Annotated in this window: 52 protein-coding genes and 1 pseudogene (1 of these 53 only partly in view); 36 read left to right on the top strand and 17 right to left on the bottom strand. The window is 71.6% G+C overall.

Annotated features, from left to right (window positions below; all coding sequences use genetic code 11):
- From ACWDRW_RS12410 to ACWDRW_RS12395, 4 genes are all read right to left on the bottom strand, one after another.
- Nucleotides 1-63, bottom strand: the start of a protein-coding gene (locus tag ACWDRW_RS12410; RefSeq protein WP_451722501.1) for a hypothetical protein. The gene continues 777 nt to the left of window position 1, outside the view; 63 of the gene's 840 nt are visible here — the first part of the coding sequence; its start codon is at nucleotides 61-63; its stop codon lies beyond the left edge, outside the window.
- A gap of 90 nt (nucleotides 64-153) precedes the next feature.
- The gene (locus tag ACWDRW_RS12405) at nucleotides 154-1,131 is read right to left on the bottom strand and encodes an acyl-ACP desaturase (protein ID WP_451722500.1); all 978 of its coding nucleotides are present in this window, start codon (nucleotides 1,129-1,131) and stop codon (nucleotides 154-156) included.
- A 216-nt stretch (nucleotides 1,132-1,347) separates the two neighbouring features.
- A complete protein-coding gene (gene ddaH, locus ACWDRW_RS12400; RefSeq protein WP_451722497.1) occupies nucleotides 1,348-2,124 on the bottom strand; it encodes a dimethylargininase in 777 nt (258 codons plus the stop codon).
- A 203-nt stretch (nucleotides 2,125-2,327) separates the two neighbouring features.
- Entirely contained in the window at nucleotides 2,328-3,950 is a 1,623-nt protein-coding gene (locus ACWDRW_RS12395; protein WP_451722496.1) for an ABC-F family ATP-binding cassette domain-containing protein, read from the bottom strand.
- A gap of 338 nt (nucleotides 3,951-4,288) precedes the next feature.
- On the opposite strand from ACWDRW_RS12395, the gene ACWDRW_RS12390 reads away from it, so the two are divergent.
- The gene (locus ACWDRW_RS12390) at nucleotides 4,289-5,119 is read left to right on the top strand and encodes an isocitrate lyase/PEP mutase family protein (protein WP_451722494.1); all 831 of its coding nucleotides are present in this window, start codon (nucleotides 4,289-4,291) and stop codon (nucleotides 5,117-5,119) included.
- Between the two features lie 13 nt (nucleotides 5,120-5,132).
- On the opposite strand, the gene ACWDRW_RS12385 is transcribed toward ACWDRW_RS12390, so the two are convergent.
- A complete protein-coding gene (locus ACWDRW_RS12385) occupies nucleotides 5,133-5,549 on the bottom strand; it encodes an SsgA family sporulation/cell division regulator (protein WP_451722492.1) in 417 nt (138 codons plus the stop codon).
- 215 nt (nucleotides 5,550-5,764) lie between these two features.
- On the opposite strand from ACWDRW_RS12385, the gene ACWDRW_RS12380 reads away from it, so the two are divergent.
- The 4 genes and pseudogenes from ACWDRW_RS12380 to mmpA all read left to right on the top strand — a co-directional run bounded on the left by ACWDRW_RS12380 (nucleotide 5,765) and on the right by mmpA (nucleotide 8,635).
- A complete protein-coding gene (locus tag ACWDRW_RS12380) occupies nucleotides 5,765-6,880 on the top strand; it encodes a WD40/YVTN/BNR-like repeat-containing protein (RefSeq protein WP_451722490.1) in 1,116 nt (371 codons plus the stop codon).
- A 65-nt stretch (nucleotides 6,881-6,945) separates the two neighbouring features.
- Nucleotides 6,946-7,275, top strand: coding sequence for a plasmid stabilization protein (locus ACWDRW_RS12375; protein ID WP_451722488.1), 330 nt, complete (start codon nucleotides 6,946-6,948; stop codon nucleotides 7,273-7,275).
- Between the two features lie 28 nt (nucleotides 7,276-7,303).
- Nucleotides 7,304-7,984: pseudogene (locus tag ACWDRW_RS12370) on the top strand (endonuclease V); the annotation flags it as partial.
- Between the two features lie 504 nt (nucleotides 7,985-8,488).
- Nucleotides 8,489-8,635, top strand: coding sequence for a morphogenic membrane protein MmpA (mmpA, locus tag ACWDRW_RS12365; RefSeq protein ID WP_451722486.1), 147 nt, complete (start codon nucleotides 8,489-8,491; stop codon nucleotides 8,633-8,635).
- A gap of 64 nt (nucleotides 8,636-8,699) precedes the next feature.
- Here mmpA and ACWDRW_RS12360 read toward each other — a convergent pair whose 3' ends face one another.
- A complete protein-coding gene (locus ACWDRW_RS12360; RefSeq protein ID WP_451722484.1) occupies nucleotides 8,700-9,878 on the bottom strand; it encodes a saccharopine dehydrogenase family protein in 1,179 nt (392 codons plus the stop codon).
- A gap of 92 nt (nucleotides 9,879-9,970) precedes the next feature.
- On the opposite strand from ACWDRW_RS12360, the gene ACWDRW_RS12355 reads away from it, so the two are divergent.
- The 5 genes from ACWDRW_RS12355 (at nucleotide 9,971) to ACWDRW_RS12335 (ending at nucleotide 16,216) form a co-directional block, all read left to right on the top strand.
- Nucleotides 9,971-10,363: an MmcQ/YjbR family DNA-binding protein gene (locus tag ACWDRW_RS12355; protein WP_451722482.1), complete on the top strand. Its 393-nt coding sequence runs from the start codon at nucleotides 9,971-9,973 to the stop codon at nucleotides 10,361-10,363.
- Between the two features lie 96 nt (nucleotides 10,364-10,459).
- On the top strand, nucleotides 10,460-11,590 hold the full coding sequence (locus ACWDRW_RS12350; protein ID WP_451722479.1) for a CaiB/BaiF CoA transferase family protein: 1,131 nt from the start codon (nucleotides 10,460-10,462) through the stop codon (nucleotides 11,588-11,590).
- The gene (locus ACWDRW_RS12345) at nucleotides 11,587-12,729 is read left to right on the top strand and encodes an acyl-CoA dehydrogenase family protein (protein ID WP_451722478.1); all 1,143 of its coding nucleotides are present in this window, start codon (nucleotides 11,587-11,589) and stop codon (nucleotides 12,727-12,729) included. The genes ACWDRW_RS12350 and ACWDRW_RS12345 overlap by 4 nt, the downstream gene beginning before the upstream one ends.
- A gap of 59 nt (nucleotides 12,730-12,788) precedes the next feature.
- On the top strand, nucleotides 12,789-14,003 hold the full coding sequence (locus ACWDRW_RS12340) for an acetyl-CoA C-acetyltransferase (RefSeq protein ID WP_451722477.1): 1,215 nt from the start codon (nucleotides 12,789-12,791) through the stop codon (nucleotides 14,001-14,003).
- Nucleotides 14,004-14,044: 41 nt separating this feature from the next.
- On the top strand, nucleotides 14,045-16,216 hold the full coding sequence (locus ACWDRW_RS12335) for a 3-hydroxyacyl-CoA dehydrogenase NAD-binding domain-containing protein (protein WP_451722475.1): 2,172 nt from the start codon (nucleotides 14,045-14,047) through the stop codon (nucleotides 16,214-16,216).
- A 108-nt stretch (nucleotides 16,217-16,324) separates the two neighbouring features.
- Here the strand turns inward: ACWDRW_RS12335 and ACWDRW_RS12330 are convergent, their stop codons facing one another.
- Nucleotides 16,325-17,038 (bottom strand): MerR family transcriptional regulator, encoded by a 714-nt coding sequence (locus ACWDRW_RS12330; protein WP_451722473.1) that lies wholly within the window; start codon nucleotides 17,036-17,038, stop codon nucleotides 16,325-16,327.
- 255 nt (nucleotides 17,039-17,293) lie between these two features.
- Here ACWDRW_RS12330 and ACWDRW_RS12325 point away from each other — a divergent pair, with 255 nt between their 5' ends.
- Complete coding sequence (locus tag ACWDRW_RS12325) at nucleotides 17,294-17,773, top strand: macro domain-containing protein (protein WP_451722470.1); 480 nt, start codon at nucleotides 17,294-17,296, stop codon at nucleotides 17,771-17,773.
- A 43-nt stretch (nucleotides 17,774-17,816) separates the two neighbouring features.
- Here the strand turns inward: ACWDRW_RS12325 and ACWDRW_RS12320 are convergent, their stop codons facing one another.
- Complete coding sequence (locus ACWDRW_RS12320; RefSeq protein WP_451722469.1) at nucleotides 17,817-19,322, bottom strand: M1 family metallopeptidase; 1,506 nt, start codon at nucleotides 19,320-19,322, stop codon at nucleotides 17,817-17,819.
- Nucleotides 19,323-19,522: 200 nt separating this feature from the next.
- On the opposite strand from ACWDRW_RS12320, the gene ACWDRW_RS12315 reads away from it, so the two are divergent.
- The 3 genes from ACWDRW_RS12315 (at nucleotide 19,523) to ACWDRW_RS12305 (ending at nucleotide 24,760) form a co-directional block, all read left to right on the top strand.
- Nucleotides 19,523-21,463, top strand: coding sequence for a Xaa-Pro dipeptidyl-peptidase (locus ACWDRW_RS12315; RefSeq protein WP_451722468.1), 1,941 nt, complete (start codon nucleotides 19,523-19,525; stop codon nucleotides 21,461-21,463).
- A gap of 268 nt (nucleotides 21,464-21,731) precedes the next feature.
- Complete coding sequence (locus ACWDRW_RS12310; protein ID WP_451722466.1) at nucleotides 21,732-22,979, top strand: M14 family metallopeptidase; 1,248 nt, start codon at nucleotides 21,732-21,734, stop codon at nucleotides 22,977-22,979.
- Nucleotides 22,980-23,056: 77 nt separating this feature from the next.
- Nucleotides 23,057-24,760, top strand: coding sequence for a BCCT family transporter (locus ACWDRW_RS12305; protein WP_451722464.1), 1,704 nt, complete (start codon nucleotides 23,057-23,059; stop codon nucleotides 24,758-24,760).
- 38 nt (nucleotides 24,761-24,798) lie between these two features.
- Here ACWDRW_RS12305 and ACWDRW_RS12300 read toward each other — a convergent pair whose 3' ends face one another.
- On the bottom strand, nucleotides 24,799-25,743 hold the full coding sequence (locus ACWDRW_RS12300) for an FAD-dependent oxidoreductase (RefSeq protein ID WP_451722695.1): 945 nt from the start codon (nucleotides 25,741-25,743) through the stop codon (nucleotides 24,799-24,801).
- Nucleotides 25,744-25,815: 72 nt separating this feature from the next.
- On the opposite strand from ACWDRW_RS12300, the gene ACWDRW_RS12295 reads away from it, so the two are divergent.
- Entirely contained in the window at nucleotides 25,816-26,838 is a 1,023-nt protein-coding gene (locus ACWDRW_RS12295) for an oxidoreductase (RefSeq protein ID WP_451722461.1), read from the top strand.
- A gap of 49 nt (nucleotides 26,839-26,887) precedes the next feature.
- A complete protein-coding gene (locus ACWDRW_RS12290) occupies nucleotides 26,888-28,528 on the top strand; it encodes an ABC-F family ATP-binding cassette domain-containing protein (protein ID WP_451722460.1) in 1,641 nt (546 codons plus the stop codon).
- Here ACWDRW_RS12290 and ACWDRW_RS12285 read toward each other — a convergent pair.
- The 4 genes from ACWDRW_RS12285 to ACWDRW_RS12270 all read right to left on the bottom strand — a co-directional run bounded on the left by ACWDRW_RS12285 (nucleotide 28,525) and on the right by ACWDRW_RS12270 (nucleotide 33,380).
- Nucleotides 28,525-29,706 carry a serine hydrolase domain-containing protein gene (locus tag ACWDRW_RS12285; protein ID WP_451722458.1) on the bottom strand — a complete coding sequence of 394 codons (1,182 nt, stop codon included), beginning with the start codon at nucleotides 29,704-29,706 and terminating at the stop codon, nucleotides 28,525-28,527. The two genes, ACWDRW_RS12290 and ACWDRW_RS12285, sit on opposite strands and share 4 nt — an antisense overlap.
- 127 nt (nucleotides 29,707-29,833) lie before the next feature.
- Nucleotides 29,834-32,194 (bottom strand): Tex family protein, encoded by a 2,361-nt coding sequence (locus ACWDRW_RS12280; protein WP_451722457.1) that lies wholly within the window; start codon nucleotides 32,192-32,194, stop codon nucleotides 29,834-29,836.
- Between the two features lie 103 nt (nucleotides 32,195-32,297).
- Entirely contained in the window at nucleotides 32,298-32,429 is a 132-nt protein-coding gene (locus tag ACWDRW_RS12275; RefSeq protein ID WP_256959483.1) for an LPFR motif small protein, read from the bottom strand.
- Nucleotides 32,430-32,510: 81 nt separating this feature from the next.
- Nucleotides 32,511-33,380 carry an SCO6745 family protein gene (locus tag ACWDRW_RS12270; protein ID WP_451722456.1) on the bottom strand — a complete coding sequence of 290 codons (870 nt, stop codon included), beginning with the start codon at nucleotides 33,378-33,380 and terminating at the stop codon, nucleotides 32,511-32,513.
- Nucleotides 33,381-33,496: 116 nt separating this feature from the next.
- On the opposite strand from ACWDRW_RS12270, the gene ACWDRW_RS12265 reads away from it, so the two are divergent.
- Together ACWDRW_RS12265 and ACWDRW_RS12260 are read left to right on the top strand one after the other, a co-directional pair.
- A complete protein-coding gene (locus ACWDRW_RS12265; protein WP_451722455.1) occupies nucleotides 33,497-34,456 on the top strand; it encodes a GlxA family transcriptional regulator in 960 nt (319 codons plus the stop codon).
- A gap of 59 nt (nucleotides 34,457-34,515) precedes the next feature.
- Nucleotides 34,516-35,151, top strand: a complete 636-nt coding sequence (locus ACWDRW_RS12260; protein WP_451722454.1) for a DJ-1/PfpI family protein — start codon at nucleotides 34,516-34,518, stop codon at nucleotides 35,149-35,151.
- Here the strand turns inward: ACWDRW_RS12260 and ACWDRW_RS12255 are convergent.
- On the bottom strand, nucleotides 35,138-35,893 hold the full coding sequence (locus ACWDRW_RS12255; protein ID WP_451722452.1) for an enoyl-CoA hydratase/isomerase family protein: 756 nt from the start codon (nucleotides 35,891-35,893) through the stop codon (nucleotides 35,138-35,140). The genes ACWDRW_RS12260 and ACWDRW_RS12255 overlap by 14 nt on opposite strands.
- 113 nt (nucleotides 35,894-36,006) lie before the next feature.
- Between ACWDRW_RS12255 and ACWDRW_RS12250 the strand changes: the two genes are divergently transcribed.
- Entirely contained in the window at nucleotides 36,007-36,582 is a 576-nt protein-coding gene (locus tag ACWDRW_RS12250) for an HdeD family acid-resistance protein (RefSeq protein ID WP_451722450.1), read from the top strand.
- A 175-nt stretch (nucleotides 36,583-36,757) separates the two neighbouring features.
- Complete coding sequence (locus ACWDRW_RS12245; protein ID WP_451722693.1) at nucleotides 36,758-37,234, top strand: ATP-binding protein; 477 nt, start codon at nucleotides 36,758-36,760, stop codon at nucleotides 37,232-37,234.
- A gap of 6 nt (nucleotides 37,235-37,240) precedes the next feature.
- On the opposite strand, the gene idi is transcribed toward ACWDRW_RS12245, so the two are convergent.
- The 3 genes from idi to galE all read right to left on the bottom strand — a co-directional run bounded on the left by idi (nucleotide 37,241) and on the right by galE (nucleotide 40,046).
- On the bottom strand, nucleotides 37,241-37,834 hold the full coding sequence (idi, locus tag ACWDRW_RS12240; protein ID WP_451722448.1) for an isopentenyl-diphosphate Delta-isomerase: 594 nt from the start codon (nucleotides 37,832-37,834) through the stop codon (nucleotides 37,241-37,243).
- Between the two features lie 164 nt (nucleotides 37,835-37,998).
- The gene (locus ACWDRW_RS12235) at nucleotides 37,999-38,937 is read right to left on the bottom strand and encodes a cation diffusion facilitator family transporter (protein WP_451722447.1); all 939 of its coding nucleotides are present in this window, start codon (nucleotides 38,935-38,937) and stop codon (nucleotides 37,999-38,001) included.
- A gap of 143 nt (nucleotides 38,938-39,080) precedes the next feature.
- Nucleotides 39,081-40,046, bottom strand: coding sequence for a UDP-glucose 4-epimerase GalE (gene galE, locus ACWDRW_RS12230; RefSeq protein ID WP_451722445.1), 966 nt, complete (start codon nucleotides 40,044-40,046; stop codon nucleotides 39,081-39,083).
- A gap of 276 nt (nucleotides 40,047-40,322) precedes the next feature.
- On the opposite strand from galE, the gene ACWDRW_RS12225 reads away from it, so the two are divergent.
- The 16 genes from ACWDRW_RS12225 to ACWDRW_RS12150 all read left to right on the top strand — a co-directional run.
- On the top strand, nucleotides 40,323-42,116 hold the full coding sequence (locus ACWDRW_RS12225) for a DUF5941 domain-containing protein (RefSeq protein ID WP_451722444.1): 1,794 nt from the start codon (nucleotides 40,323-40,325) through the stop codon (nucleotides 42,114-42,116).
- Complete coding sequence (locus tag ACWDRW_RS12220) at nucleotides 42,113-42,865, top strand: phosphocholine cytidylyltransferase family protein (protein WP_451722443.1); 753 nt, start codon at nucleotides 42,113-42,115, stop codon at nucleotides 42,863-42,865. Before ACWDRW_RS12225 ends, ACWDRW_RS12220 begins: the two co-directional genes overlap by 4 nt.
- On the top strand, nucleotides 42,853-43,914 hold the full coding sequence (locus tag ACWDRW_RS12215; protein ID WP_451722442.1) for an iron-containing alcohol dehydrogenase family protein: 1,062 nt from the start codon (nucleotides 42,853-42,855) through the stop codon (nucleotides 43,912-43,914). The genes ACWDRW_RS12220 and ACWDRW_RS12215 overlap by 13 nt, the downstream gene beginning before the upstream one ends.
- Nucleotides 43,892-44,671, top strand: a complete 780-nt coding sequence (locus ACWDRW_RS12210; protein ID WP_451722440.1) for a CDP-alcohol phosphatidyltransferase family protein — start codon at nucleotides 43,892-43,894, stop codon at nucleotides 44,669-44,671. The genes ACWDRW_RS12215 and ACWDRW_RS12210 overlap by 23 nt, the downstream gene beginning before the upstream one ends.
- Nucleotides 44,668-45,552 carry a glycosyltransferase family 2 protein gene (locus ACWDRW_RS12205; RefSeq protein ID WP_451722437.1) on the top strand — a complete coding sequence of 295 codons (885 nt, stop codon included), beginning with the start codon at nucleotides 44,668-44,670 and terminating at the stop codon, nucleotides 45,550-45,552. Before ACWDRW_RS12210 ends, ACWDRW_RS12205 begins: the two co-directional genes overlap by 4 nt.
- Before the next feature lie 96 nt (nucleotides 45,553-45,648).
- Nucleotides 45,649-46,578 (top strand): ABC transporter permease, encoded by a 930-nt coding sequence (locus ACWDRW_RS12200; RefSeq protein WP_451722436.1) that lies wholly within the window; start codon nucleotides 45,649-45,651, stop codon nucleotides 46,576-46,578.
- Nucleotides 46,571-47,338 (top strand): ABC transporter ATP-binding protein, encoded by a 768-nt coding sequence (locus ACWDRW_RS12195; RefSeq protein ID WP_451722433.1) that lies wholly within the window; start codon nucleotides 46,571-46,573, stop codon nucleotides 47,336-47,338. The genes ACWDRW_RS12200 and ACWDRW_RS12195 overlap by 8 nt, the downstream gene beginning before the upstream one ends.
- Before the next feature lie 356 nt (nucleotides 47,339-47,694).
- Entirely contained in the window at nucleotides 47,695-48,627 is a 933-nt protein-coding gene (hpnC, locus tag ACWDRW_RS12190; protein ID WP_451722431.1) for a squalene synthase HpnC, read from the top strand.
- Nucleotides 48,624-49,574: a presqualene diphosphate synthase HpnD gene (gene hpnD, locus ACWDRW_RS12185; RefSeq protein ID WP_451722429.1), complete on the top strand. Its 951-nt coding sequence runs from the start codon at nucleotides 48,624-48,626 to the stop codon at nucleotides 49,572-49,574. The genes hpnC and hpnD overlap by 4 nt, the downstream gene beginning before the upstream one ends.
- Nucleotides 49,574-49,714, top strand: coding sequence for a DUF6380 family protein (locus ACWDRW_RS12180; protein ID WP_451722427.1), 141 nt, complete (start codon nucleotides 49,574-49,576; stop codon nucleotides 49,712-49,714). Before hpnD ends, ACWDRW_RS12180 begins: the two co-directional genes overlap by 1 nt.
- Nucleotides 49,711-51,105 (top strand): hydroxysqualene dehydroxylase HpnE, encoded by a 1,395-nt coding sequence (gene hpnE / locus ACWDRW_RS12175; protein WP_451722425.1) that lies wholly within the window; start codon nucleotides 49,711-49,713, stop codon nucleotides 51,103-51,105. The genes ACWDRW_RS12180 and hpnE overlap by 4 nt, the downstream gene beginning before the upstream one ends.
- A complete protein-coding gene (locus ACWDRW_RS12170) occupies nucleotides 51,102-52,244 on the top strand; it encodes a polyprenyl synthetase family protein (protein ID WP_451722423.1) in 1,143 nt (380 codons plus the stop codon). Before hpnE ends, ACWDRW_RS12170 begins: the two co-directional genes overlap by 4 nt.
- Before the next feature lie 117 nt (nucleotides 52,245-52,361).
- Entirely contained in the window at nucleotides 52,362-54,353 is a 1,992-nt protein-coding gene (shc, locus tag ACWDRW_RS12165) for a squalene--hopene cyclase (RefSeq protein ID WP_451722422.1), read from the top strand.
- On the top strand, nucleotides 54,353-54,994 hold the full coding sequence (locus ACWDRW_RS12160) for a phosphorylase family protein (protein WP_451722421.1): 642 nt from the start codon (nucleotides 54,353-54,355) through the stop codon (nucleotides 54,992-54,994). Before shc ends, ACWDRW_RS12160 begins: the two co-directional genes overlap by 1 nt.
- Before the next feature lie 5 nt (nucleotides 54,995-54,999).
- Entirely contained in the window at nucleotides 55,000-56,022 is a 1,023-nt protein-coding gene (gene hpnH / locus ACWDRW_RS12155) for an adenosyl-hopene transferase HpnH (protein ID WP_186280410.1), read from the top strand.
- A gap of 4 nt (nucleotides 56,023-56,026) precedes the next feature.
- A partial coding sequence (locus ACWDRW_RS12150; protein ID WP_451722418.1) for a flavodoxin-dependent (E)-4-hydroxy-3-methylbut-2-enyl-diphosphate synthase occupies nucleotides 56,027-56,241 on the top strand: 215 nt, incomplete at its 3' end.

Genomic DNA, 56,241 nt, shown 5'->3' with positions numbered 1-56,241 from the left:
CTCCTCGTCGACCAGGCCGAGCAGAAATCCGACCGCCTGTTCCGACCTGCTGTTCTCACGCATGGCCTGCATGATGCCGCAGGCCCGCGATCTCGCCCAAGAGGAATACGGTGGGCCCGCTCCACCGGAGCGGGCCCACCGAGGAGGTGCGCGTCAGCCGGCCGCGCGCGCCGCCATCCGCGCCTTGCGTGCGGCGAGCTTCTCGTCGAACTTCGCGGCCTCGGAGTCCAGGCCGCCCATGAACAGACCGAGTTCGTCCTGCGCCTGCTGACCCTCGGGGCCGAGGCCGTCGATCTCCATGATCTTCAGGAAGCGCAGCACCGGCTGGAGCACGTCGTCGTGGTGGATCCGCAGGTTGTAGACCTCGCCGATGGCCATCTGCGCGGCGAACCGCTCGAAGCCGGGCATGCCGTGGCCGGGCATCCGGAAGTTCACGACGACGTCCCGCACGGCCTGCATGGTCAGGTCGGGGGCGATCTCGAACGCGGCCTTCAGCAGGTTCCGGTAGAAGATCATGTGCAGGTTCTCGTCGGCCGCGATCCGGGCCAGCATGCGGTCGCAGATCGGGTCGCCGGACTGGTGGCCGGTGTTGCGGTGCGAGATGCGGGTGGCCAGCTCCTGGAAGGCGACGTAGGCCACCGAGTGGAGCATCGAGTGCCGGTTGTCCGACTCGAAGCCCTCGCTCATGTGGGCCATGCGGAACTGCTCCAGCTTGTCCGGGTCCACCGCGCGCGAGGTCAGCAGGTAGTCGCGCATCACGATGCCGTGCCGGCCCTCCTCGGCGGTCCAGCGGTGCACCCAGGTGCCCCAGGCGCCGTCCCGGCCGAACAGGCTGGCGATCTCGTGGTGGTAGCTGGGGAGGTTGTCCTCCGTGAGCAGGTTCACCACCAGCGCGATCCGGCCGATCTCGGTGACCTTGGACTGCTCCTTGTCCCAGGCTTCGCCGTCCTCGAAGAAGCCGGGGAAGTTACGGCCGTCGGCCCAGGGCACGTACTCGTGCGGCATCCAGTCCTTGGCCACCTTCATGTGGCGGTTCAGTTCCTTCTCGACCACTTCCTCGAGCGCGTAGAGCAGCCGGGCGTCGGTCCAGGCCGAGGACGGGCTGCCGAGGTGCGGGGAAGTGATCGTCACGGGAACTCCAGGGGACGTAACACGAGCGGAAGCGGACCGCGAAGCGGTCGGTGGAACCTACGGGATCGTAGGCTACGAATCCGTAGGTTACGAAGCCGTAGGTTAAGAGTGCTGTAAAGATCGCTGATCAGGCCGGGTTCCCAAGGAGGCGGAGGGCATGCCGAAGGGCCCCGGAACCGCTGGTCCCGGGGCTGGGCGGGTGGGGGTGTCACCCGGTCAGGCGTACAGCTCCCGCAGGCGCACCGAGAGACATGTCACACATCCTTCGAGCTTCTCGAACTCGCTGATGTCGACCACGACCGGTTCATGGCCGAGGTCGGCGAGGAACTCCGCCGTCTTCGGCGCGCTCGCGGAGATCAGCAGCTTGTGGCCGCCCAGCAGGACGACATGGCCGCCGGCCTCCTCGGGCACCGACAGGAAGCGCGGGAACAGTGCCGGTCGGTCGACCTTCGGTATGTGCCCGATCACCGTGCCGTCGGGCAGCGCGGTGACCGCGGACTTCAGGTGCAGCACCTTGCTCACCGGTACGGCGACCACCCGCGCCCCGAGTGGTTCGAAGGCGGCCCGCACCTGCTGGACCCCGGCCGCGTTGGTACGCCCGCCGCGGCCGACGTAGATCGTGTCACCGACCTTCAGCACGTCGCCGCCGTCCAGGGTGCCCGGCTCCCAGATCCAGTTCACCGAGCAGCCGAGCGAGGCGACGGCCTCCTCGACGCCGATGGTCTCGGCGCGGCGGGCCTCGGCGCCGGGGCGGGTGATCAGCGCGACGTTCTTGTACATGACGACGGTGTCCTCGACGAACACCGAGTCGGGGCAGTCGTCCGCCGGATCCACCTCGACGGTCTCCCAGCCGTGCGTGCGCAGGGCCTCGACGTAGGCCTCCCACTGCTCCTTCGCGAGGTCGACGTCGACCTTCTCCCGCTCGATGTGGGTCACCAGACCCTCGGCGAGACGCGGGCTGGGGCGGCGGACGAGGGCCTTCTTGCTGGGCACGGGGTTCTCCGAATCGGCGGCAGGTTCCGGCGCCGTGCTCCGGCACCGACTGGCCATCATGCAGGCCGGGTCCGCCCGGACAAAACCCTCGTCACCAGGCTGTGGCCCTCCTGAGACGCTGCGCGGTGAAGGTTCCCGGGACGTCGCGGAGCCCCCGCGACGTCCCGGTGAAGATCACCTCCCCACGGCCGGCCGGTCCGCGGTTATGCCGGATCCCCGACCGCCTCCGGTGTGGTCTCGCTCAGCTCGCCGTCCAGCAGCAGCCACCGGGTGATGCCGATCGACTCCAGGAACGGCAGGTCGTGGCTGGCCACGATCAGCGCCCCCTCGTACGACTCCAGGGCCGTGGTGAGCTGTCGCACGCTCGCCATGTCCAGGTTGTTCGTCGGCTCGTCCAGCATCAGCAGCTGCGGTGCCGGCTCGGCCAGCATCAGCGCCGCCAGGGCCGCCCTGAAGCGCTCGCCGCCGGACAGCGTCGCCGCCTTCTGGTCGGCACGGGCGCCCCGGAACAGGAAGCGCGCGAGCCGCGCCCGGATCCGGTTGTTGGTGGCGGCCGGCGCGAACCGGGCCACGTTCTCGGCCACGGTCAGCTCGTCGTCGAGCACATCGAGCCGCTGCGGCAGGAACCGCATCGGCACATGCGCCCGCGCCTCGCCCGACACCGGCGCGAGCTCCCCGGCGATCGTGCGCAGCAGCGTGGTCTTGCCCGCGCCGTTGCGGCCGATCAACGCGATCCGCTCCGGCCCGCGCAGATCGAGACCGCCGGCCACGCGCGCGCCGTACGACAGCTCCAGATCCATGAGGGTGAGGACCTCCCGGCCCGGCGGTACGGCCGTGTGGGGCAGGTCGACGCGGATCAGGTCGTCGTCCCGTACCGCCTCCACCGCCTCGTCGAGCCGGTCCTTGGCCTCGGCGAGCTTCTCCTCGTGCATGATCCGGTGCTTGCCCGCGGACTCCTGTGCCGCCCGCTTGCGCGCCCCCATGACGATCTTCGGCTCGCGCTTGTTGTCCCACATCTTCTGGCCGTACCGCTTGCGGCGGGCCAACTTAACCTGCGCGTCGGTCAGTTCGCGCTTCTGCTTCTTCAGGTCGGCCTCGGCGACCCGCACCATGCGCTCGGCCGCCTCCTGTTCGACGGCGAGCGCCTTCTCGTACGCCGAGAAGTTGCCGCCGTACCAGGTGATCTCCCCGGAGCGCAGATCCGCGATCTGGTCGACCAGGTCGAGGAGTTCACGGTCGTGGCTGACCACGACCAGGACTCCCGGCCAGGACGACACGGCCGCGTACAGCCGTCGGCGCGCGTACAGGTCGAGGTTGTTGGTCGGCTCGTCCAGCAGCAGCACGTCGGGTCGGCGCAGCAACAGCGCCGCCAGCCGCAGCAGCACCGACTCGCCGCCCGACACCTCGCCGACCGTACGATCCAACTCGATGTGTCCGAGACCGAGTTCGCCGAGGGTGGCCAGGGCCCGCTCCTCCACGTCCCAGTCGTCGCCGACCGTCTCGAAGTGCTCCTCGGCCACGTCACCCGCCTCGATGGCGTGCAGCGCGGCCCGCTGGGCGGCGATCCCGAGCGCCTCGTCCACGCGCAACCGGGTGTCGAGCGTGACGTTCTGCGGGAGATAGCCCACCTCGCCGGCGACCCGGACGGTGCCGTCGGCCGGGCGCAGCTCACCGGCGACGATTTTCAACAGGGTCGACTTCCCCGACCCGTTGACCCCGACGAGGCCGGTGCGGCCGGGGCCGAAGGCGGTGTCGAGTCCCTCGAAGACGGGGGTGCCGTCGGGCCAGGTGAAGGCGAGGGACGTAAGGGTGATGGAACTGGACATGCGGGCCTCCGCGGTTGCTCGAAGCGATCAAGGGCAAACGCGTATCGAGACACCGGCGACCCACGGGGGAAGCCTCACGGGGGGCATGAGAAAAGCCCTGTACCGGAGGACGGCTCGAACGCCGAGGTCGCACGCTGCGCACACACCTTAGGGGTGTGATGACGCGGTGTCTCAGGACCTCAGACGAGCAACGTCCTTCTCCAATCGGCGGCAACAGGGACGTTGTACACCGTAGGAGGGGGCCGGGAGGGTGTCAACGGAATTGACGCGGGACGGGCGCAGGGTGCCGTCGGATTCCTGCCAGCGACAGCCCGGGCCGGGCTGGTTGAGTGAACGCCATGACGAAGGACACCCTCCGCGACCGCGCGCTCGCCTTCCGCTCCCTGCACGTGCCGGGCACCCCGCTCGTGCTGCCGAACGTCTGGGACACCGCCAGTGCCCGGATCGTCGCGGACGCCGGTGCCGCCGCCGTGGCCACCACCAGCGCGGGGCTCGCCTGGGACCTCGGCGCCGCGGACGGCGACCGGCTGGACCGTGACCGGGCGCTGGAGGCGGTCGCGCGCATCGCGGCGGCCGTGGAACTGCCGGTGACCGCCGACATCGAGAGCGGCTACGCCGAGGACCCCGCGGGCGTCGGCGAGACGGTCCGGGCGGTGCTCGCGCTCGGCGCGGTGGGGGTGAACATCGAGGACGCCCTGCACGAGGGCGGTGCGCTGCGGGCGGTCTCCGAGCAGGCCGAGCGGATCGCCGCCGCCAGGAAGGCCGCGGACGCCGAGGGGATGCCGCTGTTCGTGAACGCCCGGATCGACACCTTCCTGCGGGGCGCCGGGGGAGTGCGGGACACGATGGAGCGGGCCGCCGCGTTCCTCGCCGCGGGCGCCGACGGGATCCTCGTCCCCGGAGCCGTCGAACCGGGGACCGTGAAGCTGCTCGTCGACGGGATCGACGCGCCGCTGAACGTCATGGCGGGACCCGGCGCTCCGACGGTGGCCGAGCTGGCCGCGCTCGGCGTGGCGCGCGTCAGCGTCGGCTCGGGCATCGCCCAGGCAGCCCACGCCCTCGTCCGGCGCGCCGCGCGGGAGCTGCTCGGGCCCGGGACGTACGGGACGCTGGCGGACGGCGTCGACTACGGCGAGCTCAACGCGCTGCTCGGGTCGGGCGGTCGGTGACCGGCGCCGTCCGTCAGCAGGCGTCCCGCATCAGTTCCGCCAGATCGTGGTCCAGGTCGAGCTGGAGGTGCTCGAGACCGACCGGCACCAGCTCGCCCGTGGCCGCCAGGAAGCGGCGGATCTCACCGGTGCGGACGTGCACGACGGCCGTGCCCTCCGGGGCGTGGAACTCCACGACGGTGCGGTCGTAGCCGTAGGGCCGGACGCGTACGTCGCCGTGGCCGACGTTCTCCCGCAGGCCTTCCGTGAGGAGTTCACGGCTGAAGGTCCAGCAGACCTCCACGCCCTCCAGGGTGGCCGGGGCCGGGAAGGTCATGCGGACGGCGAACGGGTCGCGCCGGTCGTAGTGCAGCGTGGCGGGAATGCTCAGCATCCGCGGCGCGGCGGCGACGAGACGGGCCTCTACGGGCTGCTCGATGACGTAGGACAACGCCTTGCTCCCTTGCGACGGCTGGACGGGCCCCGGGCGGAGGCGGCCGGGCACTGTAAGAGACGACGGAATCGGCCGATGCGTGCACACCGGAGGCGAGTGACCTCGGTCACCGCCTTTCATGCACAGGAGTGACGCGGTTCGCCTCCCGGTAGCCCAGACGACGTATGAGGCGGTCTGGACGGCACCTGACGTGTGGGCTAGCTTCGCCCGCCATGAGGGCCTTGGGGAACACGCGACGCTGGGGACGCACGGTTCGCACGACGGCCGTGGGGGTGGTGTGCGCGGCGGCGCTGGCCGCGGGGACGGCCGTACCGGCGGGGGCGCACGAGTCCGGGCAGTCCCGGGTGACCGGCCGCGCGCACTGGGAGTCGAAGGACACGGGCACGCCGACGGTCCGCTACCGCGGCCTGGCCGCCGTCAGCCGGGACACCGCCTGGGTGGCCGGCAGCGCGGGGACGGTCCTGCGCACGACGGACGGCGGGGCGAGCTGGCGAAACGTCTCGCCGCCGGGGGCCGGGGAGTTGCAGTTCCGGGACGTCGAGGCGTTCGACGCGCGCCGGGCCGTGGTGCTGGCCATCGGCGAGGGGGAGGCGTCCCGGGTGTACCGCACCGAGGACGGCGGCGCGACCTGGACCGAAACCTTCCGCAACACCGACCCGCGCGCCTTCTACGACTGCATGGCGTTCTTCGACCGCCGCCACGGGCTCGCGATGAGCGACCCGGTGGACGGGAGGTTCCGCATTCTGTCGACTGCCGACGGCGGCCGTTCCTGGACGGTCCTGCCCGACGCCGGGATGCCCGCGGCGCAGGACGGCGAGGCCGGGTTCGCGGCCAGTGGGCAGTGCCTGGTGACGGCCGGGCCGCAGGACGTCTGGCTGGCTACCGGCGGTGCCGCACGCGCGCGTGTCCTGCACTCCGCCGACCGCGGGCGCAGCTGGACCGCCGCCGACACCCCGATCCCGGCCGGCGACCCCGCGCGGGGCGTCTTCGCCCTGGCCTTCCGCGACCGCGTCCACGGACTCGCCGTGGGCGGCGACTACCGCCCCGACCAGACCTCCCCGCGCGCGGCGGCCCGCACCACCGACGGCGGCGCGGGCTGGCAGCCCGCCGCGACACCCGTCAGTGCCTACCGCTCCGGCGTGACCTGGCTCCCGCACAGCCGCACCGCCGCCCTCGCGGTGGGCCCCACCGGAACCGATCTGACCACCGACGGCGGCCGCACCTGGCGGACCGTGGACACCGGTTCGTACGACACCGTCGACTGCACGCCCGACAGGGGCTGCTGGGCGGCGGGCGAGAAGGGACGCGTGGCTCGTCTGGAGCGCTGATCCGGAATGTGGGTACTCGACGGCTGACCGCGCGACGACGCTGACAGCGGAAGGAGTGGGTTCCCATGCCGGCCGGTTCGAGTCCCAAGCGGGAACGGCAGTACGAGCACATCAAGAAGAGCGCGCAGGAGCGGGGCGAGAGCACCGGTCGGGCCGAGGAGATCGCGGCCCGCACGGTGAACAAGGAACGCGCACGCTCCGGCGAGTCCAAGACCGCGAGCCGCACCTCGACACAGGACATGTCGTCCGGCAAGCGGGGCGGACAGCGGTCCGGCAAGGGCTCCCAGGGTCCGACCTACGACCAGCTCTACGAGGAGGCCAAGCGCCGCAACATCCAGGGCCGTTCGGACATGAACAAGAGCCAGCTCAAGCGCGCCCTGGGTAACAAGGGCTGACCCAGGGGCCCGTACGCTCGTCCCCATCATGACGACCGTACGCATCCCCGCGGACTGGCCCGCGACCGAGGAAGACGCCCGCGCCGTCCAGGACCATCTGCGCACCCGTGTGGTGCTGGACGAACCGGGGCCACCGCCCGGGACCGGGCGGGTGACCGGCGTCGACGTGGCCTACGACGACGAGCTGGACGTCGTCGCCGCGGCGGCCGTCGTCCTGGACGCGTCCACCCTGGACGTCGTCGCGGAGGCGACGGCCGTCGGCCGGATCTCCTTCCCGTACGTGCCCGGCCTGCTCGCCTTTCGCGAGATCCCCACGGTCCTGGCCGCCCTCGAGGCGCTCCCGTGCGAGCCGGGACTGGTGGTCTGCGACGGCTACGGCCTCGCCCACCCCCGTCGCTTCGGCCTGGCCAGCCACCTGGGCGTCCTCACGGGCCTTTCGACCATCGGCGTGGCCAAGAACCCCTTCACCTTCGCCTACGACGACCCCGGAGCGGCCAGAGGATCCTCGTCGCCGCTGCTCTCCGGCACCGAGGAGGTCGGCCGGGCCCTGCGCACCCGGGAGGCCGTCAAGCCGGTCTTCGTCTCCGTCGGCCACCGGGTCGGCCTCGACAACGCCTGCGCCCACACGCTGGCCCTCACCCCGGCCTACCGCCTCCCGGAGACGACCCGCAGAGCGGACGCCCTGTGCCGCCGCGCCCTGCGGGCAGCGGTTGCGCCGAACGAGGACCTCGCGGCGCAGGCCCGGCGGGACCGCCGTCAGTCGTGGGGCCGCGCCCTGTACGAGCGGCAACGCGATCCGGTCGCCTGGGCGGGCCGCGTACTCGAAGCGGCGGTCACGGACGGGCGGCGCACGCCGGAGATCGTGGCCGCGCTGGACATGGCGGGCGACCGGGACCAGTGGCACCGGGGCGGCGAGATCTTCGGGCTGCTGCGCGGCGCCGGAGCGGCCGACGGGCTCACCGCCCGGGAGCACCTCGTGCTGAGGCTCGGGGAGCTGGTCGGCAAGCTCGCCCACAACGCGGCGGGCTCACCGCCCTGGTACGACTATCACGCGGGGTGGGAGATCGGCCCGCTGGCCTGCCGCATCGCGGCCGAGGAGCCGGCGTTGCGGGGCCCCCTCGAAGCGGCCCTCGGGGGCTGGGCGCCGGCTGAGTACGTCGACTGAGTAGCCGTACGGATGTCCGCGCCCGGCCCGCCCGGCAGGCTCGAGCCCATGACGTCCCACCGCTCCCCGAAGCCCCTCGCCGACCCGAACCGTCCCGTCGAGCGTGCCGTGACGGCCGCACTCGTGGCCGCCGCTCTCGCGGCGCTCGCCTGGATCTGCGGGATGATCTACACCGTCGCCCAGTGGCCGCTGTAGGGGTACAGCGGCCGTACTGAGCGCCGGCGGCCGTACCGAGTACCGGTGCCCGTACCGAGGCCCTCTAGCGGCTCGCCGCCACCCGGAACACGATCCCCGCCCGCCGCAGCCGTTCCGTCAGCGCGTCGCCCATCGCCACGGCCGTGGTGACCTGGCCCGAGGTGGCCGGGAGCTCGTCGAAGGCCAGGCAGAGGGCCGACTCGGCGAGCATCTTCGCGGTCTCGTCGTAGCCGGGGTCACCACCCGAGACCTCGGTGAAGACCCGGCGGCCACCGCCCTGGCCCACGAAGCGGACTGAGAACCAGCTCTTCGCGCGCTTCTCGGGGCTGGGGCCCTCGCCGGGCTTGAGCCGGTCCGACAGCCAGCGGCGGGCAGGCGGAAGTTGGGCGGCGGCGGCCAGACCGCCCACGCCGACGACACCGGCCACGGCGACGGGCAGACGCCGTACCGCCGCGTAGTGCCGGTAGCGGAAGTCCGGGCCGTAGCGGTCCAGGGCCTTCGCGGAACGGCGCACGATCTGCGGGTCGATGGTGGGCAGCGGCACCGCCCAGGCGCCCACCTCCCCGGCGAACCGGGGCGTGCCCGTCGGGGCCAGGGCCCGGCGGCCCACCAGACGCGGCTCGTGCCGGGCCCGTTCCCGCGCGGCGGCCACCATCTGGCGCCCGCGCGCCATCTGGCCCAGCGCCGAGGCGAACGTGCCGCCGGAGAACATGGCGCCGGCCGTCACGAAGCCGTCCACCGTCAGCGGCACGCCCTCGGGCAGCTGCCGGACCGTGAAGTACGCGCCCAGGTCGTGCGGGACGGAGTCGAACCCGGCCGCGTGCACGATCCGGGCGCCGGTCTCCCGTGCGCGGGCGTCATGGCGCACGTACATCAGGTCCACGAACTCCGGCTCGCCGCTGAGGTCGAGATAGTCCGTTCCACTGTCCGCGCAGGCGGCGACCAGGTCCTCGCCGTACCGCACGTAGGGCCCCACCGTCGTGGCCACCACGCGCGCGTGCCGGGCGAGTTCGCGTACCGAGCCGGGATCCGCCACGTCCGCGCGCAGCACGCCCACGCCCTCGCCGCCCGGCAGTGACTCGCGCAGCCGGTTCAGCCTGGTCTCGTCGCGGCCCGCGATCGCCCAGCGCAGCCCCTCCGGCGCGTTGGCCGCCAGGTACTCCGCCGTGAGCGCCCCGGCGAAGCCGGTCGCCCCGAAGAGCACGATGTCGTACGGACGGTCCGTCCTGTTCAGCCTGCTCATGACACCTCTCGGTCCCGTACCTCGCGCCGTTGTCGGTGGCCGAGGCTAGCGTGAGGGATGCGGAGCCCGACGTCGAGCCCGGGAGGCAGCGGATGGCCGTGGACCGGAACGCCCTGAAGAAGTGGGAGAAAGTACGCCAGTTCGCCCTGGGCCTGCCCGGTGCGACGGAAGAGTTTCCCTGGGGCGAGACCGTCGCGAAGGTCAACAGGAAGGTGTTCGTCTTCCTCGGCGTCGACGACGGCAGCCATCCGCTGGGCGTCACCGTGAAGCTCAAGGGCGAGGCCGCCCACGCCCACGCGCTGACCTGCCCCGGCGCCGAGCCGGCCGGTTACGGCCTGGGCAAGGCGGGGTGGGTCGCGGTCCCGCTGGAGCGCGCGGGCGCGCCGGCCGCGGAGCTGCTGTGCGACTGGGTGGAGGAGAGCTACCGGGCGATCGCGCCGAAGCGGCTCATAGCGGAGCTCGACGCGAAGTCAGGCAGGGTGTAAATAACCAAGCGCTCGCTCTGCTCTTGTGCTCACTGGGACGAATTCCTAACATCGCTGGTGTTACAGCAGTAGTGTCACACCGACCCTGGGGACCGGATGGCAAAGACGCCAGGACACGGGCCGCTCACCGGCGTACGCGTGGTCGAGCTGGCCGGGATCGGGCCCGGCCCGTTCGCCGCGATGCTCCTCGCCGACCTCGGCGCCGACGTGGTCCGCGTGGACCGGCCCGGCGGCCCCGGACTCGCGATCGATCCGGCGTACGACGTGACCAACCGCAACAAGCGCTCGGTGATCGTCGACCTGAAGGCGCCCGACGGACCCGCGCGCGTGCTCGATCTCGCCGCTCGCGCGGACCTCCTGATCGAGGGCTACCGCCCCGGAGTGGCCGAGCGCCTCGGCGTCGGTCCGGAGGACTGCCGGGCCCGCAACCCGCGGCTCGTCTACGGCCGTATGACCGGCTGGGGCCAGGACGGCCCGCTCGCCCCGCGCGCGGGCCATGACATCGCGTACATCGCGCTCACCGGCACCCTCGGCATGATCGGCGCCCCCGGCACGCCCCCGCCCGCGCCGGCCAACCTGCTCGGCGACTACGCGGGCGGCTCCCTCTACCTCGTCGTCGGCCTCCTCGCCGCCCTGCACCACGCGCGCGCGACCGGCACCGGCCAGGTCGTGGACGCCGCCATCGTCGACGGCGCCTCCCATCTCTCCGCGATGATCCACGGCATGGTCGCCGCCGGCGGCTGGCAGGACCGCCGCGCCGCCAACCTCCTGGACGGCGGCTGCCCGTACTACGGCACCTACGAGACCGCGGACGGCAAGTACATGGCGGTCGGCGCCCTCGAACCGCAGTTCTACGACCGGTTCCTGGACCTGCTCGGCGTCGAGGGCCACGCGGACGCCCGCAAGGACTGGGCCCGCTGGGGCGAGCTGCGCGAGGCGGTCACCGCCCGCTTCAAGTCCCGTACGAGACAGGAGTGGACGGTGGTGTTCGAGGGCTCCGACGCCTGCGTCGCCCCCGTCCTCACGCTCCGCGAGGCCCCGCACCACCCGCACCTGGCCGCCCGTGGCACCTTCACCGACCACGGCGGCATCCCCCAGCCCGCCCCGGCGCCCCGCTTCTCCGCTACCCCGACCGCCGTCCGCTCCGGGCCCGCGATGCCCGGCGCCGACACCGAGGACGTGGCGCGCGACTGGGACGTACCCGATCTGATGAAGGGCCCCGAATGAAGCGGCGGATCTACTCCGACGAGCACGAAGCGTTCCGCGAGACCGTGCGCGGCTTCCTCGCCAGGGAGGTGCTGCCGCACTACGAGCAGTGGGAGAAGGACGGCGTCGTCTCCCGGGACGCCTGGCGCGCGGCCGGCAAGCAGGGCCTGCTCGGGCTCGCCGTGCCCGAGGAGTACGGAGGCGGGGGTGCCGCGGACTTCCGCTACAGCGCCGTCATGGCCGAGGAGTTCACCCGCGCGGGGACGCCCGGGCTCGCCCTCGGCCTGCACAACGACATCATCGGGCCGTATCTGACCTCTCTCGCCACCGAGGAGCAGAAGCGCCGCTGGCTGCCCGGCTTCTGCGACGGCTCGCTGATCACGGCCATCGCCATGACCGAGCCGGGCGCGGGCTCCGACCTGCAGGGCATCAAGACGCGTGCCGAGGACCGGGGCGACCACTGGCTGCTGAACGGCTCCAAGACGTTCATCTCCAACGGCATCCTCGCCGACCTGGTGATCGTGGTGGCGAAGACGACCCCGGAGGGCGGCGCGCACGGCCTGTCCCTGCTCGTGGTCGAGCGGGGCGCGGAGGGCTTCGAGCGGGGCCGGAACCTCGACAAGATCGGCCAGAAGGCGCAGGACACGGCCGAGTTGTTCTTCCAGGACGTCCGCGTGCCCAAGGAGAACCTCCTGGGTGAGCTCAACGGCGCCTTCGTCCATCTGATGACGAACCTCGCCCAGGAACGGCTCAGCATCGCGGTCGCCGCCATCGCGGGCGCCGAGCACCTGCTGGAGATCACCACGCGGTACGTCAAGGAGCGCGAGGCCTTCGGCCGGCCGCTCGCCACCAAGCAGCACATCCGGTTCGAGATAGCCGAGATGGCCACGGAGTGCGCGGTCACCCGCACGTTCCTCGACCGGTGCGTCGAGGAACACTCGAGCGGAGGGCTCGACGCCGTCCACGCCTCCATGGCCAAGTGGTGGGCGACCGAGCTGCAGAAGCGGGTCGCCGACCGCTGTCTGCAACTGCACGGCGGCTACGGCTACATGAGCGAGTATCCCGTCGCCCGGGCGTTCACGGACGGACGCATCCAGACCATCTACGGCGGTACGACCGAGATCATGAAGGAGATCATCGGCCGTTCCCTGCTCGGCTGACAGCCCTCCCGCTCGGCCGAAGCCTCCTGCCGGCCCGACCCTCACCGAAAGGCTTCCCTGTGAGCACCGAAGCGTACGTGTACGACGCGATCCGCACCCCGCGCGGCCGCGGCAAGGCGAACGGCGCCCTGCACGGCACCAAGCCCATCGACCTTGTCGTCGGACTCATCCACGAGATCCGCGCCCGTTTCCCCGGTCTCGACCCGGCCGCCGTCGACGACATCGTGCTGGGCGTCGTCGGCCCGGTCGGCGACCAGGGATCCGACATCGCCCGGATCGCCGCGGTCGCCGCCGGACTTCCGGACACCGTGGCCGGCGTACAGGAGAACCGCTTCTGTGCGTCCGGTCTGGAGGCCGTCAACATGGCCGCCGCCAAGGTCCGTTCGGGCTGGGAGGACCTGGTCCTCGCGGGCGGTGTGGAGTCCATGTCCCGGGTGCCGATGGCCTCCGACGGGGGTGCCTGGTTCAACGACCCGATGACCAACCTCGCCGTCAACTTCGTGCCCCAGGGTATCGGCGCCGACCTGATCGCCACGATCGAGGGATTCTCCCGGCGCGACGTCGACGAGTACGCGGCGCTGTCGCAGGAGCGGGCGGCCGCCGCGTGGAAGGAGGGCCGGTTCGAGAAATCGGTCGTCCCCGTGCGCGACCGCAGCGGCCTGACCGTCCTCGACCACGACGAGCACATGCGCCCCGGCACCACCGCCGACTCGCTCGCCAAGCTGAAGCCGTCCTTCGCGGACATCGGCGACCTGGGCGGCTTCGACGCCGTGGCGCTGCAGAAGTACCACTGGGTGGAGAAGATCGACCACGTCCACCACGCCGGCAACTCCTCCGGCATCGTGGACGGCGCCGCGCTGGTCGCCATCGGCTCCAGGGAGGTGGGGGAGCGCTACGGCCTCACCCCGCGCGCGCGGATCGTCTCCGCCGCCGTCTCCGGCTCCGAGCCCACCATCATGCTCACCGGTCCGGCCCCGGCCACCCGCAAGGCCCTCGCCAAGGCCGGTCTGACCATCGACGACATCGATCTCGTCGAGATCAACGAGGCGTTCGCGGCGGTCGTCCTGCGCTTCGTCAAGGACATGGGCCTGTCGCTGGACAAGGTCAACGTCAACGGCGGCGCCATCGCGCTGGGCCACCCGCTCGGCGCCACCGGCGCGATGATCCTCGGCTCGCTCGTCGACGAACTGGAGCGCCAGGACAAGCGCTACGGCCTCGCCACGCTGTGCGTGGGCGGCGGCATGGGCATCGCCACCATCGTCGAGCGCGTCTGACCACCCCAGCGGCCACACGAGACTTCTACGGAGACCCCCTCATGACCACCACCATCCGCTGGGAACAGGACCGCGCGGGCGTCGTCACGCTGGTCATCGACGACCCGAACCAGTCCGCCAACACCATGAACCAGGCCTTCCGCGACTCCCTCGCCCAGGTCACCGACCGGCTGGAGGCCGAGAAGGACACCATCCGCGGTGTCATCATCACCTCCGCCAAGAAGACCTTCTTCGCCGGCGGCGACCTGCGCGACCTGATCCGGGTCACCCCCGAGACGGCACAGGAGCTCTTCGACGGCGGCATGGCCATCAAGCGCCACCTGCGCCGCATCGAGACCCTCGGCAAGCCGGTCGTCGCGGCGCTGAACGGCGCGGCCCTCGGCGGCGGTTACGAGATCGCGCTCGCCTGCCACCACCGCGTCGCCCTCGACGCGCCCGGCTCCAAGATCGGCTGCCCCGAGGTCACACTCGGCCTGCTCCCGGGCGGCGGCGGAGTCGTCCGCACGGTCCGCCTCCTCGGCATCACCGACGCGCTGCTGAAGGTCCTCCTCCAAGGCACCCAGTACAACCCCCGGCGCGCCCTGGAGAACGGCCTCGTCGACGAAGTCGTCGCCACCCAGGAGGAGATGCTGGCCAGGGCCCGCGCCTTCATCGAGGCCAACCCCGAGTCCCAGCAGCCCTGGGACAGGCCCGGCTACCGCATCCCCGGCGGCACCCCCGCCAACCCCAAGTTCGCGGCCAACCTCCCCGCCTTCCCGGCCAGCCTGCGCAAGCAGACGAACGGCGCCCCCTACCCGGCACCGCGCAACATCCTCGCGGCGGCGGTCGAGGGCTCCCAGGTCGACTTCGAGACGGCCCAGGTGATCGAGGCGCGCTACTTCGTCGAGCTGGCCGCCGGGCAGACCTCGAAGAACATGATCCAGGCGTTCTTCTTCGACCTCCAGGCCGTCAACTCCGGCGCCAACCGCCCGAAGGGGATCGCGCCGCACCGGGTCCGCAAGGTCGCCGTCCTCGGCGCCGGGATGATGGGCGCGGGCATCGCCTACTCGTGCGCCCGCGCGGGCATCGAGGTCGTCCTGAAGGACGTGGCCCTGGAAGCGGCGGTCAAGGGCAAGGGCTACTCCGAGAAGCTCTGCGCGAAGGCCGTGAGCCGGGGCCGTACGACACAGGAGAAGGCGGACGCCCTGCTGGCCCGCATCACGCCGACGGCCGACCCGCAGGACGTCGCCGGCTGTGACGCGGTGATCGAGGCGGTCTTCGAGAACCCCGAGCTCAAGCACAAGGTCTTCCAGGAGATCCAGCACATCGTGGAGCCGGACGCGCTGCTGTGCTCCAACACCTCGACGCTGCCGATCACCGCGCTCGCCGAGGGCGTGGAGCGCCAGGCCGACTTCATCGGGCTGCACTTCTTCTCGCCGGTCGACAAGATGCCGCTCGTCGAGATCATCAAGGGCGAGCGGACGGGGGAGGAGGCGCTGGCCCGCGCCTTCGACCTGGTGCGACAGATCAACAAGACGCCGATCGTGGTGAACGACTCCCGCGGCTTCTTCACCTCCCGCGTCATCGGCCACTTCATCAACGAGGGCGTGGCGATGGTCGGCGAGGGCATCGAGCCCGCGTCGGTCGAGCAGGCGGCGGCCCAGGCGGGCTACCCGGCGAAGGTGCTGTCCCTGATGGACGAGCTGACGCTGACGCTGCCGAGGAAGATCCGCAACGAGTCGAGGCGCGCCGTGGAGGAGGCGGGCGGCACCTGGGCCACGCACCCCGCGGAGGCCGTGATCGACCGCATGGTCGACGAGTTCGGCCGCGAGGGCCGCAGCGCCGGCGCCGGCTTCTACGACTACGACGAGTCCGGCAAGCGCGCGGGCCTGTGGCCGGGCCTGCGCGAGCACTTCACCCGCGACGGCGCGCAGATCCCCTTCCGGGACATGCAGGAACGCATGCTGTTCTCCGAGGCGCTGGACACCGTCCGTCTCCTGGAGGAGGGCGTCCTCACCTCGGTCGCCGACGCCAACATCGGCTCGATCTTCGGCATCGGCTTCCCCGGCTGGACCGGCGGAGTCCTGCAGTACGTCAACGGCTACGAGGGCGGCCTGCCCGGCTTCGTGGCACGCGCGCGAGAACTCGCCGAGCGCTACGGCGACCGCTTCACGCCGCCCGCGCTGCTGGTGGAGAAGGCGGAGAAGGGGGAGACGTTCGGCGACGCCCGCTGACCAACCGCCCCCATGGGCACCCGGCCCGCCCTCGCCCTCCTGGAGATCCTCCGCGGCGAGGGCGCGGACCGGGTCCTCGGCCACCCCGGCACCACCGAACCGGGTGGGTCAGGCGGATCCGTCTGCCTCCGGCGCCTTCACCCAGTCCCGCAGCTCCTCCTTCAGCGACCGCTGGAACGTCGTCAACAGGGCCTGTACGACGAGCGGCTGCATGTCGGAGGAGAGCGACTTGACGTCGTGGGCGGCGCGTTCGGCCACCTCGCCGCGGAACAGCTGCGCCAGCTCGTGGGCGGCGGCACGGGAGTGCTCGATCAGCACCTTCCGCGCGGCCAGGATCGCCTCCTGCGACAACGGCATCTCGAGCAGCCGCACCCCGAGCCGCAGCACCCCGACGTCCACCCGGAACGCCTCGCCGTCGGCGCCGATCACACCCATCGCGGCGAGCCGCTCCAGGTCCTCGTCGGCCAGCTCCCGCCCCGCTCGCCGCTGGAGTTCCGCCCGCGACACCGTCTCCACCGCGTCCGGGGCCCAGGAGGCCACCACGGCCCGGTGGATGGCGAGATCCTCGGTACTCAGGCCGGACGGCAGCCGCTGCATGTACCGCTCGATCGCGGCCAGCGTCATCCCCTGCTGCTGCAACTCCTCGATGAGCGCGAGCCGCGCCAAGTGGTCCCTGCCGTAGTGACCGACCCGGCGCGGACCGATCACCGGCGGCGGCAGCAGCCCCTTGGTGCCGTAGAACCGCACCGTGCGGACCGTGACGCCGGCCCGTGCGGCCAGCTCGTCGATGGTGAGGGTCGGCTGCTCGGCGTCGGTCGTCATGTGCAGCAGTATCGCTGTCTCACCAACACTGTGAAACCTCCGGTGACCATGTGAGAAGGAGCGCGCCGTGACGTTTGCCACCGCATACGGCGCGATCGTCGTGGGCTCCTGGTCTGTGCTGCCCCACACGGCGGTACGGACCACACCTGTGCAAGGACACCCGGGCACACCCCAGCCCGGGCGCACCAGAGAGTGGTACCGAGCTCACCAGGTAATCCAGGGGCCGCTGTCAGTGGCACCGCCTACGGTGGCGTCATGTCGAAGATCAGTTACGTCCGAGGTGACGCCACCGTTCCGTCGGTCAAGGGCGTCAAGCTGATCGCCCATGTCTGCAACGACATCGGGGGCTGGGGGAAGGGCTTCGTGCTCGCCGTCTCGCGCCGCTGGCCGCAGCCGGAGAAGTCCTACCGCGCCTGGCACCGTGACCGCGCGGCGAACGACTTCGGCCTGGGAGCCGTTCAGTTCGTCCAGGTCGAGCCGTATGTGTGGGTGGCCAACATGGTCGGCCAGCGCGGCACACGCACCGGCAGCAAGGGCGTCCCCGTGCGCTACGAGGCGATCGACGCGGCACTGGAACGGCTGGCGGACAAGGCGGCCGAGCTGGGCGCCTCCGTCCACATGCCCCGCATCGGCTGCGGCCTCGCGGGCGGCAAGTGGTCCCGCGTGGAGCCGCTCGTCGAGGAGCGGCTCGTCCGCCGGGGGATATCCGTCACGGTCTACGACCACGGGGAGTGAGACGGCCCGGGCCGGAGCCGGTCCTGGGCCGCCTCACGACCGCTCAGTGCTCGTGCTCGTGCTCGTGCACGTCGTTCGTCGCCGCGATCTTCTCCCACGACCTGGGCTTCGCGGGAGCGGACGCCTCCCCGGCGATGGACGCGGAACGCGCCGCGGGCGCGGCCGGCTTCGTGGGCTGGAACAGCCAGGTGTCGATGAGCGCCCCCAGCGGCTGCCCGGACACCTGCTCCGCGTACCGCTGGAAGTCGGCCACGGTCGCGTTGCCGTAGGCGTACTTCGTCCCCCAGCCCTTCAGGATCGCGAAGAAGTCCTCGTCCCCGATCTCGTTCCGCAGCGCCTGGAGCGCGAGGGCGCCCCGGTCGTAGACCGCGATGTGGAACTGGTTGTCCGGACCGGGGTCACCCGGCCGTACGGTCCAGAAGGGATCGTCGGCGGCGCGGGAGGCGTACACGTAATCGGCGAGTTCCTGCGCGGTGCCCTCGCCCTCGTGCTCGGACCACAGCCACTCCGAGTAGCGCGCGAAGCCCTCGTTGATCCAGATGTCCTTCCATCCGGAGACCGAGACGAGGTTGCCGTACCACTGGTGGGCCAGCTCGTGCACGACCAGATAGGTGTTCGTGCCGTTGGCGAACCGGACCGGGCTGTAGAAGGGCCGGGTCTGGGTCTCCAGCGCGAACCGGGTCGTGGTGTTCGGCACGTACCCGCCGAGCGCGTTGTACGGATACGGCCCGAAGTACTCGCTCAGCCAGTCGGCGATCTCGCCCGACCGCTCGATGCTGGCCTTCGCCGCGTTGTAGTTGTCGCCCAAGTCCTTGCTGTAGGCGTTGACCACCGGAATGCCGCTCTCGGTCGTGCCGGTGGTGAGGTCGAAACGGCCGACCGCGAGCGTGGCGAGATACGTGGCCTGCGGTTTGTTGGAGCGCCAGTTCCAGCGGGTCCAGCCGAGCCGTGAACTCGTCGACTGGAGCGTGCCGTTGGAGACGGCCTGGGTGCCGTCCGGCACGGCCACCGACACGTCGTAGGTGGCCTTGTCCCGCGGGTGGTCGTTGCTGGGGAACCACCACCAGGCGGCCTCGGGTTCGCCGGAGGCGACCCCGCCGTCGGGGGTGCGGTGCCAGCTGGTGAAGCCGTACGCCTGCTTCGACGACGGCACCCCGCTGTAGCGCACCACCACGGCGACCTCGGTGCCCTTGGCGAGCGGCTTCTTCGGGGTGATCTCCAGTTCGTGCTCGCCGGAGGTCGTGAACGACGCCTTCGCGCCGCCCACCCGTACCTCGCTGACGTCCAGCAGGAAGTCCAGGTTGAACCGCGACAGGTCCTGGGTGGTGCGGACCAGCAGGGTGGCGGTGCCGTCCAGCTGGTCCGTCTCCGGCTGGTACTTCAGCCGCAGGTCGTAGTGGGAGACGTCGTAGCCGCCGTTGCCGTAGGCCGGGTAGTAGGGATCGCCGATGCCCGGGGCGCCGGGGGAGGAACTCGCGGCCGATGCCGGGATCGCCAGCAGGAGGGAGGCGGCCGCGAGCGCGCCCGGTGCGAAGAATCTGCGGTGCACGAAAGCTCCAAGTCGTTGGGGACCGAAGGCTGTTCGGAGCCTATTCACTCCCCGTGGGCCCGCCCGTGTCCATGGCCGCCACTGTCACACGATCGCCATTCGGCCGACATGAACCGACGGGCCCCGCCGGTCCCACGCGACCCCTCGCGCGTCCGGTTGCCCTCTTCTGCGCGGGAGTTGACCGATGTACCGTCCCGCGCATGCCGATACGCACGCGCTTCACGACCTGGAGACCGCTCGCGACGGCGGCCACGGCCGCCCTGATGGCCACCTTCCTCACACCGGCGACGGCCCAAGCGGGCCCGCGCACCAGTGAACCCGTCTACTCCTACGACGCCGCCATCCGCGAGGCCGTCTGGGTGGACACCGGGCTCGACGGCGACTCCGACGGGCGCACCGACCGGGTCGCCGTCGACATCGTCCGCCCGAGCGAACCCGCCCAACAGGGCGGCAGGATCCCCGTCATCATGGACGCCAGCCCCTACTACTCCTGCTGCGGCCGGGGCAACGAGAGCCAGAAGAAGACGTACGACGCCGACGGCGACGTCGTCCAGATGCCGCTCTTCTACGACAACTACTTCGTGCCGCGCGGCTACGCCTTCGTCGGCGTCGACCTGGCCGGCACCAACCGCTCCGACGGCTGCGTAGACGTCGGCGGCCGCTCCGACATCCAGTCCGCCAAGGCCGTCGTCGACTGGCTCAACGGCCGCGGCAAGGCGTACACCACCCGGACGGGGAGCACGAAGGCCAAGGCCACGAGCTGGACCAACGGCAGGACCGGCATGATCGGCAAGAGTTACGACGGCACGATCGCCAACGGCGTCGCCGCCACCGGAGTCGAGGGCCTGGAGACGATCGTCCCCATCGGCGCCATCTCCTCCTGGTACGACTACTACTTCGCCCAGGGCGCCCCCCTCTTCGACTCGGGCCCCGACTGGCTGTCGAACTACGTCGAGAGCCCCGAGGCCCGCGCCCGCTGCGCCGCCGTCCAGCAGAGGATCGTCGCCGGCGCCCCGCGCACCGGCGCCTGGACGCCGCTGTGGAGCGAGCGCAACTACGTGCCGGACGCCGACGAGGTCGAGGCCAGCGTCTTCGTGATCCACGGCATGCAGGACCTCAACGTCCGCACCAAGCACTTCGGCCAGTGGTGGGACGCCCTGGCGAAGAGCGGCGTGGACCGCAAGATCTGGCTCTCCCAGGTCGGCCATGTCGACCCCTTCGACTTCCGGCGCGCCGAGTGGGTGAACACCCTGCACCGGTGGTTCGACCATGAACTGCTCGGCTACGACAACGGCATCGACGAGGAACCGATGGCCGACATCGAACGGGCCCCAGACCAGTGGGTCACCTCGAAGGTCTGGCCCCCGCGCGGCACCGAGCGGACGACCCTGCGCCCCGCCGAAGGAGCCCAGGAGGGCGTCGGCACCCTCGGCCTGACCCGGGGCACCGGAACCGAGACCTTCACCGACGACCCGGCCAACGACGAGACCGACTGGGCCGCCCGCGTTGACCAGGCCACCCCCGACAAGGCGGGCTTCGTCACCGGACCGCTCACCCGCGACCTGCGTCTGTCGGGGTCCTCGAAGGTCACCGTCACGGCCACCCCGACCACGTCGAGCGCGCATCTCTCGGCCGTGCTCGTGGATCTCGGTCCCGACACCATCCGGGACTACGCCACCGCGGGCGAGGGCATCACCACGCTCGCCGAGCGCACCTGCTGGGGCGCGAGCACCACCGGCGACAGCGCCTGCTTCAAGGAGACCGCCGCCAGGACGGCCGACGTCGACTACACGGTCCTCAGCCGCGGCTGGGCCGACCTCGCCTCGACCGGAGGAGCCCCCCTGACGCTCGGTGAGCCGTACACCGTCACCCTCGACCTGGCGGCCACCGACCATGTCGTCCCGGCCGGGCACCGGCTCGCGCTGATCGTGGCGGGCACCGACAAGGACCTCATCGAACCGCCGTCCACGAGGCCGACCCTGACGCTCGATCTGTCCCGTACCTCGGCCCGGGTGCCGCTGGCCGGCGGCGCCGACGCCTTCCGCGCGGCCACCTCGGGCCCGGCCGCCGCACCGGGCGAGGCCGTCCTGGACGGCGTACGCGACCCACGCACCGCCCAGCGAGTCCCGGAGGCGCGGTGAAGTCGAGCAGAGCCGCGGCGCCTCCTTGGGGCGTGGTGAAGTCCCGCGGAGCCGCGACGAGTCCGTCAGGCGTCGTGGAGGCCGGTAAAGCCGCGACGAGTCCGTCAGACGTCGTGGAGGCCGGTGAAGCCGCGACGAGTCCGTCAGGCGTCGTGACATCGTGCCGAGCCGCGACGAGTCCGTCAGACGTCGTGACATCGTGCCGAGCCGCGACGAGTTCCGCAGGCATCGTGAGTCCCGTACCGCCGCAGCGAGTCCCGGAGGCCATGTGAAGTCCCGTATCGCCGCGGTGATCGCGGCCGCCCTCGCCGTACCCCTGCTGTCGGTTCCGGCGCACGCGGCGGACACCCCGCCCCGCACCGGCTTCGAGGAGTCCGGCGGCGCCCGCTGGACCAGCCAGCCCGAGGAACGCGCCTTCCTCGCGGCCGTGGACCGGGACAGCGACCGGGTGTCGATCAGCCGGATCGGCACCACGAAGCAGGACCGTCCGCTCCAGCTCGTGCGGATCGGTACCCGGCCCACCACCCGCACGGTCCTGCTGGTGTGCAGTCAGCACGGCGACGAGCCCTCCGGCCGTGAGGCCTGCCTGACCACGATCCGTGATCTGGCCTACGGCGACGACGTGCGGACCCGGCGCCTGCTGGCGACGACCACCGTGTTCGTGGTGCCCACCGCCAACCCCGACGGCCGGGCCGCCGACACCCGCGGCAACAGCGACGGCGTCGACATCAACCGCGACCACATCGCCCTGCAGACCAGGGAGGGCCGGGCGCTGGCCGCGGTGATCCGCGACCGGAGGCCGGACGTGGTCTACGACCTGCACGAGTACGGCGGCACACCCCCGTACTACGACAAGGACCTGTTCGACCTCTGGCCGCGCAACCTCAACACGGCCCCCGCCCTGCACGAGGAGGGCCGGAACCTGTCGCTGGACTACGTGCGCCCCGCCGCCGCGGCCGAGGGATACACCACCGGCACCTACGGCATCTGGACCGACCCCGTCACCGGCGACCCCGTCCGCCAGGTCGCGGGCGACGGCCAGGAGCGCATCCTGCGGAACATGTCCGGCATCAAGCACACCGTCGGCCTGCTCATCGAAAGTCGCGTGGAACCGCTGACGGAGGTACCCGAGCAGGTCAACAACCTACGCCGGGTCAACTCCCAACTCGCCGCACTGGGCGGCCTGTTCTCCTTCGCCGGGGAGCACGGCCGGCAGGTCGACGCGGCCACCGCCGCCGCCCGGCTCGCGGGCTGGCGGGACAGCGGCCCGGTCTACCTCGGCGGTGCCGACAACGACCCGCCCGAGCCCGCCGAGGTGCTCCAGGACCCGCCCTGCGGCTACCGGCTGACGGAGGCCCAGTACACCGAGATCAAGGACGAACTCGCCCTGCACGGCGTGCGCACGCACGGCACGTACGTCCCGCTCCGCCAGTCCCTGCGCGCCCTCGTCCCGCTCCTGCTCGACGAACGCGCTCCGTACCACGTCACGGTCGGTGAGCCCGACACCGACTGCTGAAACGGCCGAGATCCGCGGCACCTGTGGTAGGCCGTAGGGGCCACTAAATATGGGCATACCTACGGAAGGCGCCACAGTTGACGCAGGACCTGAAGAAAAGGGGTGAATGGGAAGGCCCGCCGGGCGTTCCCAGTCACCAGCCCACGGACCGGGTGGTGTTCGGCGTTACCGCCGCCATCACCGTGGCCTTCGTGATCTGGGGCTCGGTGGCGACCGACTCGCTGGAGAGCGCCTCCAGCACGATGCTCAACGGGCTGATCCACAACGGCGGCTGGGCCTTCATGCTCGCCGCCTCCTGCTTCGTCGTCTTCGCCCTGTGGCTGGCGATCAGCCGCTACGGCCGGATCCACCTCGGCGCCGAGGGCGAGGACCCCGAGTTCCGCACGGTCTCCTGGGTCGCGATGATGTTCAGCGCCGGCATGGGCATCGGCCTGATGTTCTACGGCGTGAGCGAGCCGCTCACGCACTACAGGACCCCGCCGCCGGGCACCGAACCCGCCGACTCCGCCGAGCGCATGGAGACGGCGATGGCGACCACCCTCTTCCACTGGACGCTGCACCCCTGGGCGATCTACGCGGTGGTCGGCCTCGGCATCGCCTACAGCACCTTCCGCAGGCGCCGCCGGCAGACCATCAGCGCGGTCTTCACCCCGCTCATCGGCGAGAAGCACGCGAACGGCGCCTGGGGCCGGGTGATCGACATCCTCGCGATCATCGCCACCGTCTTCGGCTCCGCCGCCTCCCTCGGCCTCGGGGCGCTCCAGATCGGCTCCGGATTCCAGGAGCTCGACTGGATGGACGACGTCAGCGAGGGCCTGCTGGTCGCCATCATCGCCGTACTCACCCTGGCCTTCGTGGCCTCGGCCGTCTCCGGTGTCGAGCGGGGCATCCAGTGGCTGTCCAACACCAACATGGTGCTCGCGCTGATCCTCGCGGCCTTCGTGTTCATCGCGGGGCCCACGATCATCGTGCTCGACCTGCTGCCCACCTCGATCTTCGCCTACCTCGGCGACCTGCCCCAGCTCGCCGGACGCACCGAGGCCAGCTCCGGCGAGGGCGTGGCGGACTGGCTCGGCAGCTGGACCGTCTTCTACTGGGCCTGGTGGATCTCCTGGACGCCCTTCGTGGGCATGTTCATCGCCCGGATCAGCCGGGGCCGCACCATCCGGCAGTTCGTCGGCGGGGTCATCCTGGTGCCCAGCACGGTCAGCCTGGTGTGGTTCGCGATCTTCGGCGGTACGGCGATGAAGCTGGCGGAGCGCGGGGCCCTGGGCGGTGAGGACACGCCCGAAGGGCAACTCTTCGGCCTGCTCCAGGAGTTCCCCATCGCCACCGCCACCAGCCTGCTGGTGATGATCCTGGTCGGCATCTTCTTCGTCTCCGGAGCCGACGCCGCCTCCATCGTGATGGGCACGCTGTCCCAGCGGGGAGCGCTCGAACCCGGCCGTCTGGTCGTGGTGTTCTGGGGCGTCGTGACCGGCGCGGTCGCCGCCATCATGCTGCTCGTCGGCAGCGGTCAGGGCGACGCGCTCACGGGCCTGCAGAACCTGACGATCCTCGCCGCCGCGCCCTTCGTCCTGGTGATGATCGGCATGTGCGTCGCCCTCATGCGCGACCTGCGCCGCGATCCGTTGATCGTGCGGGGAGAGATGGCCGACGAGGCCGTCGAACTCGCCGTGATCGTCGGACATCGCGAGTACGACGGCGAGTTCGAGATCAAGGTCGGCCCGGGCCCCGGCACCGAGATCGAGGGCGACCCGCTGGGCCACGAGCACTCCTGAGCCCTGGGGGAGGCGGGCCGCGCAGGGCGCAAGGGGCCTCAGGTGGAGGCGAGCGCCGCCGCCTCCTCCGCGCAGCCCCAGGCCACCGTGACCCCGGCGCCGCCATGACCGTAGTTGTGCACCAAGATCCGTCCCCCCGGGAGGAGTTCGCGCTCCAGCCGGACCGCGTCCCGCACCGGCCGCAGCCCCACCCGGTGCTCCAGCACCCGCGCACCGGCGATCTCGGGCCGCAGTTCGGCACAGCGCCGCACGATCGCCTCGGCCACCTTGGGGTCCGGCTCCGTCGACCAGGCGCCCTCGTCGGCCGTGCCGCCGAGCAGCAGCCGGCCGGGCTGCGGGAAGAAGTACGCCATGTCCCCCGCGGTGTCGCTGGAGGTGAGCCAGGTGTCGATGCCGGGGTTCTCCACGACCACCAGCTGCCCCCGCACGGGCCGCACCGACGGATCCGGGACGAGCTCGTGGGCGCCGAGCCCCGTGCAGTTGACCACGACCGGTGCCTCGGCCTCCGTGAGCGTGGACACCGTGCGCGTCTCGATCGACCCGCCCGCCCCGCGGAATCGTTCCCGTAGCCACGGCAGGTGAGTCGACATGTCGATGAGCGGCAGCCGGGCCCACAGTCCGGCCCCGCCGTACTCCTCGTCCGTCGTCGACCGCAGCCCCGGCACCGCGGCCGCCGCCCAGGCGTCCGCCCCGTCCAGATCCCCTTCGCCCAGTACCCCCTCGATCATCCGTACGCCGGTGGCGTCGGAGTCCGCCGCCAGTTCCGTGTACACGGCGAGGGAGCGCAGGGCCCAGTCCCGGGCCAGCGCGAGGGGTTCGATCCTGTACGGCCACCACAGCGCGCCCGCGACCGCCGAGGTGGTCCGCTCGACGGGGTCCCGGGTCCACACCCGGACCCGGCGGCCCCGCTCGGCCAGGACCACCGCCGTCGTCAGGCCGATGACCCCGCCGCCGACCACGATGACTTCGTCGTTCCGCCCCATCTCCACCCGGCGACCGTAGCGGAATGTGCCATGCCGTGCTCACATCACTCCCGCGCTGGGGATACTCACAGCATGTCTGCCGAGTACGCGACCTTCGGCCTGGCACCGGCGATGCGGGCCGGTGGAGTCCTCGCCAACGGTGAGTACCAAGTGCACCGGGACTTCGTGGACTTCATCGTCGACGGCCGCCCGCTGCTGTTCCAGCTCTCCGACCTCGACGCCGTCTCCCCGCTCGCCTCCGACGTCCCACCCGCGATCTTCACCGCCCAGGTCCAGAGCCTCCTGCTCGAGGCGGATGCCCCGCTTCCGGACGGCCGTTACGTCATCTACGGCTGCCCCGAGTGCGAGAGCCTGGCCTGCGGCGCGGTCACCGCCGCCATCGAGTCCGACGGCGAGGACTTCATCTGGCGCGACTTCGCCTGGCAGACCGGCGAGCACGCCGATCTGCAGCTCAACGGCTACCACGGCATAGGGCCGTTCCGCTTCCACGGCTCCGAGTACCGCGCGGCCCTCGCCTCCCTCCTCGACCGGGCACCCGCCGCTGCCCGCCGCCGGGTCCTGCTGATCGGCGCCCGGGTCGCGGTACTGGCCAAGCTCGCCGCCGCCCTGCGCGCCATCGGCATCGGCGCCGACATCACCCGCGACGCCGAGGGCGTCCCCGCCGACGAACTGCGCCAGTACGGAGCCGTCGCCTTCGGCCGCGCGGTCAGCCAGGAGGAACGCTCCGCCGTGCGCGGCGCCTTCGACCGCGCCGGCGTCGAGGTGGCCTACGTCGACGGACTCGCCCCGATCGTCCCGCTGCTCGTGGCCCAGATAGAGCACGCCCTGGACCGCAGCCCCGTCCAGCAGCGCCGGCTGACTCGGCTGGTCGCGGTGGACGGCGAGGCGGGCGTGGAGGTGACGTCCCCCTGCCGGGTCCAGCTCACGGCGTATCGCCTCGACCGCCTCTACCGCACCCACGCGCACGAGGTCTTCGACGGCGTCCTGGAGGCCGGCCGCCACCGGATCGCCCTGGACGCGAAGGCGGTGAAGGGGGAGTCGTTCGTGGTGGCGCGGACCTCGGGGAGCGTGCTGGTGGAGGCGATGGCCCGCTGAAGTACGGCGATGAGACCGCCCGCCCCCGGCCGTTAGGATCGGGGGCCTGATGACTGCCACCCTCGTCGTGAAGAACCTCGCCGCCGGCCACGGCGACCGCGCCCTGTTCAGCGGGCTCGACCTCGTCGTCGCGCCCGGAGACGTGATCGGCCTGGTCGGGGCCAACGGCGCCGGGAAGTCCACGCTGCTCAGGATGCTCGCGGGCCTGGCCACGCCCGAGGAGGGCGAGCTGCGGCTCTCCCCGCCGAGCGCGACCGTCGGCCACCTCCCGCAGGAGCCGGAACGGCGGCCCGGCGAGACCGTCCGCCAGTTCCTGGCCCGGCGCACCGGTGTCGCCGAGGCCCAGCACACCATGGACGAGGCCACGCAGGCCCTGGTCGACGGCGCGCCGGGCGCGGACGACGCGTACGCGACGAGCCTGGAGCGCTGGCTGGACCTGGGCGGCGCCGACCTCGACGAGCGCGCGGAGGAGATCGCCGACTCCCTGGGCCTGGCCGTGGACCTGGACCAGCCCATGACCTCCCTGTCGGGCGGCCAGGCGGCCCGCGCCGGACTCGCCTCCCTGCTGCTCTCCCGCTACGACGTCTTCCTCCTCGACGAGCCGACCAACGACCTCGACCTGGACGGCCTGGAGCGCCTGGAGCGCTTCGTCACGGGCCTGCGGGCCGGCACGGTCGTCGTCAGCCACGACCGCGAGTTCCTCACCCGCACGGTCACCAAGGTCCTCGAACTCGACCTCGCCCAGCAGCGGATCAACCTCTACGGCGGCGGCTACGCGGCCTACCTGGAGGAGCGCGAGGTCGCCCGCAGGCACGCCCGCGAGGACTACGAGGAGTACGCCGACAAGAGGGCCGCCCTCCAGGACCGGGCGCAGATGCAGCGCTCCTGGATGGACAAGGGCGTGAAGAACGCGCGCCGCAAGGCGGGCAACGACAACGACAAGATCGGCCGCAAGTTCCGCAGCGAGGCCAGCGAGAAGCAGGCCGCCAAGGCCCGCCAGACCCAGCGCATGATCGAACGTCTCGACGTGGTCGAGGAGCCGCGCAAGGAGTGGGAACTGCGCATGGAGATCGCCTCGGCCCCGCGCTCCGGAGCGGTGGTGGCGACCCTGCGGGACGCGGAGGTGCGCCGGGGCGACTTCACCCTGGGCCCGGTCTCCCTCCAGATCGACTGGGCGGACCGGGTCGCGGTCACCGGCGCCAACGGCGCGGGCAAGTCGACGCTGCTGGGCGCCCTGCTCGGCCGGACCCCGCTGACCTCGGGACAGTCGGCGCTCGGCTCGGGCGTGCTGATCGGCGAGGTCGACCAGGCCCGCAAGCTGTTCCACGGCGAGGAGGCGCTGCTGGACGCCTTCGCCGCAGCGGTCCCGGACACCGAACCGGTGGAAGTGCGCACCCTTCTCGCCAAGTTCGGTCTCAAGGCGGACCACGTGCTGCGCCCGGCGGCCACCCTGTCACCCGGCGAACGCACCCGCGCCGCCCTGGCGCTGCTCCAGGGCAGGGGCGTCAACCTGCTCGTCCTGGACGAGCCGACGAACCACCTGGATCTGCCGGCCATCGAGCAGCTGGAGTCCGCGCTCGACTCCTACGAGGGCACCCTCCTGCTGGTGACCCATGACCGGCGCATGCTGGACGCGGTCCAAGTCACCAGGCGCCTGGAGGTCGCGACCGGGAAGGTCACCGAGCGCTAGTCCTTGCCCTTCAGCAGGGCGCAGACGAAGTTCTCCTGGACGGCCCGCATCCTGCGCAGCAGGTCCGGCTTGAGGGTCTGGTTGATCTGGGTCGTGGTGGAGAAGGTCAGGGACTTGCGGCCGTCCGGGGTGGCGGCGAAGAGCTGGGTGTAGCCGGGCGTGTTGCCGGTGTGGCCGAGGACCACCCCGCAGCGGGTCGTGTACCGGAAGATGGCGAGTCCCGCCTTGTTCCTGCCCGGCCCGGCGGGCTCGGAGGCGCCGTCGATCCAGGCCCGCTGCTGCCGGACGACCTCGTGGCCGTAGAGCTTGCCCCCGGCGTAGCCGCGGATGAAGCGGGTCATGTCGGCGGGCGTGGAGACGATGCCGCCCGAGGCCCACACCCCGGACATGCTGATGAGCTCGCTGACGTCCTCCGGCGGCTCGGGCGGGGACACGTCGTAGCCGTGCAGGTACGGCCTGGGCATCCGGTAGCCCTGCGGCAGGCTGGTGTCACGCAGGCCCAGCGGCCGATGGACCAGCTCCTTCAGCAGCCGCTCGTACCGTTCGCCGGTGACCGCCTCGGCCATCAGGGCCACGGCGATGTTGTCGGAGTTGGAGTACTGGTACCGGCTGCCCGGCGGGAACTCGAGGGGGCGGTCGGCGACGTAGTCGAGCAGCCTGCGGGAGTCGAAGCGGTGCCGCGGGTCGGCCAGCAGGGTCTCCACGAACCCGGGCGACTTGGAGTAGTCCGGAAGCCCGCTGGTGTGGTTCAGCAACTGCCGCAGGGTCACGGCGCTCCACGCGTCCGGCAGATCGGGCAGGCGTTCGCCCAGTGTGTCCTCCAGGCTCAGATCGCCGAGCTGGACGAGGGAGAGGGCGACCGCGCCGCTGAACGCCTTGGCGGCGCTGGCGATCCGCATGTGGTCGTGCGCCCGGGGCTCGCGTCCGGTGCCGAGTTCGGCCACGCCCGCCTTCACGACCTGGGTCCTGCGGCCGTCCTTGAGCACGGCGATGATGCCGGGCGGACCGCCGGGTCTGCGGATCAGGTCCTCCAGCTGGCGCTGGAGGGCGGGGTCGCCGTCCGGTCGGGGCGGTGTGGCGGCGCCCGCCACGGCGGGGGACAGGGTGGTCAGACAGAGCGCGACGAGAGGGACCGCTCCCCGCAGGGGGCGGCGGGGGACGCGACGGCGGATCGGCATGGGCACTCCCGGAAGGCGTGGGCTGGTCGCGCTCCAGCCTCGCGCCCCGCACCGCCGCGGGCCGCTCGTGTTGCTGCACACGGCCCAACGGCCCGGCCGCTCCGCGCGGGAGCGGCCGGGCCACGGGTCAGCGCTTGCCCTTCTTCGGGTCCACCAGCCCCGCGCGGCGCAGGGCGTCGGCCATCGCGCTGTTCGCGGGCGGCGGCGCCTGGCGCGAGCCGCCGCCACCGCCGCCACGCCCCTGGCGCTGCTGCGGGGGACGCCCGCCGCGCTGCTGACGGCGCTCACCGCCGCCACCGCCCTGGCCCTGCGCGGCCGCCTCGTCGTCCAGGCGCAGGGTCAGCGAGATCCGCTTGCGCGGGATGTCGATGTCGAGGACCTTCACCTTGACGATGTCACCGGGCTTGACCACGTCCCGCGGGTCCTTGACGAACGTCTTGGACATCGCGGAGACATGCACCAGACCGTCCTGGTGGACGCCGACGTCGACGAAGGCACCGAAGGCCGCGACATTGGTGACGACCCCCTCCAGGACCATCCCGGAGGACAGGTCGGAGATCTTCTCCACGCCCTCCTTGAAGGTGGCCGTCTTGAAGGCGGGCCGCGGGTCGCGCCCGGGCTTCTCCAGTTCCTTGAGGATGTCGGTGACAGTCGGCAGACCGAAGGTCTCGTCCACGAACTCCTGCGGCTTCAGCGACCGCAGCACACCGGTGTTGCCGATCAGCGAGGCCACCTCCTGGCCGGAGGTCTTCACCATCCGCCGGACCACGGGGTACGCCTCCGGGTGCACGCTGGAGGCGTCCAGCGGGTCGTCGCCGCCCCGGATCCGCAGGAAGCCCGCGCACTGCTCGTACGCCTTCGGGCCGAGCCGGGCGACCTTCTTCAGCTCGGAGCGGGAGGTGAACGGGCCGTTGGCGTCGCGGTGCGCCACGATGTTCTCGGCGAGGCCGGAGGTGATGCCGGAGACCCGGGCGAGCAGCGGCGCGGACGCGGTGTTCACGTCGACCCCGACGCCGTTCACACAGTCCTCCACGACCGCGTCCAGCGAGCGCGACAGCTTCACCTCGGACAGGTCGTGCTGGTACTGCCCCACGCCGATCGACTTCGGGTCGATCTTCACCAGCTCGGCGAGGGGGTCCTGGAGCCGGCGCGCGATGGAGACGGCCCCGCGCAGGGACACGTCCATGTCGGGCAGCTCCTGCGAGGCGAACGCGGAGGCCGAGTACACGGAGGCGCCCGCCTCGGACACCATCACCTTGGTGAGCTTCAGCTCGGGATGCCTGGTGATGAGCTCACCGGCGAGCTTGTCGGTCTCACGGGACGCGGTGCCGTTGCCGATCGCGACCAGCTCGACCGCGTGCTCCTTGGCGAGCCGGGCCAGCTTGGCGATGGCCTCGTCCCACTTGTTGGCCGGGACGTGCGGGTAGACGACGTCCGTGGCGACGACCTTGCCCGTCGCGTCGATGACGGCGACCTTCACGCCCGTACGGAAGCCCGGGTCGAGGCCCAGCGTCGCGCGCGTGCCGGCCGGGGCGGCGAGCAGGAGGTCCCGCAGGTTCGCCGCGAAGACGTTCACCGCCTCGTCCTCGGCGGCCGTGCGCAGCCGCAGCCTGAGGTCGATGCCGAGGTGCACCAGGATCCGGGTCCGCCACGCCCAGCGGACGGTGTCCGTGAGCCACTTGTCGGCGGGGCGGCCCCGGTCGGCGATCCGGAACCTGTCCGCGACGATCCCCTCGTACGACGACGGCCCCTCGGTCGGCTCCTCCGGTTCCAGGACGAGGTCGAGGACCTCCTCCTTCTCGCCGCGCAGCATGGCGAGGATCCGGTGCGAGGGCAGCTCGGTGAACGGCTCGGCGAAGTCGAAGTAGTCGGCGAACTTGGCGCCCGCCTCCTCCTTGCCCTCGCGCACCTTGGCGGCGAGCCGCCCACGCACCCACATGCGCTCACGCAGCTCGCCGATCAGGTCGGCGTCCTCCGAGAACCGCTCGGTGAGGATCGCGCGGGCGCCGTCGAGGGCGGCCTGCGGATCGGCCACGCCCTTGTCGGCGTCCACGAAGGCGGCCGCCGCGGCGAGCGGCTCGACCGTAGGGTCGCTGAGCAGCCCCTCGGCGAGCGGCTCGAGACCGGCCTCACGGGCGATCTGCGCCTTGGTCCGCCGCTTGGGCTTGTACGGCAGGTAGATGTCCTCCAGGCGCGCCTTGGTCTCGGCGCCCCGGATCCGCGCCTCCAGCTCGTCGGTGAGCTTGCCCTGCTCGCGCACGGATTCCAGGACCGCCGTCCGGCGCTCCTCCAGCTCCCGCAGATAGCGCAGCCGCTCCTCGATCGTGCGCAGCTGCGCGTCGTCGAGCATCTCGGTCGCTTCCTTGCGGTAGCGGGCGATGAAGGGCACCGTCGAACCGCCGTCCAGCAGTTCCACGGCGGCCTTCACCTGCCGCTCCCGTACGCCGAGCTCCTCGGCGATCCTGCCTTCGATGGACCCTGTTGCCATGGACCCGCCGGGTGTCGTCACGATCCCGTACCGCCTTCTCACTGAGGTTGCGCGGCAATTGTGGCAGGTGACACCGACAGCCGGGGATCAGGGCGGGGCCGCGTCAGGCGCGGCGCCCGCGCGCGCTGCCCGAGGCGCCGCCGAACAACCGGGCCAGGGCCCGGAAGGGCAGCGTCACCACGGTGGCTATGGCGCCGCCGATCTGGCGCAGTACGTCTGCGATTGCACGGAACACGGGAGTCCCCTTTCCTCTTCGGTCACGTTGGCCGATGAATACCGGGTACCTCGTCAGCTCCGCCGTATGCGCGGATGTTGATCAGGCCTTGCCGATCAGGTCCGCCGGGAAGGCGCCGGCGGCCAGCGCGGTCCGTACGAAGCCGGAGCCGAGCTCCGTCAGCCGGGCCACGTCGTCGGCGCCCAGGTGCTCGTAGGGAGCGCGGTCCAGACGGTCCGTCTCGCGCTCGATCCCGTCGCGCAGCGCTACGCCCCGCTCGGTCAGTTCGTCCGCCTCGTCCAGCAGCCCGCGCTCCCGCAGGCGGGCAGCGGCCGCGTCCCATTCCTCCTGGTTCCAGCCACGGGTGACCATCTGCCACCTCGGGGTGAAGCCGCGGCCGGTCGCCGTGTGCGTCACCAGGGCCTCCAGGCCGTCGAGTTCCGCGGCCAGCAGCGCGGTGAGATGCCCGTCGCCCCGGTACTCGCGCAGCAGCGTGGCGGCGTGGAAGTACGCCATGTGCGGCTCCTCGGGCACGGGCAGGTCGGCGTGGGCGGCGTACAGCGGCCGCGCGTGGCGCGCGCACGCCTCGGTGGCCCTGAGGGCGAGTCGCGCGGCCTCGGCCATCTCGGCGGAGGCCAGGACCTCCTCGCCGAGCAGCCTGCGGAGCATGGCGTCGACGGCACGCGCGCGTGCCGCCAGGACCTGCTCCGGGCGGGCGGTCTCCCACACGGCGGGGACGTGCCGGGCCACGGCCTCGTACTTGTAGTTGTAGAAGGTCGCCGTGACCGTGCCGGGCCCCACGGCGCCGAGCGCGGCGGCCCGCACCGCGAAGTTCACGGCCTTGGGGTGGGTGATCCCGAGGGCGCCCGCCTCCTTGCCCAGTTCGGGCGCGAAGTAGTGCATGGCGTGCAGTGTGTTGAGCGCGTTGTGGCAGCGGCGGCCCGCGCGTGGGTCCAGGGCGGCTGTAGTCATGCCGGGCAGGTTACCGACCGCTTGGTATCCCTGGTCCAGGCCGATGACGCCAGGTGGCAGGAAAGGTGGGGAACTCGTCATTGCAGCCATCGCCGGGGCCGCCAAGAATCGTTTTCATGGCGCAGCGAACGGTTCTCCTGGTCCTCTTCGACGGGGTGCAGAGCCTCGATGTCACCGGGCCCCTGGAGGTCTTCACGGGGGCGGAGAAGCAGACTCCGGGCACCTACGGCATCCGTACGGCCTCCCTGGACGGTGGTCCCGTCCGCAGCTCCAGCGGCCTGACCCTCGTACCGGACACGTCCCTCGCCGAGGCGTCCGAGCCGCACACGCTGCTGGTTCCGGGCGGGCAGGGCACCCGCGTACCCGACCCGCGGCTGACGGCGTGGCTGCGCGAGCACGGTCCGCGGGCCGAGCGCCTGGTCTCCGTCTGCACCGGAGCGATCCTGCTCGCCGAGGCGGGTCTGCTGGACGGCCGCCGGGCGACGACCCACTGGGCCTACTGCGCCAAGCTGGCCCGCGACCACCCGGCGGTCGAGGTCGACCCCGATCCCATCTACGTCCGCGACGGCCCCGTCTCCACCTCGGCCGGCGTCACCGCCGGCATCGACCTGGCGCTCGCCCTGGTCGAGGAGGACCTCGGCCGGGACACCGCCCTGACCATCGCCCGCCATCTGGTGGTCTTCCTGCGCCGACCGGGCAACCAGGCCCAGTTCAGCGCGCAGCTCGCCGCCCAGACCGCCCGGCGCGCACCGCTGCGGGACGTCCAGCAGTGGATCACCGAGCACCCGGCCGACGACCTCGGCGTCGAGGCCCTGGCCGCCCGCGCGGGGCTCTCCCCGCGCCACTTCGCCCGCGCCTTCCGCGCCGAGACGGGCACGACCCCCGGCCGGTACGTGGACCAGGTCCGCCTGGAACACGCCCGGCGCCTGCTGGAGGACACCGCGGGCGGCGTCGAGGAGATCTCGCGTGCCAGCGGCTACGGCACCCCCGAGGCCATGCGCCGGGCCTTCCTCAAGACCCTCGGCACGGCCCCGTCGGAGTACCGCCGCCGCTTCCACCCGGCCCCGGCGACCTGAAAGCCGCCGCGAACCGGTTGTCCTGCCCTGTACCTGAACGCCGACCCGAGAGGTTCCCGATGCAGATCGCCATCGTCCTGTTCGACCGTTTCACCGCCCTCGACGCCGTCGGCCCCTACGAGACCCTCGGCCGCCTCCCGGACGCGGAGACCGTGTTCGTGGCCGAGGAGGCGGGCCCCGTGCGCACCGACACCGGGAATCTCGCGCTCACCGCCGACCGGACCCTGGCCGAGGTGCCGGGCCCGGACATCGTCGTCGTGCCGGGCGGGCCGGGCCAGACCCCGCAGATGGAGAACGCGGTGCTGCTGGACTGGCTGCGCGCCGCCGACGCCACCAGTACCTGGACGACGTCCGTGTGCACCGGCTCCCTGCTGCTGGCCGCGGCCGGCCTCCTCGCCGGGCGCCGGGCGACCTCGCACTGGCTGGCGCTGGACTTCCTGAAGCGGTTCGGGGCCGAGCCGACGGGGGAGCGGGTGGTCGTGGACGGCAAGTACGTCACCGCCGCCGGTGTCTCCTCCGGCATCGACATGGGGCTGACGCTCCTCGGGCGCATCGCGGGCGACGAACACGCCCAGGCCGTACAGCTGTTGACGGAGTACGACCCGCAGCCGCCCTACGACGCGGGCTCGCCCGGGAAGGCGCCCGCCCATCTGGTCGAGGAGTTCCGTTCCAAGAGCCGCTTCATCCTGACGTAGGCACGCGCCAGGTGAAGCGCGGCGGCCTGCGCTGCAGGAAGGCGGTGACCCCCTCCGCGAGGTCGCCGCTGCCGCGCGCCTGCTCGGCCCAGTGGGCGTCCCGGTCCAGGCGGCCGTCGGCGAACTCCTTCGCCGCGGCCTGCGTCAGCTGCGAGCGGCCGGCCAGGATCCGGGTGAACTCCGCCACCCGCTTGCCCAGTTCGCCCGTGGGCAGCACCTCGTCGACCAGGCCCGTGCGCAGCGCCCGCGCGGAGTCGATCAACTCGCCCGAGAACAGCAGGTACTTGGTGGCGGCCGGACCGGTCAGCGCCACCAGTCGCCGGGTGGCGGAGGCCGGATACACCACGCCCAGCTTCGCCGGTGTCACCCCGAACACCGAGCCCTCCTCGGCGAACCGCAGATCGCAGGCCGCCGCGAGCTGGGTGCCCCCGCCCACACAGTGCCCGCGGACGGCGGCGAGCGTCGGCTTGGGAAACGCGGCGAGCGCCTCCTCGGCCCGTCGGGCGAGGCCCTGCGCCTCCTCGGGCGTGTCCCGGAGCGCGCCGATGTCCGCTCCCGCGCAGAACGTGCCGCCCGCCCCGGTCAGCACCAGTGCCCGCACCTCGGGATCGGCGGCCAGCCTGTCGAGCAGCGGGGGAAGCGCCGCCCACATCGCCGAGGTCATCGCGTTGCGCTTCTCGGGGTGGTGGATGACGACGGTGGCCACCGAGTCGGTGACGCTGTGCAGCAGCTGGGGCTCCATGCGCCGGATGCTATCCGGCCCGCCGGACGGCCGGTCAGGAAGGGCGACGCGGAGGGTTACGGCAGCGGGCGCCGAGGGGACCCGGAGGCAGGGGTCGCAACGAGGAGGCGCCGATGGCCGAGTCCACTCAGGAGCTGCGCCGGGGTTTCGGCAGGCTCACCGTCCTGGGCGTGATCCTCGTCGTCGCGGGGCTCGTCGGCCTGGTCTACACCGCCGCCGCCACCCTGACCTCGATGCTGTTGTTCGGCTGGCTGCTGCTGATCGGCGGCGCCGTCGGCCTCCTGCACGCGGTACAGGCGCGCGGGGACAGTTTCTTCTGGCTCGGCCTGGTGATCGCGGCGCTGAACATCGCGGCGGGCGTGGTGATCATCAGCAAGCCGGAGGCGGCGGCCGAGGCGCTGACCATGTTCGCCGCGCTTTTGTTCCTGACCGGCGGGGTGTTCCGGCTGGTGGGCGGCGCGGTCGTCCGTGGTCCGCAGTTCGGCTGGACGCTGGTCCAGGGCGCCTTCGACCTGTTGCTGGGCATCCTCGTGCTGGCCTCCTGGCCGAGCAGCAGCAAGTACGTCATCGGCACCTTCTTCGCGCTCGCGCTGCTCTTCGACGGGCTGGGGCTGATCGCCACGGGGTACGGCGGGCGACGCGTGGTGCGCATGGTCTCCGACGCGGCCAAACCCGTACAACCCGAATAGTTCGTAAAGTCGGCACAGGTGGGACAGGAGCGGTCCCACTCATCACCACGTCATACGTCATCGATCACAAATCGTTCGAAAACCGCTGACTTGTGTTCAGTTCCATGGGCCGGAGCGGCTCGTTACCAACACTCGACTCGTGGTGACAATCGAGCGCAAGGGTGGCGACCGGACGATGGAGAACCACGGGCGCGGGTCCGCCCCACGCCCAACGGGCGACCCACAGCCCTACGAGGGCGTGTGGCGGTTCACCGCCTCGGCCGTCGACGCGTCCGTCCCGCAGGCGCGGCACGCCGTACGGGACCTGCTGTACCGCCAGGGGGTGCCGCTGACGGACGACCAGGTGCACGGTCTGCTGCTGATCGTCTCGGAGCTGGTCACGAACGCCGTCCGGCACGCGGCGCTGCTGTCGCCGATGCTCGCCGTGGAGGTCGCCGTCGGCGCCGAGTGGGTGCGCGTGTCCGTGGAGGACAACCACCCCTACCGCCCGACCGCCCTGGAGGCCGACCACGGCCAGACCGGCGGACGCGGGCTGCTGCTGGTGCGCGAGGTGACCCGGGAGGCGGGCGGGGTGTGCGACGTCGAGCACACCGCGAGCGGCGGCAAGGTGATCTGGGCCGCCCTGCCGCTCAGGCCCGCGCAGGTGCCGTAGCGGCGCTCACCAGCCGGCGGACGGGCCCGTCAGCTCGCGCACCGCGGGACGGGCCGCGTCCAGCACCGTCATGAACCAGGACGAGAAGGTGTCCTTCGCGTGCCGCTCGGCCAGTTCCTCGGGCGTCACGAACGCCGTGCCGGCGACCTCCTCCGGGTCGGGGCGCGGCGGCGACTGCACCAGCCCCACGAACAGGTGGTTGTACTCCTGCTCCACCAGGCCCGAGTCCGGGTCGGGGTGGTTGTAGCGGACCGTGCCCGCTTCGGCCATCAGCGAGGGCGAGACCCCGAGCTCCTCGTACGTCCGCCGGGCCGCCGCCGCGAAGGGCGCCTCACCGGGGTAGGGGTGACCGCAGCAGGTGTTGGACCACACACCGGGGGAGTGGTATTTGCCGAGCGCCCGCTGCTGGAGCAGCAGCCGGCCCCGCTCGTCGAAGAGGAACACGGAGAAGGCGCGGTGCAGCTGCCCCGGCGGCTGATGGGCGGCGAGCTTCTCCGCGGTGCCGATCGTCACACCGTTCTCGTCGACCAGTTCGAGCAAAATCTCGTCCGCGGTGCCGTTCGACGGAGTGTGCGTCTCGGCGGCAGGTGTGATCGGCATACCCATCCTTCACATCGGTTGTGCGCCCCAAGTGTGCCGCACGAATCCGGCACTCCCGGCAGTTGATCGTGCCCGGCGCGGCGGCTGCGGAACCCTGGCGGGACCCCGCTGTGGGAGTGAGGACGCCGCCGCGCGCCGGACCGCTGCGCTCCGCGAGAACCGGGTCAGTGACAGAGCCGCGCCTCGTGCTCGGCGTGCCCGCCGGGCTCCAGCTGGAAGGTGCAGTGCTCCACGTCGAAGTGGTCGCCGAGGCAGTTCTGGAGTTCGTGCAGCATCTTCTCGTGCCCGATCGCGCTGAGCGCCTCGGAGCTGACCACCACGTGGGCGGAGAGCACCGGCATGCCGGAGGTGATGGTCCAGGCATGCAGGTCGTGGACGTCCTCGACGCCGTCCAGCGCCAGTATGTGGGCCCGTACGTCCGCCATGTCGACGCCTTTGGGGGCGGCCTCCAGCAGGACGTCGAGGGTCTCGCGCAGCAGCTTGACGGTGCGCGGCACGATCATCAGGCCGATGACCAGCGAGGCGATCGGGTCGGCCGCCTGCCAGCCCGTGGTCAGGATCACCACGGCGGAGATCAGCACCGCCACCGAGCCCAGCGCGTCGGCGGCCACCTCCAGGAACGCCCCGCGGACGTTCAGGCTCTCCTTCTGGCCGCGCATCAGCAGGGTGAGCGAGATCATGTTCGCGACCAGACCGATCGCGCCGAACACGATGGTCAGCCCGCCCTCGGTGCCGGCCGGGGTGATGAACCGCTGGATCGCCTCGTAGAGGATGTAGGTGCCCACACCGAGCAGCAGCACACAGTTGGCGAGCGCGGCGAGGATCTCGGCACGGGCGTAGCCGAAGGTGCGGTTGCCGGTCGCCGGGCGGTTCGCGAAGTGGATAGCCAGCAGCGCCATGGCGAGCCCCACCGCGTCGGTCGCCATGTGCGCGGCGTCCGCGACCAGCGCGAGCGAGTCGGCGACCACGCCGCCGACGATCTCCACCACCATGACGGTGAGCGTGATCGACAGCGCGACGCGCAGTCTGCCGCGGTACGCCGTGGTCGCCGTACCGCCGGCGTGACCGCCGTGCGCGTGGCCGTGGTCGTGCCCAGCCCCCATGGAAAGCCGCCTCCTGTCATCGCTTCCGGATCACAGTGAACTACGGGTGGGGGGTATCGGGCAACGCGGCACTGAACACCGTTGTCATATGCCCTGACCTGCGGAAACGATCCGCAGGTCAGATGGCTGCCGACGCTGGACGATCACCCGCCGCGATGCAGTCGCCAGCCTCGCCAGGCGGACTCGACCATCTCTTGAACCGACCGGGAGGCCGTCCAGCCCAGTTCCTCGGCGGCCCGCGCGGCCGAGGCCACCGCGCGCGGGGCGTCCCCGGGGCGCCGCGCCTCCACCACCGGCGGCCGGGAGTCGCCGCTCACCTCGCCGATGACGTCGATCAGCTCGCGCACCGAGACGCCCTCGCCGCGGCCGATGTTGACGGTGAGATCGCCGTCGAGGCCGGTGAGCCGGCGGGCGGCGGCGAGGTGGGCCTCGGCGAGGTCGGCGACGTGGATGTAGTCACGGACACAGGTGCCGTCCGGCGTCGGATAGTCGTCGCCGAAGATCCGCGGGGCCTCGTCGCGGGTGAGCCGGTCGAACACCATGGGGACGATGTTGAAGACGCCCGTGTCGGCGAGCTCGGGCGCCGCCGCCCCCGCCACGTTGAAGTAGCGCAGACAGACCGTGGAGATCCCGTGTGCCCGTCCGGCGGCCCGGACCAGCCACTCGCCGGTGAGCTTCGTCTCGCCGTAGGGGTTCACCGGGGCGCACGGGGTGTCCTCGGTGATGAGGTCCACATCCGGGTTGCCGTAGACCGCGGCCGAGGAGGAGAACACCAGCCGCCGGACGCCCGCCTCGGCGACCGCGTCCAGGAGCGTGGCCAGACCGCCCACGTTCTCCCGGTAGTAGCGGGTGGGCTGCGCCACGGACTCGGCGACCTGTTTGCGCGCCGCGAGATGCACCACACCGGTCACCGCGTGCTCCGCGAGAACCCGCTTCAGCAGCTCGCCGTCGAGGGCCGAGCCCTGGATGAGCGGCACCCCGGCGGGCAGCCGCGCGGGTACTCCGGCCGAGAGGTCGTCCAGCGCCAGCACCCGCTCCCCGGCGTCGTTCATGACCCGGGCCACGTGGGCTCCTATGTATCCGGCCCCGCCTGTGATCAGCCATGTCATGGTGGCCCACCCTATGCGCAGGCCGCGTGGGCGAAGGAAATGCGTCAAATGTCTGCTCTGGAAGCACAGTTTGTGGCCCGGGCCCCGTTTCCCCGATGATGATCGCGGCAAGGCGATGGCCAACCACGTCGATCGGGCCGTGAAACGGTCGGTGAACGCCACGTTCCCGAGATCCGATAGCCTCTGCCGACATGCCCCCCGGGTGTCACGGCTCAGGGCGCCCTCACCATGTCAACGACCGGCGCCGGCGCGTCGGCACCCAGGGAGTGAGTTCGGTTGTCGACCGCCATCCTCACCGGTCAGCCGGTCCCCGGATCGTCGATCGAGGGCGACCTGCGCTCCCTCGGCTTCGACGTGCGGACCGCGGCCGACGACGCGGAGGCCGAGACGCTGCTGGCCCAGGTGCCGAGCCGGGAGCGGGTCGCCGTGGTCGACGCCCGCTTCGTCGGCCATGTGCACGCGCTGCGCCTCGGCCTGACCGACCCCCGCTTCCCGCTCGCCGCGATCCCCGGTGCCGTCACCGCCCAGCCGGCCGCCCGGCAGGCCCTGACCCGGGCGCTGGCCCGCGAGAACTCCGCCGCCGGCACCACTTTGGTGGACAGCCTCGCCGACCGGGTCGTCGAGGCCCTCGACACCGAGGTGCACCGCCCCGAGCTGGGCAGCCTCGTCGCGGAGGTCCCCGCCGACCCCCAGGCCCGCAACGAGGCACGGCAGTCGGTCTTGGCCGTCGACGACGAGGCCGTACGCCTGAAGTCCGCCGTGAAGGCGCGCGACGGCTTCTTCACGACCTTCTGCGTCAGCCCCTACTCCCGCTACATCGCGCGCTGGTGCGCCCGCCGCGGGCTGACCCCGAACCAGGTCACCACCGCCTCGCTGCTCACCGCGCTCATAGCGGCGGCCTGCGCGGCCACCGGCACCCGGGGCGGCTTCGTCGCCGCCGGTGTGCTCCTGCTCTTCTCCTTCGTGCTGGACTGCACCGACGGCCAGCTCGCCCGATACTCCCTGCAGTACTCCACCCTCGGCGCCTGGCTCGACGCCACCTTCGACCGCGCCAAGGAGTACGCCTACTACGCGGGCCTCGCGCTCGGTGCCGCCCGGGGTGGCGACGACGTCTGGGCCCTCGCCCTCGGCGCGATGGTCCTCCAGACCTGCCGGCACGTCGTGGACTTCTCCTTCAACGAGGCCAACCACGACGCCACCGCCAACACCAGCCCCACCGCGGCCCTCTCCGACAAGCTCGACAGCGTCGGCTGGACGGTCTGGGTGCGTCGCATGATCGTGCTGCCGATCGGCGAGCGCTGGGCGATGATCGCCCTGCTGACGGCGGTCACGACACCGCGGATCACCTTCTACGCCCTCCTCGCCGGCTGCGCCTTCGCCGCGACGTACACCACGGCGGGCCGCGTCCTGCGCTCCCTGACCCGCAAGGCCCGGCGCACCGACCGAGCCGCCCAGGCCTTGGCGGACCTGGCCGACTCCGGCCCCCTCGCCCAGGGATGCGCGGCGGCGCTCAAGCGCCCCGCTCGCAAGCTCCCCGGCTTCGCCGCCCCCGCGGTCGCCCTGCTCGGCGGCCTCACGGTGGTCGCCACGGCGGTGTTCACCGACTTCGGGGGCCCCTGGCCGGTCGTCGGCGCCCTCGTCTACGCCGTGGCCGCCGGCCTCGCCGTCGCCCGCCCCCTCAAGGGCGCCCTGGACTGGCTGGTCCCGCCGTTCTTCCGGGCGGCGGAGTACGGCACGGTGCTCGCCCTCGGAGTTGAAGCCGGGGTGAACGGAGCCCTTCCTGCGGCTTTCGGCCTGGTGGCCGCCGTCGCCTACCATCACTACGACACGGTGTATCGCATCCGCGGCAACGCGGGCGCGCCCCCGCACTGGCTGGTGCGGGCGATCGGGGGGCACGAGGGCCGGACGCTGGTGGTCACGGTGCTCGCCGTGCTGTTCACCGCCGCACAGTTCACGGTCGCGCTCACGGTCCTGGCCGTGGCCGTGGCCCTGGTGGTGCTCGTCGAGAGCATCCGCTTCTGGGTCTCCGCTGGAGCCCCTGCCGTACACGATGAAGGAGAACCCGCATGATCGGCCTCGTGCTGGCGGCCGGCGCCGGACGGCGTCTGCGCCCCTACACCGACAGCCTTCCCAAGGCTCTGGTGCCGGTGGGCCCCGCGGGCATAGAGGGCGAACCCACGGTTCTCGACCTGACGCTCGGCAACTTCGCCGAGATCGGCCTGACCGAGGTCGCGATCATCGTCGGCTACCGCAAGGAGGCCGTGTACGAGCGCAAGGCGGCCCTGGAGCAGAAGTACGGCCTGAAGCTCACCCTCATCGACAACGACAAGGCCGAGGAGTGGAACAACGCCTACTCCCTGTGGTGCGGCCGTGACGCCCTCAAGGACGGCGTGATCCTCGCCAACGGCGACACCGTCCACCCGGTCTCCGTCGAGAAGACCCTGCTCGCCGCCCGCGGCGACGGCAAGAAGATCATCCTCGCCCTCGACACCGTGAAGTCGCTGGCGGACGAGGAGATGAAGGTCGTCGTCGACCCCGCCAAGGGCGTCACGAAGATCACCAAGCTGATGGACCCGTCCGAGGCCACCGGCGAGTACATCGGCGTGACCCTCATCGAGGGAGACGCCGCCCCCGAGCTGGCCGACGCCCTGAAGGCGGTCTGGGAGACCGACCCGCAGCAGTTCTACGAGCACGGCTACCAGGAGCTCGTGAACCGCGGCTTCACGATCGACACGGCGCCGATCGGCGACGTTCAGTGGGTGGAGATCGACAACCACGACGATCTCGCCCGCGGACGGGAGATCGCGTGCCGGTACTGACCAGGCTGATCCCCTCGCCGGTCGTCGTGGACATCCGCCCGGGTGCCCTCGACGACCTGGCCTGCGTGCTCGCCGACGAGCGCGTCTCGCACTCGGGCAAGCTGGCCGTCGCCGTCAGCGGCGGCTCCGGCGCCCGGCTGAAGGAGCGGCTCGCCCCCTCGCTGCCCGGCGCCGCCTGGTACGAGGTCGGCGGCGGCACCCTCGACGACGCGGTCCGGCTGGCCGGCGCCATAAAGGCGGGCCACTACGACGCGGTCGTCGGGCTCGGCGGCGGCAAGATCATCGACTGCGCCAAGTTCGCCGCGGCCCGGGTCGGCCTCCCGCTGGTCGCCGTGCCGACGAACCTCGCGCACGACGGACTGTGCTCACCGGTCGCCACGCTCGACAACGACGCGGGGCGAGGCTCCTACGGCGTGCCCAACCCGATCGCGGTCGTCATCGACCTCGACGTCATCCGGGAGGCCCCGGTCCGCTTCGTGCGCGCCGGGATCGGGGACGCCGTCTCCAACATCTCCGCCATCGCGGACTGGGAGCTGGCCAACCGGGTCACGGGCGAGAAGATCGACGGCCTGGCCGCCGCCATCGCCCGGCAGGCGGGCGAGGCGGTGCTGCGGCACCCCGGAGGCATCGGGGACACCGACTTCCTCCAGGTGCTCGCCGAGGCACTGGTGCTCAGCGGCATCGCCATGTCGGTGTCGGGTGACTCCCGTCCGTCCTCCGGCGCCTGCCACGAGATCAACCACGCGTTCGACCTGCTCTACCCCAGGCGCGCCGCCGCCCACGGCGAGCAGTGCGGCCTGGGCGCGGCCTTCGCGATGTACCTGCGCGGAGCCCACGAGGAGTCGGCCTACATGGCCGAGGTCCTGCGCCGGCACGGGCTTCCGGTGCTGCCGGAGGAGATCGGCTTCAGCACGGAGGAGTTCGTCCGTGCCGTGGAGTTCGCCCCGCAGACCCGGCCCGGCCGCTACACGATCCTCGAACACCTCGACCTGAAAACCGACCAGATCAAGGACATCTACGCCGACTATGTCAAGGCCATCGGTAGCTGAACTCCGTCCGGTCGTCCACCCCGCGGGGGTGAAGGACCGGCGCAGCGGTGAGCACTGGATGGGACGCCTCTACATGCGTGAGGTGTCCCTGCGGGTCGACCGCTACCTGGTGAACACCAGGGTGACGCCCAACCAGCTCACGTACCTGATGACCGTCTTCGGTGTGCTCGCGGCCCCGGCACTGCTCGTGCCGGGGATCCCGGGCGCCGTGCTCGGCGTGGTCTGCGTCCAGATGTATCTGCTGCTCGACTGCGTCGACGGCGAGATCGCCCGCTGGAAGAAGCAGTACTCGCTCAACGGCGTCTACCTCGACCGGGTCGGCGCCTACCTCACCGACGCCGCCGTGCTCGTCGGCTTCGGGCTGCGCGCCGCCGACCTGTGGGGCAGCGGCCGTATCGACTGGCTGTGGGCCTTCCTCGGCACGCTGGCCGCGCTCGGCGCCATCCTGATCAAGGCCGAGACCGACCTCGTCGGGGTCGCCCGGCACCAGGCCGGCAAGCCGCCGGTCCAGGAGTCGGCGGCCGAGATGCGCTCCTCCGGCATGGCCCTGGCCCGCAAGGCCGCCTCCCTGCTCAAGTTCCACCGGCTGATCCTCGGTATCGAGGCCTCGCTGCTGATCCTGGTGCTGGCGGTCGCCGACCAGATGCGCGGCGACCTGTTCTTCTCCCGGCTGGGGGTCGCCGTACTCGCCGGCATCGCGCTGCTGCAGACCCTGCTGCACCTGGTCTCCATCCTCGCGTCGAGCAGGCTGAAGTGAGCGCGCCCATGAAGGTCGGCGCGGTGATCATCACCATGGGCAACCGCCCCGACGAACTGCGCGCCCTCCTCGACTCGGTCGCCAAGCAGGACGGCGACCGCGTAGAGGTGGTCGTCGTCGGCAACGGCTCACCGGTCCCGGACGTCCCCGAGGGCGTCCGCACGATCGAGCTGCCCGAGAACCTCGGCATCCCCGGTGGCCGCAACGTCGGCATCGAGGCCTTCGGCCCCAGCGGCCGCGACGTCGACATATTGCTCTTCCTCGACGACGACGGGCTCCTCGCCCAGCACGACACCGCGGAACTCTGCCGCGAGGCCTTCGCCGCCGACCCCAGGCTCGGCATCGTCAGCTTCCGCATCGCCGACCCGGACACCGGCGAGACCCAGCGCCGCCACGTCCCGCGGCTGCGGGCCGCCGACCCGATGCGCTCCTCCCGGGTCACCACCTTCCTCGGCGGCGCCAACGCCGTCCGCACCCAGGTCTTCGCCGAAGTCGGCGGGCTCCCGGACGAATTCTTCTACGCGCACGAGGAAACCGACCTGGCATGGCGGGCCCTCGACGCGGGCTGGATGATCGACTACCGGGCCGACATGGTGCTGTACCACCCCACGACCGCGCCCTCGCGGCACGCGGTCTACCACCGCATGGTCGCCCGCAACCGCGTGTGGCTCGCCCGCCGCAACCTCCCCACGCTCCTGGTCCCGGTCTACCTGGGCGTCTGGATGCTGCTCACGTTGCTGCGCCGCCCCTCGCGACCCGCGCTCAGGGCCTGGTTCGGCGGCTTCCGCGAGGGCTGGACGAGCCCGTGCGGCCCACGGCGCCCCATGAAGTGGCGTACGGTGTGGCGGCTGACCCGGCTGGGCCGTCCTCCTGTCGTCTGACAAGCTTCACTGAACGCACAGGAGGTCCACTCCCAGGCCTCAGGCACACGGCATGCCCGCACAGGCTGCGCATCCCGAAGACGAAAGTTTCCACTAGTGAGTGAGACAACGCACGACGGACAGGTCGCGGTGACCGCGCCTCCGTCGCCCGACGAGGGACTCACGGCGGCCGACCTGGCCGCCAAGTACGGGCTGAGCGTGAGCGGCGCGCGCCCCTCGCTCGTCGAGTACGTCCGCCAGCTCTGGGACCGGCGTCACTTCATCCTCGCCTTCTCGCGGGCGAAGCTGACCGCCCAGTACAGCCAGGCCAAGCTCGGCCAGCTCTGGCAGGTGGTGACACCGCTGCTCAACGCGGCCGTGTACTTCTTCATCTTCGGCGTCATCCTGGAAGCCGACCGGGGCATGTCCCGTGAGGTGTACATCCCGTTCCTGGTCACCGGTGTGTTCGTGTTCACCTTCACGCAGAGCTCGGTGATGGCGGGCGTCCGCGCGATCTCCGGCAACCTGGGCCTGGTCCGCGCGCTGCACTTCCCGCGCGCCTCGCTGCCGGTATCCTTCTCGCTCCAGCAGCTCCAGCAGCTGCTCGCCTCGATGATCGTGCTGGTCGCGGTGACCTGCGCCTTCGGCAGCTACCCGGACCTGTCGTGGCTGCTGATGGTGCCGGTACTCGCCCTGCAGTTCCTGTTCAACACGGGCCTCGCCCTGATCATGGCCCGGGCCGGCGCGAAGACCCCGGACCTGGCGCAGCTGATGCCGTTCGTGATGCGGACCTGGATGTACGCCTCGGGCGTCATGTACTCAATCCCGATCATGCTGGCGGACAAGCCGCAGTGGATCGCGGACGTCCTCCAGTGGAACCCGGCCGCCATCTACATGGACCTGATGCGCTTCGCGCTCATCGACGGCTACGGCTCCGAGAACCTGCCCGACCATGTCTGGGCGGTCGCGGGCGGCTGGGCCCTGCTGTTCGTGGTCGGCGGCTTCGTGTACTTCTGGAAGGCGGAGGAGAGGTACGGCCGTGGCTGACACCCTGGTTCCCACCGTCATCGCCGACGAGCTGCACATCGTCTACCGCGTCAACGGCGCCAAGGCGGGCAAGGGCAGCGCCACCGCCGCGCTCAGCCGCATACTCAAGCGAGGCGAGGAGCGGGGCGTGCGCAAGGTGCACGCCGTCAAGGGCGTCTCCTTCACCGCCTACCGCGGCGAGGCCATCGGCCTGATCGGCTCCAACGGCTCCGGCAAGTCCACCCTGCTGCGGGCCATCGCGGGGCTGCTCCCCGCGGAGAGCGGCAGGGTCTACACCGACGGCCAGCCCTCGCTGCTCGGCGTCAACGCGGCCCTGATGAACGACCTGACCGGCGAGCGGAACGTCATACTGGGCGGGCTCGCCATGGGCATGTCCCGGGAGCAGATCAAGGAGCGGTACCAGGACATCGTCGACTTCTCCGGCATCAACGAGAAGGGCGACTTCATCACCCTGCCGATGCGCACGTACTCCTCCGGCATGGCGGCCAGGCTGCGGTTCTCCATCGCCGCCGCCAAGGACCACGACGTGCTGATGATCGACGAGGCCCTGGCCACCGGCGACCGCAAGTTCCAGAAGCGCTCGGAGCAGCGCATCCGGGAGCTGCGCAAGGAGGCCGGCACGGTGTTCCTGGTCAGCCACAACAACAAGTCGATCCGTGACACCTGCAACCGGGTGCTGTGGCTGGAGCGCGGCGAGCTGCGCATGGACGGCCCCACCGACGAGGTCCTCAAGGAGTACGAGAAGTTCACGGGCAAGTAGTCCACCCCGGACCGGCTCACCCGGCCCGCCCCGCTTCCCACGGCCCCGTCGGAACCCTTCCGGCGGGGCTCCGCGTCTGCAAAGGAAACGTCAACTTCGGCTGGTCTTAGGAATCTTGGGACCAATCGGTGTGTTCTTGTGATGCGCAGGACACCCCGGCGAACCACCGTGCGTTGTACAACGTAAGCTGTACCGGTCCCCAATCGCGGCAAGTGGGGCGATAATGCCCCACACCCTCTGCCGGGCAGCCGTGCGGACGGCCGGGCGGCGTGTCCGAAATAGTGTGTATTGGGTCGGCGGTGTAGAACGGGAGATGTGACGGCAATGGCTACGGAAACTCCCCTGCTCAACGCAGCATGTGCCGTCCCCGCCCCGGGAAGTCCGCGGTGACGGGAACCGGCACGCCGCACGCCGGAGACGCGGAGCGCGGCACGCTCGACAAGGCCGCGCACGAGAACTTCCCCGTGGCCCCCTTCTTCCTGCCCCGGGCCTGGCGCGCCGACCTCATGGCGGTCTACGGCTTCGCCCGCCTCGTCGACGACATCGGTGACGGCGATCTCGCCCCCGGTGGCGCCGACGCCCGGTTCCTCGGCGTGTCGGCCAAGGACGCCGACGACCGCCTGCTGATGCTGGACGCCTTCGAGGCCGACTTGCGACGCGTGTTCGACTCCACCCCGCGTCACCCCCTGCTGCGCCGTCTCCAGCCCACGGTCCGCCGCCGCTCGCTCACCCCCGAGCCCTTCCTCGGCCTGATCCAGGCCAACCGCCAGGACCAGCTCGTCAGCCGCTACGAGACCTACGACGACCTGCTCGCCTACTGCGAGCTGTCCGCCAACCCCGTCGGACACCTCGTCCTCGCCGTGACCGGGACCGCCACCCCCGAGCGGATCCGCCGCTCCGACGCGATCTGCACCGCCCTCCAGATCGTCGAGCACCTCCAGGACGTCGCCGAGGACCTCGGCCGCGACCGCATCTATCTGCCCGCCGTGGACATGAAACGCTTTCACGTCCAGGAGGCGGATCTCGCCACGCACACCGCGGGCGCATCAGTGCGCGCACTGGTCGCATACGAAGCACAACGCGCCCGCGAACTCCTGAATGAAGGCGCCCCTCTGGTGGGTAGCGTCCACGGCAGGCTGAGACTGCTGCTCGCAGGGTTCGTGGCGGGGGGAAGGGCGGCGATCCGAGCGATCGCCGCCGCCGAATACGACGTACTTCCCGGCCCGCCCAAGCCCGGCAAGGTTCAGCTGCTGCGCGAGGTGGGCGTGACTCTGCGAGGAGAGGGGTGATCCGGACCGTGGAGTTCGCACCACACGCGTCCGCACCGGTACTCGCCGCCTACAGCTACTGCGAGGCCGTCACCGGACAGCAGGCCCGTAATTTCGCGTACGGCATCCGGCTGCTGCCCACGCCGAAGCGCCGAGCGATGTCGGCGCTGTACGCGTTCTCGCGCCGTGTCGACGACATCGGCGACGGGGCGCTGGCCGACGACGTCAAGATCGCCAGGCTCGAGGAGACCCGGGCCCTGCTGACCCGGGTCCGCGGCGGCTCGGTCGACGAGGACGACACCGACCCGGTCGCGGTCGCCCTCGCGCATGCCGCCGAGGTCTTCCCGATCCCGCTCGAGGGCCTGGACGAGCTGATCGACGGCGTGCTGATGGACGTGCGCGGCGAGCACTACGAGACCTGGGACGACCTGAAGGTGTACTGCCGCTGTGTGGCGGGCGCCATCGGACGGCTCTCGCTCGGCGTGTTCGGCACCGAACCGGGGGCGCGCGGCGCCGAGCGCGCGCCGGAGTATGCCGACACGCTCGGGCTCGCACTCCAACTCACCAACATCCTCAGGGATGTGCGCGAGGACGCCGAGGGGGGCCGCACCTACCTGCCCGCCGACGATCTCGCCAAGTTCGGCTGCTCGGCCGGGTTCGCCGGGCCGACCGTGCCGGAGGGCGCCGACTTCGCCGGCCTCGTGCACTTCGAAGTGCGCCGGGCCCGCGCCCTGTTCGCCGAGGGCTACCGGCTGCTGCCGATGCTCGACCGGCGCAGCGGCGCCTGTGTCGCCGCCATGGCCGGCATCTACCGCCGTCTCCTGGACCGCATCGAGCGGGAACCGGAGGCGGTGCTGCGCGGGCGGGTCTCGCTGCCCGGCCGCGAGAAGGCGTATGTCGCCGTACGCGGTCTGTCCGGTCTGGACGCACGCCATGTGACCCGGCGGACCGTCAGGAGGCGGGCCTGATGGACAGTCCGGTCCAAGGTGATGCCACCGGTGAAAAGTGGCAGGCAACCCTCCGCGGCACGACGGCGTCCCTGACTGAGACGGCCGACCGTGCAGGGTTCAAGCATCGCGGTGACCGTTCGGGGGAGGGCACACGATGACCGACGGCATCACACCCGGCGGCGACGCCGTCGTGGTCGGCGGCGGCCTGGCCGGCATCACCGCGGCGCTGGCGCTGGCCGACGCCGGAGTGCGCGTGACGCTGCTGGAGGGCAGGCCGCGCCTGGGCGGGCTCGCCTTCTCCTTCCAGCGCGGCGACCTCACCGTCGACAACGGCCAGCACGTCTACCTGCGCTGCTGCACGGCCTATCGCTGGTTCCTCGATCGCGTCGAGGGGACCGCGCTGGCGCCGCTGCAGGATCGTCTCGACGTGCCCGTACTCGATCTGGCCCGGCCCGAGGGGCGGCGCCTGGGCAGGATCCAGCGCGATCCGCTGCCCGTGCCGCTGCATCTGGGGCGCAGCCTCGCCACCTACCCGCACCTCTCGCTCACCGAGCGCGCCGCCGTCGGGCGTGCCGCCCTCGCGCTGAGAGGGCTCGACCTCGCCGATCCGGCCCTGGACGACCAGAACTTCGGCACCTGGCTGGCCGCGCGCGGCCAGTCCGAGCGCGCCGTCAAGGCCCTGTGGAACCTGGTCGGGATCGCCACCCTCAACGCGGTCGCCGAGGACGCCTCCCTGGGGCTCGCGGCGATGGTGTTCAAGACCGGTCTGCTGTCCGACCCGGGCGCCGCCGACATCGGCTGGGCCCATGTCCCACTGGGTGAACTGCACGACCGGCTGGCCCGCAAGGCGCTCGACTCCGCGGGCGTGCGTACCGAGGTTCGTACACGCGTCACCTCCATCTCCACTGACGACAACGGCCGTTGGAGCGTGGAGGTTCCCGGCGAGACGCTCCGGGCGGACGCGGTCGTGCTCGCCGTGGCGCAGAGCGAGGCCCACGACCTGCTGCCCGAGGGCGCCCTGGACGACCCCGGGGCGCTGCTCAGGATCGGCACCGCCCCGATCCTCAACGTCCACGTCGTGTACGACCGCCCGGTGCTCAGCACACCCTTCTTCGCCGCCCTCGGGACGCCGGTGCAGTGGGTGTTCGACCGGACCCATTCCTCCGGGCTGCGCGAGGGGCAGTACCTCGCGCTGTCCCAGTCGGCCGCGCACGGCGAGATCGACGCGCCGGTGGCCGAACTGCGCGAGCGCTATCTGCCGGAGCTGGCCCGGCTGCTGCCGCTCGCCCGCAGGGCCGAGGTGAAGGACTTCTTCGTGACCCGGGAGCGCACGGCGACGTTCGCCCCCACCCCCGGGGTCGGGCGGCTGCGGCCCGGCACCCGGACCAAGGCACCCGGCCTCTACCTGGCCGGAGCGTGGACCGCCACCGGGTGGCCCGCGACCATGGAGAGTGCGGTCCGCAGCGGTGTGAGCGCGGCCGACGCCGCGCTGAGCGCGCTGGGCAGGCCCCGCCCCCGTCACCTCTTCGAGTTCGAGGAGGCGGCATGAGGCTCGACGAACCCGAGCGCGCGGCAGGCCCCCGCACCCCCGGTACCGCAACAAGAGGAGAGACTGTGCCCACTGTGCCCCCGGCCTCGAAGGCCGCTGCAGAGACCGCGGTGGACGTGACCGCGCTCCTGGAGCGCGGTCGGACCCTGGCCACGCCGGTACTGCGGGCGGCGATCGACCGCCTGGCGCCTCCCATGGACACCGTCTCCGCCTACCACTTCGGCTGGCTCGACGCCCAGGGCAGGCCCACGGCCGGCGACGGCGGCAAGGCCGTGCGCCCCGCCCTCGCCGTGCTCTCCGCCGAGGTCGTCGGCGCCGCTCCCGAGGTCGGCATCCCCGGCGCGGTCGCCGTCGAGCTGGTGCACAACTTCTCCCTGCTGCACGACGACCTGATGGACGGCGACGAGCAGCGCCGCCACCGCGACACGGTGTGGAAGGTGCACGGCCCCGCCCAGGCCATCCTGGTCGGCGACGCCCTGTTCGCCCTCGCCAACGAACTCCTGCTGGAGCTCGGCACCGTCGAGGCCGGCCGCGCCACCCGCCGGCTGACCACCGCCACCCGGGCCCTCATCGACGGCCAGGCCCAGGACATCTCCTACGAGCACCGCGACCGCGTGAGCGTCGAGGAGTGCCTGGAGATGGAGGGCAACAAGACCGGCGCCCTGCTGGCCTGCGCCAGCTCCATCGGCGCCGTGCTCGGCGGGGCGGGCGACCGCGTCGCCGACACGCTGGAGAAGTACGGCTACCACCTCGGCCTCGCCTTCCAGGCCGTCGACGACCTCCTCGGCATCTGGGGCGACCCGGAGTCCACCGGCAAGCAGACCTGGAGCGATCTGCGCCAGCGCAAGAAGTCGCTGCCGGTCGTCGCGGCGCTCGCGGCGGGCGGCAGCGCCTCCGAGCGGCTCGGCGAGATCCTCGCCGCCGACGCCAAGAGCAGTGACTTCGAGAACTTCTCCGAGGAGGAGTTCGCCGCCCGTGCCGCCCTCATCGAGGAGGCCGGCGGACGCGAGTGGACCGCCGAAGAGGCCCGCCGTCAGCACACCGTCGCCATCGAAGCGCTGGACGCCATCGACATGCCCGACCGGGTCCGGGCACAGTTCACGGCGCTCGCCGACTTCGTCGTCGTACGAAAGAGATGATCACTATCGGTCGAATAGCCCTCGCGTAGTCGCCGGCCGGTGTCGCGGGAAGAGCAGCACCGGCCGACGGCGGACCCACAGCAGAGCACCACTTGCACACTGCACGAAGGGGAAGCCATGACAGCGACGACCGACGGAAGCACCGGGGCCCTGCCGCCCCGCGCTGCCGCGGCCAGCGAAAGCGACAGCACCACCCCCCTGGCGGCGGGGGTTCACGAAGCCGCCGAACGCGCCGTCCGGCGCGCCACCGACTTCCTGCTGTCCCGGCAGAACGTCGAGGGCTGGTGGAAGGGCGACCTCGAGACGAACGTCACCATGGACGCCGAGGACCTGCTGCTCCGTCAGTTCCTGGGCATCCGGGACGACTCCACCACCAGCGCCGCCGCCCTGTTCATCCGCGGCGAGCAGCGCGCGGACGGCACCTGGGCGAGCTTCTTCGGCGGGCCCGGCGAACTCTCCACCACCATCGAGGCCTACGTCGCCCTGCGGCTGGCCGGTGACACCCCGGACGCCCCGCACATGGCGAGGGCGGCGGAATGGATCAGGGCCCAGGGAGGCATCGCCGCCGCCCGGGTCTTCACCCGGATCTGGCTGGCCCTGTTCGGCTGGTGGAAGTGGGAGGACCTGCCCGAACTCCCGCCCGAACTGATCTACTTCCCGACCTGGGTGCCGCTCAACATCTACGACTTCGGCTGCTGGGCCCGGCAGACCATCGTCCCGCTGACGATCGTCTCCGCCAAGCGCCCGGTGCGGCCCGCCCCCTTCGCGCTGGACGAGCTGCACACCGACCCGGACAACCCCAACCCGCCCAAGCCCCTGGCTCCCGTGGTGAGTTGGGACGGCGCCTTCCAGCGCCTCGACAAGGCGCTGCACCAGCTGCGCAAGATCGCCCCGCGCGGGCTGCGCCGGGCCGCGATGCGCTCGGCCGCGCGTTGGATCATCGAGCGGCAGGAGAACGACGGCTGCTGGGGCGGTATCCAGCCGCCCGCGGTGTACTCGATCATCGCCCTGCATCTGCTCGGCTACGACCTCCAGCACCCCGTGATGCGTGAGGGCCTGGCCTCGCTGGACCGTTTCGCCATCTGGCGCGAGGACGGGTCCCGGATGATCGAGGCCTGCCAGTCCCCGGTCTGGGACACCTGCCTGGCCACCATCGCGCTGGCCGACGCCGGAGTCCCCGCCGACCACCCGCAGCTGGTCAAGGCCGCCGACTGGATGCTCGGCGAGGAGATCGTCCGGCCCGGCGACTGGGCGGTCAAGCGTCCCGGACTGCAGCCCGGGGGCTGGGCGTTCGAGTTCCACAACGACAACTACCCCGACATCGACGACACGGCCGAGGTCGTGCTCGCGCTGCGCCGGGTCAGGCACCACGACCCGGAGCGCGTGGAGAAGGCGATCGGGCGCGGGGTGCGCTGGAACCTCGGCATGCAGTCGCGGAACGGGGCGTGGGGCGCCTTCGACGTCGACAACACCAGCCCCTTCCCCAACCGGCTGCCCTTCTGCGACTTCGGCGAGGTCATCGACCCGCCGTCGGCCGACGTCACCGCGCACGTCGTCGAGATGCTCGCGGTCGAGGGCCTCGCCCACGACCCGCGCACCCGGCGCGGCATCCAGTGGCTGCTGGCCGAACAGGAGCCGGACGGCTCGTGGTTCGGGCGCTGGGGCGTCAACTACGTCTACGGCACCGGCTCGGTGGTACCCGCCCTCGTCGCGGCCGGCTTCCCGGGCTCGCACCCGGCGATCCGCCGGGCCGTGGCCTGGCTGGAGTCCGTGCAGAACGACGACGGCGGCTGGGGCGAGGACCTGCGCTCCTACCAGGACGTCAAGGGCTGGAGCGGCCGGGGTGCCTCCACCGCCTCGCAGACGGCGTGGGCCCTGATGGCGCTGCTGGCCGCGGGGGAGAAGGGCTCCAAGGCCGTGGAACGCGGCGTCGCCTGGCTCGCTGCCACCCAGCTCGCGGACGGCTCCTGGGACGAGCCGTACTTCACCGGCACCGGGTTTCCCTGGGACTTCTCCATCAACTACCACCTGTACCGGCAGGTCTTCCCACTCACCGCGCTGGGCCGGTACGTGCACGGCGACCCCTTCGCCGCGGCCGAGGGGGGCTGATGAGCACCCAGCCCGCTCCGGCTCCGCTGCTGATCGCCTGCGCGCTCGGCATCGAGCACCTCGCGCTGCGCACGAGCGACCGCGGCGGCGCCGACGGTCCGGTCACCGTGGTGCGGACCGGCATGGGCCCGAAGGCGGCCGAGCGGTCCGTCACCCGGGTCCTGGCCGACCCGGCGCTCGCCGGGGCCGCGGTCCTGGCCACCGGCTTCTGCGCGGGGCTCGCCCCCGGGATGCACCCCGGCGACCTGGTCGTCGCCGAGGAGACCCGGGATCCGCGCGGGACCACCGCGTGCGTCGGGACCGAGCTGCTCGTCAAGGAACTGGCCCGCGCCGTACCGGGGCGGACCGTGCACACCGGACCGCTCACCGGCTCCGACCACGTGGTCCGTGGTCAGGAACGGTCCGATCTGCGCGCGACCGGCGCGATCGCGGTCGACATGGAGTCGGCGGCGACGCTCCTGAGCGCCGTGCGCGCGGGTGAGCGCCCCGTTGCGGCCGTACGGGTGGTCGTGGACGCTCCAGAACATGAACTGGTCCGGATCGGCACGGTGCGCGGGGGAATATCAGCGTTCCGTGTCCTCAGGTCGGTCCTTCCCGCTTTTTTCGAATGGCACCGTTCTTTGCTGCTCCCCAGGAGGTGAGCCAGATGGCCATGCCGCTGCGCCAGTCCATCAAGGTCGCTACTTACTTGGCAGAACAAAAGCTCCGCAAGCGAGACAAGTTCCCGCTGATCGTCGAGCTGGAACCGCTGTTCGCGTGCAACCTCAAGTGCGAGGGCTGCGGGAAGATCCAGCATCCGGCCGGAGTGCTCAAGCAGCGCATGCCGGTCGCGCAGGCCGTGGGAGCGGTGCTCGAATCCGGCGCGCCGATGGTGTCGATCGCCGGGGGCGAGCCCCTGATGCACCCTCAGATCGACGAGATCGTGCGGCAGTTGGTCGCCAAACGGAAGTACGTCTTCCTGTGCACCAACGCCATGCTGCTGCGCAAGAAGATGGACAAGTTCAAGCCCTCGCCCTACTTCGCCTTCGCCGTGCACATCGACGGTCTGCGCGAGCGCCACGACGAGTCGGTGGCGAAGGAGGGCGTGTTCGACGAGGCGGTGGAGGCGATCAAGGAGGCCAAGCGGCGCGGCTTCCGGGTCACCACCAACTCCACCTTCTTCAACACCGACACCCCGCAGACCATCATCGAGGTGCTCAACTTCCTCAACGACGACCTCAAGGTAGACGAGATGATGATCTCGCCCGCCTACGCCTACGAGAAGGCGCCCGACCAGGAGCACTTCCTGGGCGTGGAGCAGACCCGCGAGCTGTTCAAGAAGGCCTTCGCGGGCGGCAACCGACGCCGCTGGCGGCTCAACCACTCCCCGCTCTTCCTGGACTTCCTGGAGGGCAAGGTCGACTTCCCGTGCACCGCGTGGGCGATCCCCAACTACTCCCTCTTCGGCTGGCAGCGCCCCTGCTACCTGATGAGCGACGGCTACGTGCCGACGTACCGGGAGCTGATCGAGGAGACCGACTGGGACAAGTACGGCCGCGGCAAGGACCCGCGCTGCGCCAACTGCATGGCGCACTGCGGCTACGAGCCCACCGCCGTCCTCGCCACCATGGGCTCCCTGAAGGAGTCGCTGCGCGCCATGCGCGAGACGGTCAACGGGAACCGGGAGTGACGTCATGACCGCCATCCCCTTGGGTCTCCCCGAGGTACCCCTCCGGCCGATCGCCGAGCGGCGCGTGTCCCGACGGATCCAGGTCGGACCGGTGGCGGTCGGGGACGGGGCCCCGGTCTCGGTGCAGTCGATGACCACGACCCGTACGTCGGACATCGGCGCGACCCTCCAGCAGATCGCCGAGCTGACGGCGTCCGGCTGCCAGATCGTCCGGGTCGC

This window comes from Streptomyces sp. NPDC003635 (assembly GCF_053587635.1).
The sequence above is the reverse complement of the archived record's forward strand: the minus strand, read 5'-3'. Positions and strand labels throughout refer to the sequence as shown.

Bases quoted from the DNA above. Each gene is read 5' to 3' on its own strand.
- ACWDRW_RS12395 (WP_451722496.1), bottom strand. From the start codon at position 3,950: ATGTCCAGTTCCATCACCCTTACGTCCCTCGCCTTCACCTGGCCCGAC.
- ACWDRW_RS12390 (WP_451722494.1), top strand. From the start codon at position 4,289: ATGACGAAGGACACCCTCCGCGACCGCGCGCTCGCCTTCCGCTCCCTG.
- ACWDRW_RS12380 (WP_451722490.1), top strand. From the start codon at position 5,765: ATGAGGGCCTTGGGGAACACGCGACGCTGGGGACGCACGGTTCGCACG.
- ACWDRW_RS12375 (WP_451722488.1), top strand. From the start codon at position 6,946: ATGCCGGCCGGTTCGAGTCCCAAGCGGGAACGGCAGTACGAGCACATC.
- mmpA (WP_451722486.1), top strand. From the start codon at position 8,489: ATGACGTCCCACCGCTCCCCGAAGCCCCTCGCCGACCCGAACCGTCCC.
- ACWDRW_RS12360 (WP_451722484.1), bottom strand. From the start codon at position 9,878: ATGAGCAGGCTGAACAGGACGGACCGTCCGTACGACATCGTGCTCTTC.
- ACWDRW_RS12355 (WP_451722482.1), top strand. From the start codon at position 9,971: ATGGCCGTGGACCGGAACGCCCTGAAGAAGTGGGAGAAAGTACGCCAG.
- ACWDRW_RS12350 (WP_451722479.1), top strand. From the start codon at position 10,460: ATGGCAAAGACGCCAGGACACGGGCCGCTCACCGGCGTACGCGTGGTC.
- ACWDRW_RS12345 (WP_451722478.1), top strand. From the start codon at position 11,587: ATGAAGCGGCGGATCTACTCCGACGAGCACGAAGCGTTCCGCGAGACC.
- ACWDRW_RS12335 (WP_451722475.1), top strand. From the start codon at position 14,045: ATGACCACCACCATCCGCTGGGAACAGGACCGCGCGGGCGTCGTCACG.
- ACWDRW_RS12330 (WP_451722473.1), bottom strand. From the start codon at position 17,038: ATGACGACCGACGCCGAGCAGCCGACCCTCACCATCGACGAGCTGGCC.
- ACWDRW_RS12325 (WP_451722470.1), top strand. From the start codon at position 17,294: ATGTCGAAGATCAGTTACGTCCGAGGTGACGCCACCGTTCCGTCGGTC.
- ACWDRW_RS12315 (WP_451722468.1), top strand. From the start codon at position 19,523: ATGCCGATACGCACGCGCTTCACGACCTGGAGACCGCTCGCGACGGCG.
- ACWDRW_RS12300 (WP_451722695.1), bottom strand. From the start codon at position 25,743: ATGGGGCGGAACGACGAAGTCATCGTGGTCGGCGGCGGGGTCATCGGC.
- ACWDRW_RS12295 (WP_451722461.1), top strand. From the start codon at position 25,816: ATGTCTGCCGAGTACGCGACCTTCGGCCTGGCACCGGCGATGCGGGCC.
- ACWDRW_RS12290 (WP_451722460.1), top strand. From the start codon at position 26,888: ATGACTGCCACCCTCGTCGTGAAGAACCTCGCCGCCGGCCACGGCGAC.
- ACWDRW_RS12285 (WP_451722458.1), bottom strand. From the start codon at position 29,706: ATGCCGATCCGCCGTCGCGTCCCCCGCCGCCCCCTGCGGGGAGCGGTC.
- ACWDRW_RS12280 (WP_451722457.1), bottom strand. From the start codon at position 32,194: ATGGCAACAGGGTCCATCGAAGGCAGGATCGCCGAGGAGCTCGGCGTA.
- ACWDRW_RS12270 (WP_451722456.1), bottom strand. From the start codon at position 33,380: ATGACTACAGCCGCCCTGGACCCACGCGCGGGCCGCCGCTGCCACAAC.
- ACWDRW_RS12265 (WP_451722455.1), top strand. From the start codon at position 33,497: ATGGCGCAGCGAACGGTTCTCCTGGTCCTCTTCGACGGGGTGCAGAGC.
- ACWDRW_RS12260 (WP_451722454.1), top strand. From the start codon at position 34,516: ATGCAGATCGCCATCGTCCTGTTCGACCGTTTCACCGCCCTCGACGCC.
- ACWDRW_RS12255 (WP_451722452.1), bottom strand. From the start codon at position 35,893: ATGGAGCCCCAGCTGCTGCACAGCGTCACCGACTCGGTGGCCACCGTC.
- ACWDRW_RS12250 (WP_451722450.1), top strand. From the start codon at position 36,007: ATGGCCGAGTCCACTCAGGAGCTGCGCCGGGGTTTCGGCAGGCTCACC.
- ACWDRW_RS12245 (WP_451722693.1), top strand. From the start codon at position 36,758: ATGGAGAACCACGGGCGCGGGTCCGCCCCACGCCCAACGGGCGACCCA.
- idi (WP_451722448.1), bottom strand. From the start codon at position 37,834: ATGCCGATCACACCTGCCGCCGAGACGCACACTCCGTCGAACGGCACC.
- ACWDRW_RS12235 (WP_451722447.1), bottom strand. From the start codon at position 38,937: ATGGGGGCTGGGCACGACCACGGCCACGCGCACGGCGGTCACGCCGGC.
- galE (WP_451722445.1), bottom strand. From the start codon at position 40,046: ATGACATGGCTGATCACAGGCGGGGCCGGATACATAGGAGCCCACGTG.
- ACWDRW_RS12220 (WP_451722443.1), top strand. From the start codon at position 42,113: ATGATCGGCCTCGTGCTGGCGGCCGGCGCCGGACGGCGTCTGCGCCCC.
- ACWDRW_RS12210 (WP_451722440.1), top strand. From the start codon at position 43,892: ATGTCAAGGCCATCGGTAGCTGAACTCCGTCCGGTCGTCCACCCCGCG.
- hpnC (WP_451722431.1), top strand. From the start codon at position 47,695: ATGTGCCGTCCCCGCCCCGGGAAGTCCGCGGTGACGGGAACCGGCACG.
- ACWDRW_RS12180 (WP_451722427.1), top strand. From the start codon at position 49,574: ATGGACAGTCCGGTCCAAGGTGATGCCACCGGTGAAAAGTGGCAGGCA.
- hpnE (WP_451722425.1), top strand. From the start codon at position 49,711: ATGACCGACGGCATCACACCCGGCGGCGACGCCGTCGTGGTCGGCGGC.
- ACWDRW_RS12170 (WP_451722423.1), top strand. From the start codon at position 51,102: ATGAGGCTCGACGAACCCGAGCGCGCGGCAGGCCCCCGCACCCCCGGT.
- shc (WP_451722422.1), top strand. From the start codon at position 52,362: ATGACAGCGACGACCGACGGAAGCACCGGGGCCCTGCCGCCCCGCGCT.
- ACWDRW_RS12160 (WP_451722421.1), top strand. From the start codon at position 54,353: ATGAGCACCCAGCCCGCTCCGGCTCCGCTGCTGATCGCCTGCGCGCTC.
- hpnH (WP_186280410.1), top strand. From the start codon at position 55,000: ATGGCCATGCCGCTGCGCCAGTCCATCAAGGTCGCTACTTACTTGGCA.